The organism is Cecembia rubra, from assembly GCF_003014575.1.
Lineage (GTDB): Bacteria > Bacteroidota > Bacteroidia > Cytophagales > Cyclobacteriaceae > Cecembia_A > Cecembia_A rubra.
Window position 1 is genome coordinate 81056 of sequence record NZ_PYGF01000010.1, and the last position, 57671, is coordinate 138726.

53 protein-coding genes are annotated in these 57671 nt (G+C 39.6%); 26 read left to right on the forward strand and 27 right to left on the reverse strand.

Annotation, left to right across the window (positions count from 1 at the left end):
- A partial coding sequence (locus tag CLV48_RS20675; protein ID WP_211299960.1) for a hypothetical protein occupies nucleotides 1-274 on the forward strand: 274 nt, incomplete at its 5' end.
- A gap of 669 nt (nucleotides 275-943) precedes the next feature.
- Here the strand turns inward: CLV48_RS20675 and CLV48_RS15990 are convergent.
- Nucleotides 944-1624: a hypothetical protein gene (locus CLV48_RS15990; RefSeq protein WP_010608544.1), complete on the reverse strand. Its 681-nt coding sequence runs from the start codon at nucleotides 1622-1624 to the stop codon at nucleotides 944-946.
- Nucleotides 1625-1816: 192 nt separating this feature from the next.
- Here CLV48_RS15990 and CLV48_RS15995 point away from each other — a divergent pair, with 192 nt between their 5' ends.
- Nucleotides 1817-2047: a hypothetical protein gene (locus CLV48_RS15995; protein WP_010608543.1), complete on the forward strand. Its 231-nt coding sequence runs from the start codon at nucleotides 1817-1819 to the stop codon at nucleotides 2045-2047.
- Between the two features lie 352 nt (nucleotides 2048-2399).
- Here the strand turns inward: CLV48_RS15995 and CLV48_RS16000 are convergent, their stop codons facing one another.
- Nucleotides 2400-3641: an FG-GAP repeat domain-containing protein gene (locus CLV48_RS16000; protein ID WP_106568303.1), complete on the reverse strand. Its 1242-nt coding sequence runs from the start codon at nucleotides 3639-3641 to the stop codon at nucleotides 2400-2402.
- A gap of 35 nt (nucleotides 3642-3676) precedes the next feature.
- Complete coding sequence (locus CLV48_RS16005; protein WP_106568304.1) at nucleotides 3677-6748, reverse strand: PVC-type heme-binding CxxCH protein; 3072 nt, start codon at nucleotides 6746-6748, stop codon at nucleotides 3677-3679.
- Nucleotides 6749-7143: 395 nt separating this feature from the next.
- Between CLV48_RS16005 and CLV48_RS16010 the strand changes: the two genes are divergently transcribed.
- Complete coding sequence (locus CLV48_RS16010) at nucleotides 7144-7548, forward strand: VOC family protein (RefSeq protein WP_106568305.1); 405 nt, start codon at nucleotides 7144-7146, stop codon at nucleotides 7546-7548.
- 239 nt (nucleotides 7549-7787) lie between these two features.
- On the opposite strand, the gene CLV48_RS16015 is transcribed toward CLV48_RS16010, so the two are convergent.
- The 5 genes from CLV48_RS16015 to CLV48_RS16035 all read right to left on the reverse strand — a co-directional run bounded on the left by CLV48_RS16015 (nucleotide 7788) and on the right by CLV48_RS16035 (nucleotide 11298).
- Nucleotides 7788-7997 (reverse strand): hypothetical protein, encoded by a 210-nt coding sequence (locus tag CLV48_RS16015; protein ID WP_106568306.1) that lies wholly within the window; start codon nucleotides 7995-7997, stop codon nucleotides 7788-7790.
- Between the two features lie 483 nt (nucleotides 7998-8480).
- Nucleotides 8481-9407 (reverse strand): DUF4097 family beta strand repeat-containing protein, encoded by a 927-nt coding sequence (locus CLV48_RS16020; protein WP_106568358.1) that lies wholly within the window; start codon nucleotides 9405-9407, stop codon nucleotides 8481-8483.
- 13 nt (nucleotides 9408-9420) lie between these two features.
- A complete protein-coding gene (locus tag CLV48_RS16025; protein WP_106568307.1) occupies nucleotides 9421-9804 on the reverse strand; it encodes a TM2 domain-containing protein in 384 nt (127 codons plus the stop codon).
- Nucleotides 9797-10102 (reverse strand): DUF2752 domain-containing protein, encoded by a 306-nt coding sequence (locus CLV48_RS16030; RefSeq protein WP_106568308.1) that lies wholly within the window; start codon nucleotides 10100-10102, stop codon nucleotides 9797-9799. Before CLV48_RS16030 ends, CLV48_RS16025 begins: the two co-directional genes overlap by 8 nt.
- 110 nt (nucleotides 10103-10212) lie before the next feature.
- Complete coding sequence (locus tag CLV48_RS16035; protein WP_106568309.1) at nucleotides 10213-11298, reverse strand: oxygenase MpaB family protein; 1086 nt, start codon at nucleotides 11296-11298, stop codon at nucleotides 10213-10215.
- A gap of 51 nt (nucleotides 11299-11349) precedes the next feature.
- Between CLV48_RS16035 and CLV48_RS16040 the strand changes: the two genes are divergently transcribed.
- Nucleotides 11350-12249: a TolB-like translocation protein gene (locus CLV48_RS16040; protein WP_106568310.1), complete on the forward strand. Its 900-nt coding sequence runs from the start codon at nucleotides 11350-11352 to the stop codon at nucleotides 12247-12249.
- Between the two features lie 19 nt (nucleotides 12250-12268).
- On the opposite strand, the gene CLV48_RS16045 is transcribed toward CLV48_RS16040, so the two are convergent.
- Entirely contained in the window at nucleotides 12269-13828 is a 1560-nt protein-coding gene (locus tag CLV48_RS16045) for an AbgT family transporter (RefSeq protein ID WP_106568311.1), read from the reverse strand.
- Between the two features lie 125 nt (nucleotides 13829-13953).
- Here CLV48_RS16045 and CLV48_RS16050 point away from each other — a divergent pair, with 125 nt between their 5' ends.
- Complete coding sequence (locus tag CLV48_RS16050; protein WP_106568312.1) at nucleotides 13954-14868, forward strand: SMP-30/gluconolactonase/LRE family protein; 915 nt, start codon at nucleotides 13954-13956, stop codon at nucleotides 14866-14868.
- 60 nt (nucleotides 14869-14928) lie between these two features.
- On the opposite strand, the gene CLV48_RS16055 is transcribed toward CLV48_RS16050, so the two are convergent.
- Together CLV48_RS16055 and CLV48_RS16060 are read right to left on the reverse strand one after the other, a co-directional pair.
- Nucleotides 14929-15636, reverse strand: a complete 708-nt coding sequence (locus CLV48_RS16055; RefSeq protein ID WP_106568313.1) for a DsbA family oxidoreductase — start codon at nucleotides 15634-15636, stop codon at nucleotides 14929-14931.
- 367 nt (nucleotides 15637-16003) lie between these two features.
- A complete protein-coding gene (locus CLV48_RS16060) occupies nucleotides 16004-17044 on the reverse strand; it encodes a Fic family protein (protein ID WP_245889582.1) in 1041 nt (346 codons plus the stop codon).
- 144 nt (nucleotides 17045-17188) lie between these two features.
- Between CLV48_RS16060 and CLV48_RS16065 the strand changes: the two genes are divergently transcribed.
- The 9 genes from CLV48_RS16065 to argH all read left to right on the forward strand — a co-directional run bounded on the left by CLV48_RS16065 (nucleotide 17189) and on the right by argH (nucleotide 27158).
- Nucleotides 17189-18457: an aminotransferase class V-fold PLP-dependent enzyme gene (locus CLV48_RS16065; RefSeq protein WP_106568360.1), complete on the forward strand. Its 1269-nt coding sequence runs from the start codon at nucleotides 17189-17191 to the stop codon at nucleotides 18455-18457.
- A gap of 421 nt (nucleotides 18458-18878) precedes the next feature.
- Nucleotides 18879-19556, forward strand: a complete 678-nt coding sequence (locus tag CLV48_RS16070) for a GNAT family N-acetyltransferase (protein WP_106568314.1) — start codon at nucleotides 18879-18881, stop codon at nucleotides 19554-19556.
- A gap of 40 nt (nucleotides 19557-19596) precedes the next feature.
- Nucleotides 19597-20793, forward strand: a complete 1197-nt coding sequence (locus tag CLV48_RS16075) for an argininosuccinate synthase (protein WP_106568315.1) — start codon at nucleotides 19597-19599, stop codon at nucleotides 20791-20793.
- Nucleotides 20780-21748: an N-acetyl-gamma-glutamyl-phosphate reductase gene (gene argC / locus CLV48_RS16080; RefSeq protein ID WP_106568316.1), complete on the forward strand. Its 969-nt coding sequence runs from the start codon at nucleotides 20780-20782 to the stop codon at nucleotides 21746-21748. Before CLV48_RS16075 ends, argC begins: the two co-directional genes overlap by 14 nt.
- A 10-nt stretch (nucleotides 21749-21758) precedes the next feature.
- Entirely contained in the window at nucleotides 21759-22889 is a 1131-nt protein-coding gene (locus CLV48_RS16085) for an aspartate aminotransferase family protein (RefSeq protein WP_106568317.1), read from the forward strand.
- Between the two features lie 36 nt (nucleotides 22890-22925).
- Nucleotides 22926-23870 (forward strand): Rossmann-fold NAD(P)-binding domain-containing protein, encoded by a 945-nt coding sequence (locus CLV48_RS16090; protein WP_106568318.1) that lies wholly within the window; start codon nucleotides 22926-22928, stop codon nucleotides 23868-23870.
- A 33-nt stretch (nucleotides 23871-23903) separates the two neighbouring features.
- A complete protein-coding gene (gene argB / locus CLV48_RS16095) occupies nucleotides 23904-24704 on the forward strand; it encodes an acetylglutamate kinase (protein WP_106568319.1) in 801 nt (266 codons plus the stop codon).
- Between the two features lie 5 nt (nucleotides 24705-24709).
- A complete protein-coding gene (locus CLV48_RS16100; protein ID WP_106568320.1) occupies nucleotides 24710-25783 on the forward strand; it encodes a M20 family metallo-hydrolase in 1074 nt (357 codons plus the stop codon).
- 37 nt (nucleotides 25784-25820) lie between these two features.
- Nucleotides 25821-27158, forward strand: a complete 1338-nt coding sequence (argH, locus tag CLV48_RS16105) for an argininosuccinate lyase (protein WP_106568321.1) — start codon at nucleotides 25821-25823, stop codon at nucleotides 27156-27158.
- 1 nt (nucleotide 27159) lies between these two features.
- Here argH and CLV48_RS16110 read toward each other — a convergent pair whose 3' ends face one another.
- The 5 genes from CLV48_RS16110 to CLV48_RS16130 form a co-directional block, all read right to left on the reverse strand.
- Entirely contained in the window at nucleotides 27160-27681 is a 522-nt protein-coding gene (locus tag CLV48_RS16110) for a hypothetical protein (protein ID WP_106568322.1), read from the reverse strand.
- A 13-nt stretch (nucleotides 27682-27694) separates the two neighbouring features.
- Nucleotides 27695-28990 carry a hypothetical protein gene (locus tag CLV48_RS16115; protein ID WP_106568323.1) on the reverse strand — a complete coding sequence of 432 codons (1296 nt, stop codon included), beginning with the start codon at nucleotides 28988-28990 and terminating at the stop codon, nucleotides 27695-27697.
- Between the two features lie 11 nt (nucleotides 28991-29001).
- On the reverse strand, nucleotides 29002-29577 hold the full coding sequence (locus CLV48_RS16120; protein ID WP_245889583.1) for a YceI family protein: 576 nt from the start codon (nucleotides 29575-29577) through the stop codon (nucleotides 29002-29004).
- 199 nt (nucleotides 29578-29776) lie between these two features.
- Nucleotides 29777-31447, reverse strand: coding sequence for a DUF6909 family protein (locus tag CLV48_RS16125; RefSeq protein ID WP_106568324.1), 1671 nt, complete (start codon nucleotides 31445-31447; stop codon nucleotides 29777-29779).
- Nucleotides 31448-31549: 102 nt separating this feature from the next.
- The gene (locus CLV48_RS16130; RefSeq protein WP_245889584.1) at nucleotides 31550-32134 is read right to left on the reverse strand and encodes a DinB family protein; all 585 of its coding nucleotides are present in this window, start codon (nucleotides 32132-32134) and stop codon (nucleotides 31550-31552) included.
- Between the two features lies 1 nt (nucleotide 32135).
- Between CLV48_RS16130 and CLV48_RS16135 the strand changes: the two genes are divergently transcribed.
- Nucleotides 32136-33488, forward strand: coding sequence for a M28 family metallopeptidase (locus tag CLV48_RS16135; RefSeq protein WP_106568325.1), 1353 nt, complete (start codon nucleotides 32136-32138; stop codon nucleotides 33486-33488).
- A gap of 395 nt (nucleotides 33489-33883) precedes the next feature.
- Nucleotides 33884-34411: an REP-associated tyrosine transposase gene (locus CLV48_RS16140; RefSeq protein ID WP_106568326.1), complete on the forward strand. Its 528-nt coding sequence runs from the start codon at nucleotides 33884-33886 to the stop codon at nucleotides 34409-34411.
- Nucleotides 34412-34619: 208 nt separating this feature from the next.
- Here CLV48_RS16140 and CLV48_RS16145 read toward each other — a convergent pair whose 3' ends face one another.
- From CLV48_RS16145 to CLV48_RS16185, 9 genes are all read right to left on the reverse strand, one after another.
- Nucleotides 34620-36329 carry a sodium:solute symporter family protein gene (locus CLV48_RS16145; RefSeq protein WP_106568327.1) on the reverse strand — a complete coding sequence of 570 codons (1710 nt, stop codon included), beginning with the start codon at nucleotides 36327-36329 and terminating at the stop codon, nucleotides 34620-34622.
- A gap of 87 nt (nucleotides 36330-36416) precedes the next feature.
- Nucleotides 36417-38879 carry a PIG-L family deacetylase gene (locus CLV48_RS16150; RefSeq protein WP_106568328.1) on the reverse strand — a complete coding sequence of 821 codons (2463 nt, stop codon included), beginning with the start codon at nucleotides 38877-38879 and terminating at the stop codon, nucleotides 36417-36419.
- Nucleotides 38880-39072: 193 nt separating this feature from the next.
- Nucleotides 39073-40284 carry a tetratricopeptide repeat protein gene (locus CLV48_RS16155; RefSeq protein ID WP_106568329.1) on the reverse strand — a complete coding sequence of 404 codons (1212 nt, stop codon included), beginning with the start codon at nucleotides 40282-40284 and terminating at the stop codon, nucleotides 39073-39075.
- 40 nt (nucleotides 40285-40324) lie between these two features.
- Nucleotides 40325-42808: a DNA gyrase subunit A gene (gyrA, locus tag CLV48_RS16160; protein ID WP_106568330.1), complete on the reverse strand. Its 2484-nt coding sequence runs from the start codon at nucleotides 42806-42808 to the stop codon at nucleotides 40325-40327.
- A 95-nt stretch (nucleotides 42809-42903) separates the two neighbouring features.
- Complete coding sequence (locus CLV48_RS16165) at nucleotides 42904-43833, reverse strand: hypothetical protein (protein ID WP_245889585.1); 930 nt, start codon at nucleotides 43831-43833, stop codon at nucleotides 42904-42906.
- 149 nt (nucleotides 43834-43982) lie between these two features.
- Nucleotides 43983-44480: a hypothetical protein gene (locus tag CLV48_RS16170; RefSeq protein WP_106568363.1), complete on the reverse strand. Its 498-nt coding sequence runs from the start codon at nucleotides 44478-44480 to the stop codon at nucleotides 43983-43985.
- 161 nt (nucleotides 44481-44641) lie between these two features.
- Complete coding sequence (gene rpe, locus CLV48_RS16175) at nucleotides 44642-45295, reverse strand: ribulose-phosphate 3-epimerase (protein ID WP_106568332.1); 654 nt, start codon at nucleotides 45293-45295, stop codon at nucleotides 44642-44644.
- 52 nt (nucleotides 45296-45347) lie between these two features.
- Entirely contained in the window at nucleotides 45348-46991 is a 1644-nt protein-coding gene (locus CLV48_RS16180; RefSeq protein WP_106568333.1) for a S8 family serine peptidase, read from the reverse strand.
- Nucleotides 46978-47664, reverse strand: coding sequence for a hypothetical protein (locus tag CLV48_RS16185; RefSeq protein ID WP_106568364.1), 687 nt, complete (start codon nucleotides 47662-47664; stop codon nucleotides 46978-46980). Before CLV48_RS16185 ends, CLV48_RS16180 begins: the two co-directional genes overlap by 14 nt.
- A gap of 83 nt (nucleotides 47665-47747) precedes the next feature.
- Between CLV48_RS16185 and CLV48_RS16190 the strand changes: the two genes are divergently transcribed.
- The 5 genes from CLV48_RS16190 to CLV48_RS16215 all read left to right on the forward strand — a co-directional run bounded on the left by CLV48_RS16190 (nucleotide 47748) and on the right by CLV48_RS16215 (nucleotide 52699).
- On the forward strand, nucleotides 47748-48374 hold the full coding sequence (locus CLV48_RS16190; RefSeq protein ID WP_106568334.1) for a beta/alpha barrel domain-containing protein: 627 nt from the start codon (nucleotides 47748-47750) through the stop codon (nucleotides 48372-48374).
- A gap of 22 nt (nucleotides 48375-48396) precedes the next feature.
- Complete coding sequence (gene hemF / locus CLV48_RS16195; RefSeq protein ID WP_106568365.1) at nucleotides 48397-49293, forward strand: oxygen-dependent coproporphyrinogen oxidase; 897 nt, start codon at nucleotides 48397-48399, stop codon at nucleotides 49291-49293.
- 9 nt (nucleotides 49294-49302) lie between these two features.
- Entirely contained in the window at nucleotides 49303-49893 is a 591-nt protein-coding gene (locus CLV48_RS16200; protein ID WP_245889586.1) for a phosphatase PAP2 family protein, read from the forward strand.
- Nucleotides 49894-50084: 191 nt separating this feature from the next.
- Nucleotides 50085-51713 carry an acyl-CoA carboxylase subunit beta gene (locus CLV48_RS16205; RefSeq protein WP_106568335.1) on the forward strand — a complete coding sequence of 543 codons (1629 nt, stop codon included), beginning with the start codon at nucleotides 50085-50087 and terminating at the stop codon, nucleotides 51711-51713.
- Between the two features lie 143 nt (nucleotides 51714-51856).
- Nucleotides 51857-52699 (forward strand): transglutaminase-like domain-containing protein, encoded by an 843-nt coding sequence (locus tag CLV48_RS16215; RefSeq protein ID WP_106568337.1) that lies wholly within the window; start codon nucleotides 51857-51859, stop codon nucleotides 52697-52699.
- 6 nt (nucleotides 52700-52705) lie between these two features.
- Here CLV48_RS16215 and CLV48_RS16220 read toward each other — a convergent pair whose 3' ends face one another.
- Both CLV48_RS16220 and CLV48_RS16225 read right to left on the reverse strand, forming a co-directional pair.
- On the reverse strand, nucleotides 52706-53296 hold the full coding sequence (locus tag CLV48_RS16220) for a redoxin domain-containing protein (protein WP_106568338.1): 591 nt from the start codon (nucleotides 53294-53296) through the stop codon (nucleotides 52706-52708).
- Between the two features lie 38 nt (nucleotides 53297-53334).
- Complete coding sequence (locus CLV48_RS16225) at nucleotides 53335-53964, reverse strand: 4'-phosphopantetheinyl transferase family protein (protein WP_106568339.1); 630 nt, start codon at nucleotides 53962-53964, stop codon at nucleotides 53335-53337.
- Between the two features lie 37 nt (nucleotides 53965-54001).
- Between CLV48_RS16225 and CLV48_RS16230 the strand changes: the two genes are divergently transcribed.
- The 5 genes from CLV48_RS16230 to CLV48_RS16250 are packed head-to-tail and all read left to right on the forward strand — an operon-like array spanning nucleotide 54002 to nucleotide 57514.
- Nucleotides 54002-54910 (forward strand): WD40 repeat domain-containing protein, encoded by a 909-nt coding sequence (locus CLV48_RS16230; RefSeq protein ID WP_106568340.1) that lies wholly within the window; start codon nucleotides 54002-54004, stop codon nucleotides 54908-54910.
- Between the two features lie 5 nt (nucleotides 54911-54915).
- Nucleotides 54916-55830: a DivIVA domain-containing protein gene (locus CLV48_RS16235; protein WP_106568367.1), complete on the forward strand. Its 915-nt coding sequence runs from the start codon at nucleotides 54916-54918 to the stop codon at nucleotides 55828-55830.
- Nucleotides 55830-56195 carry a dihydroneopterin aldolase gene (gene folB, locus CLV48_RS16240; protein WP_106568341.1) on the forward strand — a complete coding sequence of 122 codons (366 nt, stop codon included), beginning with the start codon at nucleotides 55830-55832 and terminating at the stop codon, nucleotides 56193-56195. The genes CLV48_RS16235 and folB overlap by 1 nt, the downstream gene beginning before the upstream one ends.
- Complete coding sequence (locus tag CLV48_RS16245) at nucleotides 56188-57051, forward strand: ChaN family lipoprotein (protein ID WP_106568342.1); 864 nt, start codon at nucleotides 56188-56190, stop codon at nucleotides 57049-57051. Before folB ends, CLV48_RS16245 begins: the two co-directional genes overlap by 8 nt.
- 4 nt (nucleotides 57052-57055) lie before the next feature.
- The gene (locus tag CLV48_RS16250) at nucleotides 57056-57514 is read left to right on the forward strand and encodes a DUF4268 domain-containing protein (RefSeq protein WP_106568343.1); all 459 of its coding nucleotides are present in this window, start codon (nucleotides 57056-57058) and stop codon (nucleotides 57512-57514) included.
- The last annotated feature ends 157 nt before the right edge of the window (nucleotides 57515-57671 follow it).

A 57671-nucleotide genomic window follows, 5' to 3' on the forward strand; every position in this document is an offset into this window, starting at 1 on the left:
TCAGACTTGGACCATAGCACTGCAGTCTTCAGACTGCAATTTCCTAAAAGCGCAGCTTTCTATCCCAGCGTCTGGCAGGTGTGTTCATCTGCGTAAAACTGTGGTTAATTCCAAAAACAAAGTTTACCTAAGAATTGGAAGCAGATTTATTATATCAATTCACAGAATAGGTTCCATTGCTCCCAAATGGTTCAAGTCTTCAGACTTGGACCATAGAACTGCAGTCTTCAGACTGCAATTTCCTAAAAGCGCAGCTTTCTATCCCAGCGTCTGACAGGTGTGTTCATCTGCGTAAATCTGTGGTTAATTCCAAAAACAAAGTTTACCTAAGAATTGGAAGCAGGTTTTTTATATCAATTCACAGAATAGGTTCCATTGCTCCCAAATGGTTCAAGTCTTCAGACTTGGACCATAGAACTGCAGTCTCCAGACTGCAATTTCCTAAAAGCGCAGCTTTCTATCCCAGCGTCTGGCAGGTGTGTTCATCTGCGTAAATCTGTGGTTAATTCCAAAAACAAAGTTTACCTAAGAATTGGAAGCAGATTTATTATATCAATTCACAGAATAGGTTCCATTGCTTTTTTACTAATCTTCGGTTTTGAATTCAACCCTTTCTGGGTTGGGATTACCCATGGCTATAATTACACCTGACCACCGGATTTCATCCGGGGCAAATACCCTTAAAGGGATTGAATCCCTCTGGGATTTTCTCGATCAAGCAGGTAATAAACAAAAAAGAAGAAGCGCTCCTCTAAAAAAGAAATACTCAATACCCTTTAATCCGTGTTAATCAGTGCTTATCTGTGGCTAAGATCAACATCTGCGGATTGGAAATCCACCCAATCGCTTCACGAAATTGAAAATTCCGAACAGCCCATTTTCAACAACATGACTATTAATCTGTAAACCCTTATGCTTTAACCCTTTAAACAATTCACCTCACTCAATTATCCCCAACCGCAATCTTCCCCTCCTTAAACAAATCAAAACTCAAAGACACATAAAACACATTGGCCCTGAAATTTTCATAAGGCCTGATCATCGCTCCAGTATCCCTGTAGGTGGCCATAAAAGAGCGGTTGAAAAATTCTGTAGGATAATATTTGATTTTGATATTGGTGCCGCCCGGCAGATTCATCCCGGCAAAGAAAGAGCTCTGCCACCGGTTGACCCGGTCACTGAACCAGACATTGAAGCGCTCCACCCTGCGCTCATCCACAAAGGTCCTTTCCCTGTAATTCACTGCCCACTCAAGTTCATAGCCGGCAAAGAAAAACTGACTGTTGAGATTCCCAAACTTTATACCCAAAGGCACGCCTACATTATAAGTCCTTACCTTCTTTCTCACCGATGGAGATTCATCAAATATAAATCCCACGTTTCTCAGGTTAGCACCGGTAAACCAACCGAAATTGGGGCTTTGATCAAAATTCAGGAAGTTTTGAAAGTTGAACACAGGGGCCCATCGCAACACATTGTTGTAATCCTGCACAGTCCCACCTGAAAATATCCATTCCCCCCCGGAGCTCCAATAGGTTTTGGGAAAGATGCTGACCTCCTTTTGCGCTTGGAGAAGAAAAGGAGTCTGAATGAGAAAAATGAGCAATAGCAATGTCTTTTTCATATAGCCATCAGTTTGAATAAAATAATAAAACAAGATATAAATTCCCCCACCCTTTTAAAAATAAAGTCAACATTTACCTTTTCATCAGCTATCATGTGATTTTTTACGTAAATTAGCTTAAAGGCAGATACAAGATTGGTAATCCATTGATCGCATCCAGTTTTTATTCAAAATACATAAAACCAAACAAACATGATACGCCTAAAAAAATCTATCTTCCATAACGTAAAAAAGGGATTCAAAAGCATTGAACCCGTAGTAATGCTGTTTTCCGGTGCATATCTTCTGGTGCACGGTATGCAGGGAAAAAATTATCCACTCGGGATAGCGGGGGGATTGCTGCTGTTCAGAGGTGGGGTAAACCTCGGGAAAGTAATTGAAGAAAGCGATCTGGAAGAAGTGATAATGGCTGAAAAAAAATAATGCTGTTTTTTTTTCTTAAAAAACTTTTCCTCACCAGAAGGTGAAATCCAATAACCAAAGTTACGGAACAGCATAATTCCTGTAAACCTGTGCCATGGATGGTTAAAAAAGCCAAGCTTTTCACAATAAAAACGCCATGGACACAAAGTTTTTCACAAAGGGCGCCAATCTTAATGATGAAAAGTTCAACCTTGCAAGCTCCCATTCTTCATTTCTAATTCATCATTCTACATTTCCAGCCCCACAACCTGGCCCGTTGCTAAAATGACCCAAAGGGATCATTTCTTAACGCAACGTCCTCCTGCATCCTGGCCTCTCACTAAGTCCCTTCGTCTCTTTGTCTCTCCGTCCCTCAGTCTCTACGCTGTTCAAAGACAAAAACACCTTTCTTGTTACCTACAATAATATCCACAAGTCCATCGCCGGTAATGTCCTCTGTAACCACATGCACCCCTACCCCGGAATCATCATCAATCCGATGGCCAATCCAACGGGGTTCAGGACCGGGAACATACTCATACCAATACAAATAAGGCGGATCAAACTCCCCCGGGTCAGTCCCTAAATGGGCAAAAAACCGCTTTCCCGTCACAAAATCAGGCAATCCATTGGAATTGATATCCACCAAAGACAAGGCATGGGTCTGGGTATAACTGCTGTCAATCACATGGGTTTTCCAGGAAACACGACCATCAGCCCCCTTAATTTGCTCATGCCACCAAATGCCCTGATCGTGGGCAGAAGAGGACAGCACATCTACCAAACCGTCTCCATTGAAATCAAAGGCAAACATCTGGGCACTGGCTTCTCCCAAATCAGCAGCATGAAAGGTCCAAGGACTTTGGGTCGGATCCTCCGGCGCCTCCCACCAACCTTCTCTGATAATCACATCCATCCTACCGTTCCCGTTCATATCCCCTACCCCCAGACCATGGGAAAAAGGGGCTGTCCCAGGGCTTTCATTTCTACTGATGGGAAAAACAGTCCATGCCTTCTCCTCAGGGCTTGAAGGTGCCTTTAACCAAATCATTTCCCCTGTGGCGGCATTGCTTCCGACAATCTCCAAAAAGCCATCCCCATCTATGTCATAAAAGCCTGCAGACTCATTGCCCAAGGTGGGGAAAATCGCATGGGCTTTCCAAAAACCTCCCTGATTTTTGGGATTTTCATACCACATGACTTCCCTGCCCGGGAAACCGATGCGTACAAAATCGATCCATCCATCCCGATTGACATCCATGGCTTGACAGACAAAAGCATTGCTGTACCCTTTGTCATATTCGTATTTAACTGGCTTGGTCATTTCATGCCTGGTCCAATCGGGCGCTTCAAACCAATAAGCCCCGGCCATCACATCCATCAGCCCATCATTGTTGACATCTCCTATGGCCACTCCTTCCGCCAGAAACTCATCAGTCAGTACATGTTTTTTGAAGGTAATCCTTTCTCCATTTACCGCTTGTGCACTTTCCTGAGCATTTGACTGAAGCGGGAATATCAATAAGGAAAAAAAAGCAAGCCTTAAAAAATGCTTGTTCAAAGAGGTAAAGAAACTGATGGTGCATTTATTTTGGCTGGGCGTATGGTCATTCATCTTCATTTAGTTTAGGACTATCAATGATTTGGGAATTACTTTTTGGACAATAAATAACTCAACAAGGCTTTAAACTCCTCTTCTGAAAGGACAGCGTGAAAATTATCCGGCATCAGGGTAAATTTGGATGGCGCCATTTCCTTCATCTCCGCTTTGGAAATGGCAAACTCCTCTCCTACTTGATTGGCAAATACGATAGTTTGGCCTTGGTCTCTTCTGAAAAGGCCGGAATTTGACTGCCCATTTTTCATAGCAATGTTATAGGTTCTAAAGTTTTCCGTGATGTTTCTGTTGGGATCGAGAATTTTGGTAGCCAAGGCCACCTTTCCCCAATTCCCCACCCCATCCAATTGAGGTCCGATCAAGCCTCCTTTATTGTCCATCTGATGACAAAGCCCACAGTGCTGCTCATACACTTTTCCGCCGGAGATAAGCATTTCATTGTTGGGTTCAAAAGACGCCAACCTCTTATCTATCAGTTGCTGCCGCTCCTCGGATACAGGTACCAAATTTTCAGTTAACCGCTGGAACTGCTGTTTTTGAGCAGGAGAAATTCCGGATAAAAAACTTTCCTGAACCGAACCAGCGGTCAATATCCTGGCGGAGGCATTTCCGGATTGGATTTGCTCCAAGAGAACGGTCTTGCCTCTGGAGTTTTTGGACAGGGTAGCGGCAATGCTCTCCTGCAGTTCCGGAGGAGCATTTTTCAATCCCCTTGCCAAGGCCAATCTGGCCCTGTCATCATCCCATATACCCAGTGCCGGGGCCAATTTCCTTTTTAGGCTTACAGCGACATGATTGTCTGTCATTATTTCCCCCAAATGATCCGAAAAAGTTTGGGGAGCCAACAGCATCAAAGATTTGCCGGCTTCTGCCCTGACATCTTCCTGCACCTGGGCATGATCCAGATAAGCCAATAAGCGCTCCTTCTGCCCTATCATCTTATATATCCCGGCAGTTTGCATGGCAAAAACCAAAGCAGCCTTTTCTTCCTCATCTTGTCCCGACCGGACTGTAGCATTAGATAGAATAGCAGTGGCAAGGCTTTGCTGCCAGTCTTGATAGGCTGCAGGCGCTTGCTCTCCGGCCTCCAAAAATCCTTGGGCCATGGCTTGGGAATATTTATAGGCTACCATGGGCTTGGTTGCTTCAAGGCTTTTTGCCCAAGCCAGCAATTCTCCTCGCTTGGCGCCCTTCAAACCTTTTGCCATGGACTTGGCAAAAGCGGTTTTTCTTGCATCTGACTCTGGATATTGCTGCACATGGGCCAGTAAAAAATCCGCAGAAGCCTGACTTGGAATATCTGAAACAACCAAAGCCAGCAATTTGGACTCCTGTTCATTCCAGGTTTGGTTGACCGCTTTATTGAGAATGGCAGGAAGTCGTAAATGATGATAAAGGGCCATCCTTACCGTGTAATCCAGGTGGGTATCATAGGAAGGAATAGCCGAATGGACTTTGACCAAAGCTTCATAAGTATCCATTCCCGGACGTCGGCTGAACATCTCTGCACTGGCCCTTTGTACATGGGGATCCTGATCTGTTATATCTTTTAAGGCCTGATTTTTCAAGGCTGGACTAAGATCCGGGTATTCCGCCAATATGCGGTAAGCATGCAGGCGCACATTTCTGTTGTTATGGCCCATGGCATGTAGCAAGTGTTTTTCGGAAAGGCTTCCCAATCTAAAAAGCGCCCAGTGCACCTGAACCATTTGGTCTGCACTGATCGATTCAGTTTGGATCAGTTTCAACAATTCGGGGATCGCCTTTTCTCCAAATTTTTCCACCAAAACATCCGTTGCTGTCATCCTGATCTGTAAAATGGAATGTCCCATTCCCTGTATCAAAGATTCCAGATTGGACTTTGACCAGTCCTGCACCGGCCTTTGATTTCCTTTATAGGTGATTTTCCAGATGCGTCCACTGACCCTGTCCCGGCCCGGATGGTCCAAAGCCACTTCATAATGACCAATGATCCGGTTGTAAAAATCAGCGACATACATGGCCCCATCTGGCCCGATCTTGATATCCACTGGCCTAAACCAAGGATCTTTGCTGATTAGAAAATCTTCCTGTCTGCTTGCTTTGGGCGTACTGCCCTGAAATTCCATGGTATTGCGGCTGATCCTACAGGTCACCACATCACCCGAATAGAAGCTGTTGCGGTATGCTTCCGGAAATTGATTATCGGTATAATATACCAGGCCCGATAAGGCGGTAGAGTTGAGTCCATAATCCATCATTTCCGGCGCAAAACCCATATTGGGTGTTTGTTTTCCCCATTGGGAATAATTGCCTCCCCAAATCAATTGGTATATAGGCAGCGTATGACAATCTGCAGAATAATGGTATCCCATTTCATCATAGTCCGAACCAAAGGGATTGATCCTGCCATCACTAGTCTTCTCAGCCCTGCTGCCATCTTCCCTAAACCTGAAGGTATTCCCTGAAACCATCAAAATACTATCCCTGTCTTTTCCTGAAACCCTGGAGATATTGGAAAATCCATGGGAAGCATGGATCCATCCATCAAAGCCCCGGAAAAGGTTATTGACCATCCCATGGGTATCTTTGTGCTCGAAGGGGCCCAAAAGCACTTCCCTTCTGTCTGCCACATCATCCCCATCATCATCCCAAAATCGGTATACATTAGGAATGCTGTAGGCAATTGCCCCACCCTTGACCGGCACCAATCCAATGGGTATATTCAGGTCATCGGCAAAATGGGTGATCTTATCCGCCTTTCCGTCCCCATTGGTATCCTCAAGAACCGAAATCCTGTCCTTCCCCTTTCCTGGTTCGGCAGCAAAAGGGTATTCAAAAGACTGGCTGACCCAAAGTCTTCCTTTTTCATCAAATGCCATATTGATGGGCTTCCCTATGTCCGGTTCTGAGGCAAATAAGGTAACTTCAAAACCAGGAGGTAAAATAAAATCCCGCATCTCCTCTTCCGGACTTTGAAATTCAGCGCTTCGGACATGCTCTGCATAAATTGACTCGTCAATTCCAAGAGATTTTCTTTCATCTTCATCCGAATATTTGCAGGAAAATAATAATAACAATATAAACAATAAGGTCAGACAGGTTTTAGACTTTTGGTAATTCATACAATATCAGTAACTTATCTAAAAATACCTTTTTCAACTGAAACTTGCAATATGTCCAAAAATTAGAGCTCTTAATTGAAACATTTAATAACTGGAAAAATTATCCATTTGACCATTTACTGGAACCACACCCGAAAAATCTGTTACTGTCTTTTGGTATCCTATTTCTAAGGCTAATCTACCAAATCCGAACATTTGAATATCTATTCAAGAGTTAAAGCTGGTTGGCTTTGAAACAATATATATTTTCATTTAGCATTAATTGCACTTCAAAAACAATGAATTGAATTTAATTATATTATATAAAAATTTCAAAATATTTTTTAATTATTAACACAATAAATAAATAACTTTGCTTCGTTAAATACAAACTAAATTATTTAACCCCGTATGATATGCCCGCAGTAAAAACTAGACCGAGTAAGGTTCTCACCACAAGAATGATTGCCAATCTGTTTTCCAACAATCTCCATCAAAGCAAAGTATTTTATGAAAAATTACTGGACTTTAAAGCTGAATTTGAAAGTAGTTGGTACATCAATCTCAAATCCCAAGATGGTTTTTTGGAAATTGGACTTTTCCCAAAAAACACAGACATAATTCCAAGCAATTATGTTCAGTCAACCCCAGGGATCAACTTGGCTTTTGTAGTCAATGACCTCAATGAAGTCTATGAAAGGGCATTGACCATGAATGCAACAATAGTTCTCAAACCGGAAGGAGAATTCTATGGTCAAAGACGAATGCTCATCGAAGATCCCAACGGCCTACTTTTGGATATTTCTTCAAGAATTTCATAAGCACCGAGAACTAGATCATCACCCAATCCCAATAAGAACAAGCTGTTTCACCTTTTAAAGGATGAAACAGCTTTTTTGCTTTCTGATTAGCCCATAGCAAAAATGTCCGAAAGCCAAAAACTTCCGGACATTTCCAGACTTAAATTCAATTTACCTCAATAAAAAATAAATTTCCCCAATCACATTTCCTTAAAAAACTCTTTTCACTCAATCGTACTTAGAAACTTAATCTTATTCCCTTAGGCAATTGCCTTTTTGTTCTCCTCAACTGAGGATCTCAAATAAAAATAGATAAAGCCAAGCTGTGGTAATACCAACAAAAGAATTTTAGGCATCAAAGAACCGGTGCCATTTACCTGAATTCCAAGCAAATTGGAAACAGTTAAAACAGTTAACACAGCCACAAGTGCAAACACATTGGCTAAGATCAATTTAGTCTTACTTTTCATAATTAATTCGGTTGATTAAACATGGTTAAAAATTAAACAACATTAAAATTGAATGTCTCTTTCTGGTTTAAAACATTGAATTTTTTGCTAAGTTGAGACAAAAAAATTAAATTCCAAACACCTGAAAACCAATCAAAAACAGACGATTAGACAGTTATTTTTTTAACCTAAGATATGTAAACCCTTTATTGTAGGTCACCAAAAAAAATATGCATTTGACCCTAAAATCGTCCTTTAAAAATTTTTTAAAAAAAATTAAATTTTTTTCGTTTTTCTGCTTTGCATTCCCATTCCTTTATACCCAGGAATTGAAATCCTTTTGTTTTCCCATAGCCATGCTAAGCCCTATTGAATGTCCCCACCAACTTTAAACCGATATGTCCGAAAGGATTCAACAAAATTATCCAAAGGAAAAAAGAACAAAAAAATCCAGCGTTGTTGAACGCTGGATGTATTGAATAAATTAACCTTTATAAATTTAACTCAATTATTGATCCGGATACTTCCACTGCTAACACTTCCTTTGATTGTATCGGGTACTCCATTATCAATCTTCACTTTTTTACCAGATTCCTTATCGCCAACTTTGACCGAACCACTAGATGCGCTCAAATCAAAATTAAAATCTTCCAAGTTGGAAAAAGTATGTATTTGAACGCTTCCTGAATTGGCATGTAGCCTTGTGTCGGGACCCAGGCCTGAATTATCTGCCTTTATGCTTCCGGATGTCACTTTAAGACCTCCAAGTTCTTTTACATTGCTAAGCTTAATAGATCCTGAATTTACATTCGCTTCAACTTTTCCATCGACATTTTCAAAATGCAGATTTCCAGAACTCCCTTTGGCGTTTACATTACCAAACAATTCGGAAAGTTGGATCTTTCCGGAGTTGACATTGGCCTGGATGTCCCCATACAAGCCTTCACCCCTGATACTTCCAGAACTTGCACTTAAATGCATATCGCCCACCTCAACATCAGATAGCCTGATGCTTCCTGAATTCACCTTCAACTCCATCTTTTCATATTTTACATGCATTACATCAATAGTTCCAGATGTATTAGTGAAATTAAGTTTGATATCATCTGGTCCGGTAAGGCTGATAAATCCATTGAATCTGCTTCCAAAATTCCAACCAGAGAAAGTAGCATCTCCTACCACCTCAATCTTGAGTTTGGAACCGGACTTTCTGAACTTAATATCTACACCGCTACTTTCAGGTGCCTCCACAAAAGCGTTCATAAAAACCTCCGAATCACCTTCCCTGCCTTCATAAGAAACTTCCAGAAATCTCCCTTCCACCTCAATTTCTTTTATATCAGAGAAAGTCTCTTCATAATCCTTGGTATAAGTCTTTTCAGGAACATAACAAGCTCCTAGTAAAAGACCTATTCCAAGGAATGGTATCATAAAATACAATAATTTATTCATTTCCAGAACCAGCAGCAGAAGTTAAACCATTACTTGACATCATTGACAAAGTCTCGTGAGCAACTTTGATATTGTATTCATAGGCCAGACTCTTATAATTTACCAAGTCCACTATGGTACCGATAAAACAAAGTCCCAAAGTCAAGATATACAAAATACCAAGCCCAACCTGACCTAGGATAAATCTGTGCAAACCTGCAAATCCGAAGAAACCCAACAGACAAAGAATCAATATCATCTGATTGTCTTTTCTTCTGGCCCTATAAACCTGAGCAAATAGACTTGCCTGCTCGTCATCCATGTTTTTAAGGATTCCTTGAATGTAACCTAATTCCATACCTTCCAATTCCGGAAGATGTCTCAATACATTAGCCATAGTGTTTTCTGATTTTGATGTTTCTAATAAGTTGAATGATCCTGTAAATAATCACAGCAAAAGCAAACATGGCCAAGGGATGCATAGACCAGGAGGCCTTAAGGTCACCTTTGATCAAAAGGCTCATAGACCTGCCCAGACCGCAACCCGGACACCAATCCAATCCAAAATTATCCAATGGACAAAGACTGAAATGGTCCGCTCCATATGGATCAATCAGTAAAATCCCAATCAGAGATCCTAGCCAAAAGATCAATTCCAAAGGAAGCATTTGCTTTATTGCAGTGATTCTTTTCATTAATTCTTTAAATTACTAAAAGAATGCCACAACAAAAAAAAGGTGTTTTTGACCATTTCAAGGGGTTTTTAAATATAATACGCCATAAGATCGGACAAAATACTGTACGATTATGAACGGTTCAGGGAAGGGATTTTCAGTTCTGGCAATCGTCCAAACTGCATTTTGCATTGATCTAAAAAACTCCTCCGTGTCCGTTCATAGGTACTTCCTGATCCGTACTGCATAAAAAAACTCAAATCCAACAAAACCCCATAAACTTCCTTGGGCAATGCTATAGATGTCTTGATTCCCAATACTTCCGCTACATCTTTTCCCACAAAATAGGCAACCAAAGATGCAGCCCTTGCCGCTAAGGCTGGATCATTGATGGTATCCCTATAATACTTTAGCAAAGCCTGAATCAAGATATGACCCGCTTCAGATGATTTCAAGTGCCGTTTTCTGATTGCTTTTTCCAATTCAAAAGATTCCTTACCAGTCTCCGGCCAATAGGAAATATCTATTCCCAAAAAGAACCCTAACACTTTCCAATAATGCAGAACTGACTCTGAAACCTCTTTTCCCGGAAACTTCCCAAGCTTTTCCATACCCCTCAGGACAAGCAAGCTGAAGGCAAGATTGGTGCCCAACATATCCTCCTGATTGATGGGAAGGCCCCAATCAGGATTCCAATCCTTGCTATACTTTTGAATAAAAAACCTGCTGAATGCGTGGATTAACCTGACTTTGGACAATGTAAGCATGGCTTTGTCATTTTCTAAAAAAGTCCCCGGTCTAAAACTATCCAATAGGAAAAGGGCTGTTTCTGTAAGCCGCATTCCAATTTCCTCTGTAATCCTCCTCGACCTCACCAAGACCTGTGCACCGTCGGCAAATGCATAACAATAAGGAAGCGAATAAAAGCCCAACATGGATAGGTAAATATTGCCTTCCTTATCAAAAAAATCCTGAGCTGTTTTTATCTTTTTTACATCTCTCCATTCTGGCAAAACTTGAAATGTCCTTAAATAATCAGAAATGCCAGTGGGCAATTGGTCAATTTCCACTGGACTTGGAATTTCAGACCAGGAATTGATTTTTTCTATCCATCCCGGATTACTGAAAAGGTATTGAACTGTTCGGTCTCCAAGAGGATCTCCCTGAATTCTAAGCGTATCCAGTTCTGTATTGAGATATAATTTAACTTTGTTCACCTCTTTCTAACCTCCATTTTGTAATTTGGTTTCCAAATACTACAGATTACCATGCAGAAAAAAACTATATTCCTTGCCATAAACCTTTATTATATTGCTTTTACTACTTTTTCCCAGGTTTCCACAGATTTGATCGCAGTGGATGCAAAAGCCACAGCTGCCGGCTTAAAAATTTTTCCTGAAACCATATTCAAGGTAACCGACAGGAATGCTTATGACAACCAACCTGCATTTATCAATGAAAAACAAATGGCATTTTCTGCCGCTGACGACAAAGGAAACCATGACATCATAATTTATAATTTTGAATCCAAAAAATTCACTAACCTGACCAAAACAAATTACAGAAATGAATTTTCCCCTTCCCTTACTGATTGTGGCTTATTCGTGTCAACTGTCACAGTGGAAGAAAATGGCAATCAACGCCTTTGGCTCTATCCAACTAATTTTGGAGAACCAGAACTCCTTTACGATGATATTGAACCTGTTGGATATTACGACTGGTACGACAACAAAGCGGCTATGTTTATACTGGGAAATCCAAATTCCTTGGTTTATCCATACAGCAAAGGAGAAATTTTTACAATAAGCCAAAATGTTGGAAGATCGGTAAAAAGGAAACCTAAATCCAGCATTATAACATATATAGACAAGCGTGAGGCAAATGATATTAACGGACAGATATCCTATGCCATAATGGGTTTTGATATTGAGAATAGGACCTATCATCAATTTGGTTATACTTACCCCGGGGCTGAAGACTTCATTTGGCTCAACAATAACCTTCTTTTGATGGGCAGTGGAAATCAACTATTTATCCGTAAAACCAATTCCAAAGAATGGGAATCAGTAGGAAAGATTGAATTGAATGGATATGAGCATATCAGCAGAATGGCCTATTCCCCTAAATTAAGGAAATTGGTCCTGGTCATGAACAGATCAGTAAATTAATAACTCACCATTCACCACGCTACATTGAAGGTGCCATCAAATACTCATAAGTAGCCTGAAGTCCCAATGGAATGCCAATTGTCCAATACAAGAGCAAAAATAATGTCCATGTCACCAATAACATCAAAGAATAAGGCAACATTATAGATACCAAGGTGCCAATCCCTGTTGACTTTACATATTTTTGGCAAAAGACCACAATTAAGGGAAAATAGGGCAGTAATGGAGTAATGATATTGGATACTGAATCACCCACCCTGTAAGCTGCCTGGGTCAGATCAGGAGATATCCCCAGCTGCATAAGCATAGGAACAAATATTGGGCTTATTAGCGCCCATTTGGCCGAAGCAGATCCCACCAAAAGGTTAACGAATGCTGTCAAAATCACAATTCCCACGATAGTCACCTGTGCAGGTAAATCCATGGCCTGAAGGAAGTTAGCTCCCTTCAAAGCTGTCAGAGAACCAATATTGGACAATGTGAATGCATTGATAAATAAGGCACAGAAGAAGGCCATAACTATATAATAGGCCATACTTCCCATGGATTTACTCATAGAAGCTACCATGTCCTTTAAGGACTTATATGTACCACTAGCAAATCCATATACCAAACCGGGAATCCAAAAAATAACGAAAATCAAAGGAACTATGGACTTCATCAATGGCGCTCCAAAACCAGTAAGCCCACCTTCAGGATCTCTCAAGGCAGAATCTTGGGGAATTGCCCATAATACCAATAAAATCAGCAAAATAAACATAGACAAAAAAGCAATCCAGAAAGATTTTTTCTCTTTACTGTTCAGCTTGTCCATGGTTGGAATATCTTCTAGATTCTCGTCAACAATTACATTAGCATTCAACCTTGGCTCAATTACCCGATCTGTTAGGAACCAAACCACCGCTATAACCACAATACTTGAAAGTCCTGTAAAATAGATATTATTCAAGGGATTGAGCAATATTTCCGGATCTATTATCCTTGCTGCAGATTGGGTAAAACTCTGGATCAATGGATCAATACTGGATGGTATAAAATTCGCACTGAATCCGCCGGATACCCCTGCAAATGCTGCTGCAATTCCCGCTAAAGGATGCCTGCCCGCAGCATAAAAGATCACCCCACCTAATGGAATTACCAAAACATATCCAGCATCAGCAGCTGTATGGCTTACAATTGCTACCAAAACCAAAATCGGTGTTAATAGCATTTTGGGGGTAATTCCCAGTATAAATTTAAGTCCGGCATTGATAAAACCGGAATGTTCTGCAACGCCTACTCCTAACATAGCAAGTAGTACTACACCCAAAGGAGGAAAATTGATGAAAACATTGGTCATGTTGGACAGAAATGCCGCCAATTGGGGGCCCGTCAATAAATTCTGTACCCGCAATTCGTTTCCAGATCGAGGATCAATTGCACCAAAATCAATAGGCGACAATAAGGCTGAAAACACCCATGTCAGAAGCATCAAAAAGAAAAACAAAATAGCTGGATCTGGAAGCTTATTCCCTGCTTTTTCAATGAAATCCAGAAATTTATCCAAAAAGGTCTTAGGCCTTTGCTCGACTGTACTCATATTGGGCTATATTTAGGTTTCTCAAAAATAAGAAGCCTAATTAAATTTCAAAGAAAGGCCAAAAACTTATATTTGATGATCGTTAAAAATTCAAGTCAAAAATAAGAACCTAACACCCCATTACAATGAAAATGATGATCACCTTGCTTTTAGTTTTATTGGGAATTTCCACCTCTACCCTCTATGCCCAAGAGCAGATTGAAGACAAAAAGAAAATTGTAGCCAAAAATGCCAAATTGACTAAAGTGGCAGATGGATTTACTTTCACAGAAGGCCCTGCCGTTCACAGAAATGGGGACGTTTATTTCACAGATCAACCTAATAACAAAATCTTAAGATGGTCTGCTACAAGAAATGAAGTAAGTGTATTTTTGGAAGATGCGGGAAGATCCAATGGTATGTTTTTTGACCGGAGAGGCAATTTGATTTCCTGTGCTGATTTGGAAAACCAACTTTGGTCAATTGATGATAAAGGAAATGCACAAGTACTTATTGAGAACTATAAAGGCAAACTTTTAAATGGTCCCAATGATTTATGGATAGCTCCAAACGGAGGAATATATTTTACCGATCCCTTGTACAAAAGACCTTATTGGAGCAGATCTCCTGAAATGCAGCAAAACGGTGAACACCTTTATTATTTGGCCCCTGATAGATTACAGTTCTTCAGGGTAGATGAAAATATGGTCAAACCAAACGGTCTTATTGGTACACCCGATGGGAAAAAACTATATGTAGCGGACATAGGAGACAACAAAACCTATGTTTACGATGTGGAAGAGGACGGATACCTTAAAAACAGGAAACTTTTCTGTGAAATGGGTTCAGACGGAATGACAATTGACAATAGGGGAAATGTTTACCTTACCGGCAAAGGTGTTACTGTTTTTAATCCTAAAGGAGAAAAAATCGCCCATATTCCTGTTCCGGAAAACTGGACTGCCAATGTGGTTTTGGGAGGAACAGACAGAAAAACACTCTTTATTACCGCCATGGGAGCAGTATATACCCTGAACATGAAAGTTCGAGGAGTTTATTGACAATTTATGAATTCACTGGTTCAAGCCTAAAAACCTGAACCAGTGATTAAAAATATGTTTTTAGTTACAATTTCCCTCCACATCACAGGCAGCGGTATCAGAACCAGCTATATCAAGAATTGGATGTTCTTTCAAATAATCCGCCCAAGCCCTTTCCAATGTTTTTTCAAAAACTTCGAGGGACTGGGCTCCTGAAATAGCAAACTTCCTGTCAAATACAAAAAAGGGCACACCCCTAACTCCCAGCAATCGTGACTCTTCAATATCCTTGTTCACCTTGTCCATAAACTCTGCTGTATTGAGACATTCCATTGCTCTTACCCTATCAATTCCAACCTCCTCTGCAAAGCCAAACAGGGTTTCTCTATTATCAATATTCGCCCCTTCAGTAAAATAAGCCTTAAGCAATCTTTCCTTCATTTGATCCCCTTTACCTAAAGATTTGGCGAGTTGTAGTATGTTGTGGGCATTCCTGGCATTGGCTACAACTGTTTTATCCATTTGGTAATAAAGCCCCTCTCCTTCAGCCATCTCTGAGACCTGAAGGGTGATCTGACGGGTCTGTTCCAGACTCCATCCCTTGGTCTCAGCCAGGTATTCCACAGTACTTTTGTTGGGATCTGTCTGCATGTCAGGATTCAACAAGAAACTTTTCCATTCGATTTGTACCTTATCGGCATGGTCAAAATTTTTCAACGCAGCTTCCAGCCTGCGCTTACCGATATAACAAAAAGGACACATAATGTCCGACCAGATTTCTACTTTCATCGTAATCTTGTTTATTTGTTATCTAAATCAAAAAAGCGCTCAGATGGTTCAAAAAAACAAGACAATAGAATGCCCCTCCTGTGCCATGATGGTGGATAAGGTTCTGGAATTCTGCCCGATCTGCCAATATCAATTCCCAAAAACAAATCCCTTTTATCAATGGCTTGCCATCCTACTGGCCTTGTTATTCTTGCTGATGTTTATTTTTTAGATCCACCTCCTTTTCTTAGCGATTAAAACTGGATTCATGAAAGGTCATTTTCCTTTTTCCAATCCCAAATCCTTAATGGACCCCTTAATTCCCTGAAATCCTTAATGGTTCAAAATCCTCCGAAATCCAACTTCCAAAACCGTCACAAGGTTATACCTACACCATCTCCAGATGCTTCTGAAGGGATTCGATAACCGTATCAGCTACCAAGTGGTAGAAAATATCCGGATTATTATCCATCTGTACAGCTTCTAATGCCTTGTAGTAAGCCAATCTAGAAGCCAGATCCCCTTTCAGATTAGCAATGGTCAACCCATGCTTCAAGAGGATCAGATTCATGACCAACCTACTTGTCCGGCCATTGCCGTCAATAAACGGATGAATACTCACCAAGCGTTCATGCATCTCCGCCGCAAGGATGACCGGATGAAGGATTTTTTTTTGATTATCATAATGGATGAAATATTCCTCCATCAACTTAACCAATAAGAAGGGCTGTGGCGGCACATGCTGACTACCTGAAATACGGACAGGAACTTGCCTATATCTACCTGCATTCTCTTTGTCAATACCTTTAAGGATCAGATAATGCAATTCCATCAGGACCCTGGGACCAAAATCCATTTTATCGGAAACCAGCTGCTCAATGTACGAAACAGCCTCAGCATGATTAATGGCCTCCAAATGCTCTCTCATGGACTTCCCCCCTATAGTAATCCCTTCATTGACTACCAAATGGGTCTCCTGAAGGGTAAGGGTATTGCCTTCAATCCTATTGCTTTCATAGGTGTAGGACACCATGAAAAACTCCTGCATTTTGCGGAGCTGTGTCCTATTCAAAGGCCTTTTGGAATTCCAATCCTGCTTTAGGGCATCAATAACAGACAACTTTTTTTGAATGGCTTGTGATAAACCCTGCATCTGTAGTGCTTTATGGCTGCTCAAGTACTCTACCCTGGATTCAGCCAGGGAAAGTATCTCTACAGCATCGGATTCATGCTCCAGAATTTGGTAAATTTTCTCTGCTACCCATGTCTTCCTTAGGGTGTCAAATGGCGTATCCAATGCCAATGCCAAAGCTTTTAGATTCTCTTCGGTGGGCATCCTGGACCCTTTTTCAAATTTGGACACCAAAGCAGGGTCTACCCCACTTTCAAAGGCTAGCTGACGCACGGCCCATCCTTTCCTTTTCCTCATTTCAACAAGAATTTGAGAAAGTGTCTTCATTTTATCCTCTTTTGTTGACATTTTTATTGTTGACAAATTTAATCAACAAAATTAGGATTGGGAATTTTTTTTTCAATTTTTTTTCATCAAATTGAAAACAAACTTCAGCACCCTATGAACAAGAGAGCTTTCCTTAAAAGTCTGGCTTTTACAAGCCTTGCTTCCTCAGCATCTTTCAAAGCACTTTCTAAAACTGTAGAGGCCTACGCCCATATTCCCGCATCAGAATTGGCCTCTGATGAGGATTTTTGGGAAAAAATAAGAGCGGGTTACCGTCTAAAACCGGATTACATCAATCTTGAAAATGGATATTACTGTTTCATTCCTCAGGAAACACTGGAAGCTTATATTGCATGGATAAGGGAAATCAATTACCAAGGTTCTTGGTATTTCCGGACTGTACAATGGGAAAACAAAGACAAAACTGCAGCCAGGTTAGCAAATTTGTTCGGAGGCACCCCTGATGAAATAGCCATAACCCGAAACGCTACGGAATCACTGGATACCATAATATCTGGCTATCCTTGGGGAAAAGGAGATGAGGCCATCTTCGCACACCAGGATTATGGAAGTATCCAAAACATGTTTGAATTGGTTTCAAGGCGTTATGGAGTAGTCAATAAAATAGTGGATGTCCCCTTACATCCAAAATCTGATGAAGAAATTGTTAAAGCATACGAAGATGCAATCACGCCAAAGACTAAATTAATCATGGTCAGCCACATGATCAACATAACAGGTCAGATCCTACCGGTCAAAAAAATCTGTAGCATGGCAAAGCGTTATGGAGTAGAGGTCATGTTGGATGGGGCACATTGCATTGCCCATTTCGATTTCAAAATAGATGAATTGGGATGTGATTACTATGCATGCAGTCTACACAAATGGCTCAGTGTGCCTTTAGGCGCTGGATTACTTTATGTCAAAAAAGATAAAATAAGTAAGATTTGGCCACTTATGGCTCCTTATGAACTGGATCACCCCAACATCAAAAACCTTAACCATACCGGTACCCATCCTGTGGCAACTGACCTGGCCATAAACAATGCCATTGATTATTATGAGAAAATTGGGTCAAAGCGTAAAGAAGAAAGATTAAGATACCTACAGTTTTATTGGTCTGACAAAGTAAGAGACATCCCTGGCATAATGGTCAATACACCTTCTGACCATGAAAGGTCATGTGGAATTGCCAATGTAGGTATTAGTGGAATGGACCCTGGCGAAATGGCCAAAATTCTGATGAATAAATATAAAATATATACTGTCGGTATCAATTACGCAGGTGTGGTTGGCTGCAGAATTACACCTAATATTTACACTACGCCCACCGAATTGGATGTACTTGTAAAAGCGCTCCAAGAAATGGCAAAATCCATCTAAAAAAGAAAACAAAATCGAAATACTTAAAAGAATAAATTAAATACATCATTTCAAAACCTGTAAAATATGGCCCATTTTTTGATAAAAATTAAATAATTATGGCTGTTCCATAAATTAATAAATGCAGTTCTTGCATTTTATTTCAAAGATTACAACATTTGCACACGTTTTTAAAAGAAATGCAAAACCTAAACAACATACCAGTCAGCCTTACTCCTGCTCCAGCAGCAACATCTGGACTGTGTATGTTATTTTTGGCTCCTTTGAGGAGGTTTAGGAACAGTTTCAGGGCAAGGCCCCTGTAATATCCTTTGGTATCCTACGTGGATGGCCGACAATAGCATGTTACTCCTAAGTTTTAAAACCAACACAAAAGTGCTCGCAGAGCAACTTACCATCTACTTATTCCCTATTGGCAAAAATGGAAAACTATTCCTTTATCATAAAACCAGCTACTGAAAAGCACCTCCATTATGCGGAAACCATCACAAACGAAATGGAACAATCCGCAAAAGCAAGAGGAACGGGTATTGCAAAGCGTTCCCCGGAATACATCAAAACCAAAATGTTGGAAGGAAAAGCAGTAATTGCTTTGACAGAAGATGGCGTTTGGGCTGGTTTTTGCTATATTGAAGCATGGGGCCATGGAAAATTCGTAGCCAATTCCGGACTAATAGTTGCACCGGAGTTTAGAAAATATGGCCTTGCCCGAAGAATTAAAACAGAAATCTTCAAACTCAGCAGAGAAAAATATCCAGATGCTAAAATTTTCGGTTTGACTACCGGAGCTGCTGTCATGAAAATCAATTCTGATCTAGGTTATGTACCTGTAGCCTACGCCGACCTTACTGATGACGAAGAATTCTGGAAAGGATGTAACAGCTGTGTCAATGTTGAAATTTTAAAATCTAAAAACAGACAAAATTGCCTCTGCACTGCCATGCTTTACGATCCGGCCCGAAAAGCCAAAACTGAAGAAGTAGCTCTTCGAAAGGACTTTAAAAAGAACTTGAAACTGTTCGAAAGATGGACCAGATTGAAAAAATCCATCATGCTGAATATTAAAAAAACCAAAAACAAAACCTTAAGCTTATTTTAAACCCGAAAGCTATTATGGCTTTCCTATCAACCTTTAAGAAATGAAAAAAGTAGTATTAGCGTACAGCGGAGGTTTGGACACCACCTTTTGTGCACTGCACCTTTCCAAAGACCTCGGGTACGAAGTACACGCCGTCCTGATCAATACAGGAGGTTTTTCCCAAGAAGAGTTAGAGCAAATAGAACAAAGGGCCAAAGGACTTGGTATTGCTTCATTTGTTATACTCGATGTTACCAAGACCTATTACCAAGAGGTCATAAAATTCCTGATTTTTGGTAATGTCCTCAAGAATCAGACCTACCCTCTTTCAGTAAGTGCAGAAAGAATCCTCCAGGCCAAGACCCTAGCTGACTACGTCAAAAAGATTGGCGCCAAATCTGTGGCTCATGGTAGTACAGGGGCAGGAAACGACCAAGTGCGCTTCGATATGATCTTCCAGACTATTATTCCGGATATTGAGATCATTACCCCAATTAGAGACTTAAAGCTCAGTAGAGAAGAGGAAATCGAGTATCTTAAAAAACATGGAGTATCTATGAATTTTGAGAAAGCAGCCTATTCTATCAATAAAGGGATTTGGGGCACCTCTGTAGGGGGGAAAGAAACCCTTACTTCCAACCAAACTTTGCCTGAAGCTGCGTGGCCAACACAATTAAGTAAAACTGAAACTGAGGAACTGAGCATTGATTTTGAAAAAGGAGAGCTTAAAGCTGTAAATGGCGTGACTTTTGAAAACCCTGTAGAAGCAATCAAGAAAATCCAGGAAATTGCAGCTCCATTCGGAATTGGAAGAGACATCCATGTCGGTGATACAATTATCGGAATCAAAGGTAGGGTAGGTTTTGAAGCAGCCGCACCTTTGATCATTATCAAATCCCATCAGTTATTGGAAAAGCACTGCTTGACAAAGTGGCAATCCTTCTGGAAAAATCAAATGTCCGAATTTTATGGCAACCATCTTCATGAAGGACATTATCTTGATCCTGTAATGAGAAACCTTGAAGCTTTCTTGGAAAGCACCCAGGAATTTGTCAGCGGAAAAGTAAAAATCTTACTTCACCCCTACAGATTCCAATTGGTTGGAATTGAATCCAAACACGACATGATGGCTTCAAAATTTGGAAGTTATGGTGAAATGAACAAAGGCTACACTGCTGATGACGTCAAAGGATTTACAAGAATCCTAGGTAACCAAACTGCAATTTTCCATCAAGTCAATTACAATGAAAAAAATTAAAACCGCCATTATCGGAGCAGCAGGTTATACAGGAGGTGAACTTCTAAGATTATTATTACATCATCCTTCCTGTGATCTGATATATGTCCATAGCAATAGCCAAAAAGGCAAAAAAGTTTATGAAGTTCATCCTGATCTTATTGGTGAAACCGAATTGGAATTCACTGATAAGGTGCAGACAGATGGGATTGAAGCAGTGTTTTTAGGTCTACCTCATGGACAGACCAAAGGCTTCTTAGAGGAGCATCCTTTTCCCACAAACACTGTTATCATTGACCTGAGTACCGATTTCAGAGATGAAAGCGACGGATTTGTCTATGGGCTTCCCGAAGTCCACAAATCCAAAATACAAGAAGCAAAAAAAATAGCCAATCCAGGTTGTTTTGCCACAGCAATCCAACTTGCATTGTTACCTGCAATAGCACAAAATTGGGTAAATGATACAGCCCATATTACAGGCATAACAGGAAGTACCGGAGCTGGAAAAGCCCTGAGTGAAACTACACATTTTAGCTACAGGACTAATAACATATCCGTATACAAGCTATTTACCCATCAACATCTCAAGGAAATAAGGCAAACTTTTAGACAGATCAATCATGATTTTAATAAAGAACTGCTATTTGTACCATATAGAGGTAATTTCTCCAGAGGCATATGGATCACTGCATATTTCCCCTATGATGGTGATTTGAAAACAGCGGTTCAAACCTACAAGGACTTCTATCAAAAAGCACCGTTTACTTGGGTATCTGATTCAGACATTGATCTCAAGCAGGCGGTCAATACCAATAAATGCATTCTTCATCTCAAAAAAGAGAAAGGTCAACTGATCATTTATGCAGCGATTGACAATCTGCTTAAAGGTGCCTCAGGACAGGCCGTCCAAAATTTCAACCTGGCATTTGGGCTTGAAGAAAACTTGGGACTTAACCTAAAAAGTTTGGCATTTTAAAAAGAAGATCATGAATCTATTTGACGTATATCCACTTATCAATGTTACACCAGTTAAGGCTCTTGGTGCCAGATTATGGGATGATCATGGGGAAGAATACCTGGACCTCTATGGTGGTCATGCTGTAATTTCCATAGGCCATAGCCATCCTCATTTCAATCAAGCTATCAAAGATCAGTTGGACAAAATAACATTCTACTCAAACTCTGTTCAAATACCCATACAAAAAGCCTTTGCCCAAAAACTGGGAGAGCTTTCAGGATACAAGGACTATAACCTATTTCTGTGCAATTCCGGAGCAGAAGCAAATGAAAATGCGCTTAAATTAGCCTCCTTTGCTACTGGGAGATCAGGCTTTATCAGCTTCTCAGGAGCTTTCCATGGGAGAACTTCCGGAGCTGTAGTGCTTACTGACAACCCAAAAATCATAGCCCCCTGTAATCAAAGGACAGATGCCCATATCCTTCCCTGGGGAGATTATGGAGCAGTGGAAGCTAAGATTAAGCAAGGAAATATAGCCGGAATTATCATAGAAGGAATACAAGGAGTGGGTGGAATACATGTACCTGAGCCTAGCTTTCTGATTTCAATTTCAGAATTGGCAAAAGAGCATGGGGCCAAACTTATTTTGGACGAAGTGCAATCAGGATACGGTAGAACAGGCAGGTTTTTTGCCCATCAGTGGGTTGAAGGACTTCAACCTGATCTGATCACCACCGCTAAAGGTATGGGAAATGGCTTTCCAATCGGAGGAGTTCTGATCCATCCTGACATTCAAGCTTCTCATGGTCTACTGGGCACGACTTTTGGAGGTAATCACCTTGCTTGTGCTGCAGGAATGGCTGTCTTGGAGGTAATTGAAAAAGAACAATTATTAGAGCACGCCTACGAAATGGGTGAATACCTGATAGCTGAACTTAAAACTATAAGAGGTATAAAGGAAGTTAGGGGCAAAGGCTTGATGATAGGGATAGACCTTGACAGGGAATCTGGCCCTGTTCGTTCTGAATTGGTAAAGCAATACAAAATATTTACCGGAAGTTCAGCAGGAAAACATACTATTCGTTTGCTTCCTCCATTAAATATTAAAATAAATGAACTATCTTCGTTTTTGGATAGTTTGAAGAAAATTTTGGACTGAATGTCTCCGCGAGACATTATTACAATTTAAGATAGAATGAAGTATTTTACTCAATTTGAATCCAAGGCATTAGCTGACCAACTTATAGAAAAAGCATTGTTTTACAAAGCCAATCCCAGAATTGACCAGGAAAAAGGAGCAGGCAAAAGGATTGGTTGTATTTTCTTAAACCCTTCTCTCCGAACTAGAGCGAGCACACAAATCGCTGCGCTTAATTTAGGTATGGAACCCATTGTTATGAACATGGACAAGGAAGGCTGGGCATTGGAAATGAAGGAAGGAGTGGTAATGAACAAAGGAACGGTGGAACATATCAAGGATGCAGCTGCTGTATTAGGTTCATATTTTGATATACTTGCCATACGCGCTTTCCCCAGTCTTACCAATAAACAAGAGGACATCGAAGATTTTATTTTCAATCAGTTTATAAAATATTCAGGTGCTCCTGTGATCAGTTTGGAAAGTGCAATCCGCCATCCACTTCAAAGTCTTGCTGATATGGTGACCATCAGAGAGCAGTCCGGCGATGCTAAAAAAGTGAAGGTCGTACTTACCTGGGCTCCTCATATTAAGGCTATTCCCCATGCAGTCGCAAATTCCTTTTCAGAATGGGCAATCGGATGCGGGCATGATCTGACCATCACCCATCCTGAAGGATATCAATTGGATCCCATTTTCACCAATGGAGCAAATATTGAATTAGACCAGCAAAAAGCCCTTGAAGATGCGGATTTTGTATATGTAAAAAACTGGTCGGCTTTTAATGATTATGGAAAAATCGTGACCACTGACAATTCTTGGATGCTAACCGAAAAACATTTTAGGCATGCTAAGAAAGCAAAAGTTATGCATTGCCTTCCGGTCAGACGCAACCTGGAACTATCCGACGAAATTCTGGATGGAAAAAGAAGCATTGTACAGGAACAGGCCAATAACAGAATTTATGCGGCACAATCAGTGATCAGCCATATTCTTGGCTGATCTAACTTACCACTAACCATCAACCATAAAGTCATGAATGTCAGCATCATCAAAATCGGGGGAAACGTCATCGACTTTCCAGAAAAGTTGGACGAATTTCTTTACCTTTTCTCAAGGTTTCCAGGAAAGAAAATCCTAATCCATGGAGGTGGTGTCCTAGCTTCCAAATTTGGAGAAAGCCTTGGAGTAATGCCGGAAATGGTAGACGGTAGAAGAATTACAGATAAGGACACCCTAGACATCGTCACAATGGTCTATGCAGGCCTTATCAACAAGCAAATAGTAGCCAAACTCCAGGCATTGAAACAAAATGCCTTAGGAATGACAGGTGCCGATGGCAACTTGATAAGATCTGTCAAAAGGCCAGTTAAAAACATAGATTATGGATTTGTGGGGGACATTCAAGAAGTGAATACGGATCTCTTACAAACTTTGCTGGATGCAGATATTATCCCCGTGGTCTGTGCTATTACACATGATAAAAAGGGGCAACTCCTAAATACCAATGCAGATGGAATTGCATCTGAAATAGCAACCAATCTCTCCAAAAAATTTAAAGTCAATCTTTATTTCTGTTTCAATAAAGCAGGTGTATTGATCGATGAAAAAAATGAAAATTCGATTGTCCCATTGATCAATGAGGAGATTTATGAAGAATTAAAGAAAGAGAATGTAATCCATTCCGGCATGATACCTAAATTAGACAATGCCTTTGCTGCACTACAAAAAGGGGTTAATCATGTTTGGATTGGAAAAGCTGAAAATTTATTGTTAGCATCCAAAGGAAAACTATCAGGAACCACCATTGAAAGGCACAAGTACGACTTGTATTGAAAAAAATGGGTAATTTGATACAGGAAATTTCTGAAGAGGCTATCCTCTTGTTAAAATCCCTCATTGAAATTCCTTCACTAAGTAAAGAGGAAAATAAAACTGCTGACTTAATCCAAGGTTTTTTGGAGAGTAAAGCTGTTGTTACACACCGGAAGGGTAACAATGTTTGGGCTTTTTCAAAAAATCAACTGGAAAACCAGCCCTATATTTTGCTCAATTCCCATCATGATACCGTAAAACCCAACGCAGGCTATACCAAAGATCCATTTCAAGCCATCCAGGAAAATGGAAAACTTTTTGGTTTGGGGAGCAATGATGCAGGTGGCTGTCTGGTAAGTCTGATTGCAACATTCTTGTACTTTCAAAACCGTAATTTACCCTTCAACTTGGTTGTAGCAGCAACTGCTGAAGAAGAAATATCAGGAAAAAACGGGATTGAATGTATCTTACCGGAGTTGCCTGCTTTTGAATTGGCGATTGTCGGAGAACCTACCCTAATGCAAATGGCTGTTGCTGAAAAAGGCCTTCTGGTAATTGATGCAACTGTTAAAGGAAAAGCCGGACATGCTGCAAGGGAGGAAGGAGATAATGCCATTTACAAAGCTTTGGAAGACCTGAACGTCATTAGAAATTACCAATTTCAAAAAACTTCCCCCTTCTTAGGAAAAAGTAAAGTTACTGCTACCATCATACAAGCTGGAACGCAACACAATGTAATCCCAGACCTCTGCCAATATACATTGGATGCAAGAATTACTGATGCCTATACTTTGGAAGAAGCATTGGAAGAGTTAAAAACTGTATTGAAAGCGGAACTCCTGCCCCGATCGTTGAGATTAAATTCCTCAAAAGTACCTATTGGACATAAGATCCTTGAAGTAGGCGAGATTTTGAACTTAACCAAATATGGTAGTCCTACCCTTTCAGACCAAGCACTTATCCCCTATCCATCTGTCAAAATAGGCCCTGGGGATTCTGCAAGATCACATACTCCTGATGAATTTATTTACCTGAATGAAATCCATGAGGGCATCAAAGGCTATATCCAAATTCTGGAAACCTATGCTGCATTAAGTTAAATTAGAAATTGTCCCCAATAGATAAAAAAATTCAAGCATGAAACTCTGGCAAAAAAATACAAGTGCAAAAAAAGAAGTAGAAAATTTCACTATAGGCAGGGATCCGGAATTTGACATTTTATTGGCCCCTTTTGATGTACTAGCTTCCATGGCCCATGCCATTATGCTTGAGAAAATTGCACTTTTGTCCACTTCCGAACTTGAAACCTTATTGAAAGGATTGAGGGAAATCTATTTTGAAATAGAAAAGGGTGAATTTAAAATTGATGAAGGAGTAGAAGACGTACATTCCCAAGTAGAATTCCTACTTACCCAGCGGTATGGTGAAGTAGGAAAAAAACTTCATAGCGGAAGGTCTAGAAATGATCAAGTACTGGTTGATCTTAAATTGTATTACAGAACTGCTATACGTGATATTACTGAAGCTACAGAGGAATTGTTTGGCCTATTGTTAGAACTTGCAGAAAAACATAAAGCTGATTTGATGCCAGGCTACACACATACTCAATTGGCCATGCCTTCGTCTTTTGGGCTATGGTTTGGCTCTTTTGCAGAAAGCCTTGCTGAAGACATGGACTTGCTTTTTGCTGCCTATAAATTAAGCAATAAAAACCCCCTTGGATCAGCAGCAGGTTATGGTTCTTCCTTTCCTCTGAACAGGACCTTGACCACAACTTTGTTGGGTTTTGAAGACTTGCACCATAATGTGGTAAATGCACAAAACAGCCGGGGAAAAACTGAAAAAAACCTGTCATTTGCTATGGCAGGGATTGCAGGCACCTTGAACAAAATGGCTGCAGATGTCTGTATTTTCATGAACCAGCATTTTGGATTTATAAGTTTCCCGGACAACCTGACCACAGGAAGCAGCATCATGCCGCATAAGAAAAACCCGGATGTTTTTGAATTGATCAGGGCAAAAACCAATCAGATCCAATCCATTCCCAATCAGGTCAGCTTCCTATTGACCAATATGACTACAGGTTACCATAGGGATCTTCAGCTCTTGAAAGAACTAATCTTTCCGGGAATTGAAACACTTTTGGACTGCATCAATATGTCTACTTTTATGCTGAAAGAAATAAAAGTTAAGAAAGAAATTCTTAATGACAGTTTTTTCCAACATGTATTCAGTGTTGAGGTAGTCAATGACTTAGTTCTACAGGGTATACCTTTCCGAGATGCCTATAAAAAGGTAGGTTTGGACATAGAATCCGGAAACTTCCAACCTGACCAATCAAAAGTAAATCATATTCATGAAGGTAGCATTGGCAACCTCTGTTTGGAGGAAATCAACAAAAAGATGCAATTGGCTATAGGGCAATTTGATTTCGAACAATCTTCTACCTCGCTCAAAAAATTAATAGAAGGCTGACCTAAAAAGACAGCTTAAACTCAAGCATCAACTCCTCTTCTACCTTTACCAAGCCTCCAAGTTTCTTGGGGGCTTCCAGTTCAAGTTCATTAAAACTTAATATCAGCTTTGCAGCTATTCCATCAGGGGTCCTTTTAAGGGGTAATTCTTTGTAATGCATTCTTTTTCCAACTATATCCACGGTCAAATCGCAAGAATAATGCCCATAGTTAGATTTTAGGTTTCTTACCCGGACTTTAGCATGTGGATACTTATCAGCTTTAATGGTTTTACGGAAATCCTTGTTGAGTAAAAAATTCCCGCAGGAAAAATCATCGACGGGTATGTCAAAAACCAATTCTTTTGATTTCAGAGGAGTGTCAATAAAAAGCGTGTCCCTTAAGCTGTTCTTTGCATATTCACAATTGAATCCACCGATGGAGGTCTGACCACTTACAGTGATCTTTTTCTTTGTTACTATGACCTCCTTTTCTTCTTTATAAGGACTCAAAAGAATCAGCAAAAGTGCTAAAAGGACACGCATGGGAGTTGATATTTTAGAAGCCTACCACTGCTTCAATCATTAGACCTTTGAAATTACCACCATTTCGGATATCGTTAGCAGCAAAACCATTGTAGTTTTGGTTAACATATTCCAATTTAGCCAATAAATTCTTGGTTACAAACCAACCGCCACCTACTTGAACCCTGTCGATACTCACGTCCAAACCAGATCCAAACAAAGTGCCTTCTACTTTATTGTATCTTCCGGCCACATAGAATTTTTCATGGGTTCCAAATCTGTACAATAAGTCAGTTCCGATTTGAGTCCAGGTCCTATCATTTGCTTCACCTCGAGCTGCTCCTTTAGATTGCTCATAGTTACCGAAAAATTCTAATCCATGGAATTTCACAAAGGGGTTGATTACCCAAGCAGTGATATTATTGGTTTGATTTGGGTTAAATCTACCGGAAGTAAATTGAGCTGCTGTAGTAGCCAATGTGTTTTCCATTACAAGATAATATCTTGAACCTGCCCTATCTCCGCCCCAAAGGGTGTTTCTTTGAGATCCAGAAGTAGTGTAGATAGATCCAGTCAATCTTACTCTCAGATCATCGGCCACATATTTATCATAACCGAATTTACCTATAAAGTTTGGTTTTCTGTTTTCAGGGAAGGTAATACCACCTTGAATCTCTCCACCTGTCACTGCAGCCATTGCCAACCAGCCATTGCTTTGGAAGAAGACTTCACCACCTACTTCAGTAGTAAAAGCATCCATGATATAATTTCCTACAAATGGATTCCAGAATGCATTACCGTTATCAGATCTTCTGAAGTGGGCATCACCATAGTTGATCTCCATGTGTCCAACTCTTACAGTCAGGTATTTGTCAAACCAATCTGTGTTACCCAAGTTTAAGAAGCCTAATTTATCTACCTGAATAAATCCACCTTTTACCCAAGCTTCAGGATGGTGGCGGGAAGAAAGGTATGTAATCAGGTTCATCCTTACACCATCTGCCAATGCAACATCAATATTGAGGTTAGCAGTAGCTAGGTTTGTTCCGGCACCAATGTCTATCAGTTGATTTAAATTAACACCATTGGCATTAACATTTGGTGCAGCAGTATTTGAATGGCTCAAGTTCTGCCATTGCTGGGCAAAATGACCACCAATTCTAACACGCATACCTTCATATGCTACTGAATCTTCTTTACCAGTTTCGAAGATGTTCAATCCTCTTTGATCATACGGTCTCCAGAATTGCATATCTCTCTGAAGTCCCTGTGCCATACCGGAAAAAACTAATCCGATTATTGCGATTGCGGAAAATAAAACCTTTTTCATTGTTGTGGAATTTAATTGTTCGGTTGAAATGTTGTTTTGAATTTGATAGTAATCTCATCTCTTGTTTTGACTGTACCCAACAGTGCAGTCGGTGGATCTATGGAATAATCCGTAAGTTTGGTATTGTAGCTTCCTTCAAAAGTAACCCGGTTTCCATTTTGAGTTACTTTTACCGGGAAGCTGGCAGGCTTGGTTACCCCTGCAATGGTGAAGTCTCCTTTGGCCTGATAGCTGTTGCCACTTCCTGTAAGCTCCTTCAGAGTAAATTTCACCTCTTTGTTTTTCTTAGTATCAAGAGCCTTGTAAGCATTGGCATCAAGACCCTTGGTGCCGCTTTTCAAGCTTTCTGCTTCCATACTTACCTGAAGGCTTCTGATTCCTTTAAATTGATTGCCTTCGATAATAAACTGTCCTTCACCTTTAGCTGCATTGGAAGTCATATCCCAATCGTGTAGTGAAGACCCCCCCTCTACCTTCAGTTCCGGTGAGGGCGCTAGAATATATTTTACTTGTGCTTCAACTGACCATTGAACTGAGATCAGGATAATTACCATTATCGCCGATATCCATTTTTTCCTTGTCATCATAATCTGTTGTGGTTGATCTTTGAAACAAATTTGGCTAACTAAAGGCACTTAGATCATGATGAAAATCATATTTGGGTATGATTAAAAGCACAACTAAAAAATTGATAAAAAAACAAAATCAAAAGAAAAATCTTCCTCAAAAATCAGAAGAAGGTTTTGAAAATTTTACTATAAATAAAATAAAATTCTTTTAATCGCTTTACGAAAACAAGCTTTGCAATATTTTGTATGTAATGAGATAGGTTGGCCTTACACCTTCCATTCCTAAAGCTCCCGAAGCCAAAGTACTTCCTGTCTCAAGTGGATTATCAGAAGCATAATAAGCATAAAGGACTTTTACGTTCTTTTTGATACTCTGTCTTATCCTACTTTCTGATTGTATCGCTTTTTGGTAGTGCGCTCCTTCCATTTCTAAGCCTATTGCTTTCCAGGAAGATTCCATCAGGTAACTCAAAACATCCTTATTCTGTAATGAAGTACCCAATACAGTAAACATTGTACCTTGGTAAACTCCTAAGCCATATCCTTCAAAATCCTTTTTACTCAGTTCGTTTTTGAAGGGATAGTTATCTGCTGTTCCTTCAAAGACATGGCTATCGGGAATCATAATATCACCTTTTTTCCCAGTTAAAATTCCCGCCTTGCCCATGATGGAAGCCGAAAGAACATTCAACGGAAATACTTTGCCCTCTTCAGGCTCATATGGCTTGAGCAATTCATCAAAACACTCGTAGGCCTGCTCCCCAAAGGCATAATCCATAACCAGGATTACAGGCCTCTTTTGTAATTCCACTGGCAATTCACAACCTGGAAGAACAGTCTTTTTGGACATTGCGGCAGTATCAATTATCTGCACATGGATATTGGTTCCTGATTCATCCATCACTTCAGTGAATCCGTTTTTCTGAGCATAGTTCAGTATTTCTTTGCCTTTGTTATTTTTGGCACCGACACTTATGTCCATAGCGGTTTTCTCAATTTCCTCAAATGAATTAAGCCCTAATGCCTGATGGCCATAAATGGTATTGAGAAAACTGTGCAGATTAGCAGACACGATATGCAAAGGCCTGTCAATAAGATTATTATCAAATAAAACCTTTTTGATCTTATTGGCCCATAATTCACCATAGACGTGGTGTCCGACCCTGATTCTTAAAGTTGAAGAAAATGAAATTTCCCTATCTTTACCATCAAATGCCTCATCCATTGCCAATTTACCCAAGTGATAAACTATCCTGAATAAGCTATTGGTATGGGGTGAAGATTCAAATTTCTGTACAGCCTCATGTGTCTCATCAAAAGTCCTTCCAATGACATGACTCAGATAGGAACTTGCCACTTCTTTGTCAAACTCCTCTCCATTTTCCTCTTTGACAACAATTTTTTCCAACATCTCCCAATTCAGATCAATTCTCCCCTTAGGATCCGTACTGTTACCCCTTATTTTTTCGGATTCAATATATAGGAATGTAAGATGGGTCAAAATATCATAAATATCTGACCTTCCTCTAGTCATCTCCACATACATCTGATCCTGATCCACTCTGTAACAGTTTCTCTTCCTTTTTGCAGGAACAATGGCAGGAAAAGTAGAATTTTCATATCCTTCTCTACTGATCAGACGGATGTAACGGCACTCTTCTATTCCCCTTGGCAACCTTTCCATTACATATAGCAAGCCATCAAGCTCTATTTTTTCATCCTGCGCTAAGAGACCATATATCTCCGGACTTAACACCAAAAGTGAATCCACCAAAGACTCGCCCGAAACACCCATCGGCTTATAAGACCCCCTCATAAATAGGTGTCTCATAGTGATATAAAGTCTTTCAATCGCTGCCCTGGATTCTTGTGCTCTCGTTCTTTTCATAGTTTATAAAATTATTTTGTATTAGATAAATTCGACAAAACTACGAATTTTTACCCAATTGGAGGGATAATTTTTGTATTATATCCCATATCCCTCTAAAAATCAAATATATCTATCCTTCAAAATATTCAAATGATGAATGGTATGTCCGGCGATGATATTAAATAGTGCTCTTACAGTTACGGAAGTATTATTAGCAATTCCAACATTGGCATAACTAGATTTCGGTAAATTTTTCAACATAGATACCAGGGCAAACCTGGACAATTCAAACTCTTCCAACAAATGGCCCAAAGCTATTTCATTGAACTTGCCATGGATCACATAGGCATCCTGGTCATATCCCGGCAGGGAGGTATTTTCTCCTCTTGCGATTGAAAGTGCCCTATAGGCCATGATCCGGTCTGTGTCAGTAATATGGCCCAAAACTTCTTTGGCAGACCACTTTCCTTCAGTATAAGCAAGATTGCTTTTGCTTTCTCCCAATTTGTCATAGATATTCCTTACTTCCTGAATTTGAGAAATCAGGATTTCGGGTATATCTCTCCCTTTGACCCAAGAAATATAATTTTCATAATAGGCACCATATTCGCCTGCTTGTGGTATCAATAATTCGTTCATGTAAATTACTTTTTGAATGGAAATATCTACAGGTAAATTTAAACCAATCAAACTGATGTAAGGCATAATGAAAAGAATTTTAATCCTAATCACTCTATTTATCATAAGCAATCAAAGCTTTGCCCAGATCCAGATCATACATAGAGATGCTGCGATTGAGTCAATGGTCAATGAAATCTCTGCAGAAAACCTAGAAAAATATGTTCGGGACCTGGCAGGATTCAGGACCCGTCATTCGTTGAGCAAAGACAATCCCAAAGAAGGAATTGTCGCATCCCAGAAATATGTTTTGGACCTATTTAAGTCTTTTGAACCTCATGCTCAGGGAAGACTAAGTTCATATATTGACACATTTACCATTCCGTCTGATGGACGAAGAATACCTCAGGATGCTAAAATGGGCAATGTAATGGCAACACTGAAAGGTACCGATCCAAAGGATGACAGAATTTTTATAATTTCTGCCCATATTGACAGCAGGGCTTTAGATGTAATGAATACAGAAATAGACGCTCCAGGGGCCAATGATGATGGTTCGGGAGTTGCTGCCATCATTGAGCTCACCAGAATCATGTCCAAAAGGAGTTTTCCCGCAACAATACTTTTTGTCGTAGTTTCAGGCGAAGAACAAGGACTGAAAGGTGCAGCCTATTTGGCTGAAAAAGCTAAAAATGAAAACTGGAACTTGGTAGCCATGTTGAACAATGACATGATAGGCAATAGCAATTCCTCAGAAACCAATATCAATGACAATACCAGAGTGAGAATTTTCTCTGAAGGTGTTCCAGCAGCAGAAACAGAAAGAATGGCTGCCATCCGAAGGTATACCAATGGAGAGAATGACAGCAAATCCCGTCAATTGGCCAGATACATGAAAGAACTTGGGGAAAGGTACGTAGATCAGCTGGAAGTCAAACTGCTCTACAGAAACGACCGGTTCTTAAGGGGAGGTGATCATACTCCATTTGCACAGCAAGGCTTTACCGCTATTCGGGTCTGCGAAATGAATGAAAACTACTACCACCAACATGAGAATGTCCGATTTGAAAATGGAATTCAATATGGAGACCTGCCTGAATTTGTAGATTATGAATACATGAGGAAGGTGACAGGTATTAATCTGGCTTCATTGGCCTCTTTGGCTTCTGCACCCTCTGAACCCACCAATGTAGGGATAGATGTAAGAAGATTAAGCAATACTTCCACACTAAGATGGGAAGCTCCTGAAAAAGGCAAAGCGAAGGGTTATTATGTACTCATGCGTGAAACAGATGCATCTATGTGGCAGAAGAAATTCTATACTGAAGATACCAACCTGACCATCCCTTATTCCAAAGACAACTATTTCTTTGCCGTTCAGGCTGTAGGTGAAGGGGGGCATGAAAGCATGGCCGTTTTCCCTCAGCCTATAACGAGGTAATTGCTTCTTGAAATTTGCAATTTCGGGAACGGATAAAGCGGATTTTTAATCCGCATAAACTTCCTTTTGAGAATCCAGGGATCAAAAATCCCTATTATCGCTCTTCGGGATTAAAAATCCCGAAGAGCGGCGCTTCTTGAAATTTGCAATTTCGGGAACGGATAAAGCGGATTTTTAATCCGCATAAACTTCCTTTTGAGAATCCAGAGATCAAAAATCCCAATTATCACTCTTCGGGATTAAAAATCCTGAAGAGTGGCGCTTCTCGAAATTTGCAATTTCGAGAACGGATAAAGCGGATTTTCAATCCACAACATTATTTATCCGTTTACTTATCCGTTTAAGCTGAAGTTGATTTTATTAAAAGCCTCGATTTTTGCATCAAAACTTTATTTATGGGCTTTTCATATCAAATTCAAGATCAATTTGCTCCTCATTTTATTACTTTTACGGTTCGCCAATGGGTAGATGTTTTTACAAGAAAATGCTATGTGGAAATTCTCATTGAAAGCCTCAAATTTTGCCAAAAAAACAAAGGATTAAAAATCTATGCATGGGTTATTATGAGTAACCATTGTCATTTGATTATTTCTTCTGAAAAAGTACCTCTTTCTGATATCATTCGAGATTTCAAAAAATTCACCTCAAAGGCCATTTATGATGCAATATCAAAAAATCCAGAAGAAAGCAGGAAGAAATGGTTACTATGGATTTTAAAGAAGAACGAGAAAATTTGGTTTTGGAAAAATGGCTATCATGGAGAAGAGATTTTTTCAGAAAGCTTCATGATATCTAAAATAAATTATATCCACCAAAACCCAGTAAGAGCTGGGATTGTAGAAAAAGAAGAAGAATATATCTACAGCAGTTGTGGAGATTTTTATGGAATTAGAAAAGGTAAGATTGACTTGGAGGGTATTTGATTTTTTTTTAAGGATTAAAAATCCTCAGCATCGCTCTTCGGAATTGCAAATCCCGAAGAGCAGTGCTATAACGAGGTAATTGCTTCTTGAAATTTGCAATTTCGAGAATGGATAAGGCGGATTTTTAATCCGCATAAACTTCCTTTTGAGAATCCAGGGATCAAAAATCCCTATTATCGCTCTTCGGGATTAAAAATCCTGAAGAGCGTTACTTCCAATCCCTCTTCAACAACTGTATCAAACCTGCAAAAATCATCACAGCAAGACATCCAATCGCATTATACCATAAGAAGCCTATATTGATGTCGATTCCAAATAAGCTCCCTCCATTGTTGTAATGTATCAAAAGGATTAGGGCTTCTGCCAAAAACGCCGCAATAAACACTGCATTTCCTTTGATCCATTTCATATAAAAACCTACCACAAAAATCCCCAAGATCGTTCCATAGAACAGTGATCCCAGTAGATTGACTGCTTGGATCAGGTTTTCAAATAGGTTGGCATAGGTGGCAAAAAGGATGGCAAATATGCCCCAAAATGCGGTGAACATCTTTGAAGAAACAAGGTAATGGTATTGATTACCGGATTTCACAATGGATCTCTTATACACATCAATTGTTGTGGTGGAACCTAATGCGTTTAACTCCGAAGCAGTAGATGACATCGCTGCACTGAAAATTACCGCAAATAACAATCCTACAACTCCCTTGGGTAGGTAATCCATTACAAACCGCATAAAAACGTAATCCGTATCTCTGGTTTCAGCTCCGGGGCTATTTTTCACTATCAGCTCTTTGACTTCTGTCCTGATCTTTTCTTGCTGAACCTGATGTTCCTTGATCTTAGCTTTGGTATTTTGAATTGCTTCCTCATCATTGGCCTCCACTGCCTTAAGCAAAGTATTCAACTGCTGATTTTTCTCTTGAAATGCCTGCTTGAATTCTTCCTGCAACAATAAATAATCTTCCAAGTAGGCAGAATTTTCCAATTGTTCGGTCTGTACCTTATTAAATACCACAGGAGGTTGGAAGTATTGGTAAAAAACAAAAACCATTACTCCGATAAACAGGATAATAAACTGCATAGGAACTTTAAGCAATCCATTCATCATCAAACCCATCCGGCTTTGAGTCAGGGAACTGCCGGAAAGGTAACGCTGCACTTGGGACTGGTCTGTACCAAAATAAGACATAAAGAGAAACAGCGCTGCAGTCATCCCTGACCAGAAATTGTAGCGGTCTGCCAAATCCAACTCAAAATTGACAATATTGAGCTTATCCATTTTTCCAGCCACATGCAAAGCTTCAGTAAATTGTATCGGAAGCATCTGGATTACCAGAATTCCAGCTAAAACCATCCCTCCCATCATAATACCCATTTGCTGCTTTTGAGTGATACTCACTGCTCGGGTTCCTCCTGATACGGTATAAATGATTACCAGAACACCAATAAAAACATTTGTAAAGGTGAGGTTCCAACCCAAAAGCGTTGAAAGGATAATAGCAGGTGCATAGATGGTAATTCCGGCAGCCAAGCCCCTTTGAATCAAAAATAAAAAGGCAGCCAAGGTCCTTGTCTTTAGGTCAAAACGTTCCTCTAAAAACTCATAAGCGGTATACACCTTGAGTTTGTAATAAATGGGAAGAAATGTTGCCGATAGGATAATCATTGCCAACGGTAACCCAAAATAAAATTGGATGAAGCGCATCCCATCATCATATGCCTGGCCGGGTGTACTTAGGAAAGTGATTGCCGAAGCTTGCGTGGCCATAATCGAAAGACCAATCGTCCACCAGTTCATGTTCCCTGTTCCTCGGATATAGCTATCCATATCCCTGATCCCATAGGTCCTATACACCCCAATGCCAACAATTGTCAAGAGAGTTCCGAAGAGTACCAGCCAGTCGATTAAACTCATGAAAAACTTATTTTAAGCCAGTAAAATAAAAACACCAGGATCCCCAAAACTACCATTTGGGCAATATACCAATTCTTCCATTTGATGTTATCTTTCACTGGCCTGCTCAATTAGGTTGACAAAGATTTTGATGGCACCTGGAACACCTGCCGGCAGTTGCCTGAACCATGAAATACCGGAATAAGTATAAGTTCCCTTACCATATCTGGCATATAACAGTGATCCTTGTAATTCCGATTCTCCTGGATCCTGCATAGTTAAGGGGGCAGTATACAAAGGATCCCAATTCGAAGTGAAATACAGACCCCTTTCCTGAACCCAACCATTAAAATCGGATGCAATTATCCTATTTGGTCTCCTTAAAACAGGATGTGAAAAATCTGCATTTACCGGGGAATTTTCAACAGTCACGCGCTCTCTGGAAATACTGAATGGATAAGGACCTAAATCCCTTGTCAAAAGAGGAGAAGATGTATTATACTGAACTATCAAATTTCCTCCCTCCTTTACATATTCCATCAATTCATCCACATGAGTGGCGAGTCCCTGATTCACATTAAATGCACGGATACCTACAATCACCGTCGCAAAGTTTTTAAGTCTATTTTTTCTGATATCTGCATCATCTAAAATACTAACTTGATAACCCAAACTCCTCAATACCTCAGGCACATCATCTCCAGCTCCGGGAATATATCCCACTGTTTGTCCACTGATTTTGATGTCCATTTTCACCAAATTGATAGTGGTATTGGTAAAATAAGTCAGGTTAGGAATATGTTTATAAATGATCCTTTTGGTATCCTGGTGGAATTTTCTCCCGTCCTTTGTAACATAAGAAATTGTTAACTCTTTCTTTTCCTGATCAGAATCCAAAAATTTGATAAAGAAATCTTTTCTGTTCCTTCTTTCGTCTATTGATGAATCAATGATCTGATATTGCTTTGGCAAAATTCCGCTGATTTCAATTTCACCATCTAAAATTCTATTTCTGAAGCTTACCTCCACCTTAAGTAAATCATCAGCCCCGGGAATGATAAATAAATTGGATTTATCAAGACTCACATTGACCTCAGGAACCAAAGTAAAAGGCTGATTGATCTCCCCGTCAACCTGATCATTGTATTTATATTTCAACGGAAGAACCAATGTTAATGGCTGCCCATCTGCCAACAATTGGACAGTTCCCTGAATTGTGGAACCATTAACAGGAGGACCTATTTTTGAAATTTTCTCAATCTGAAACAAACTGTTTTCTATTGGTTTTTCAAGCCAGAAAGGCTGTGATACCGGATAATCCAAAGGAATCTGAATTTCAAAGTTCTTTACAAAAGGCTTATTGTTTACTGCCTGTGCATTTAGGTCATGAGAGAATATATCACTCTTAAAGGATTGGAGTGTCAACGGGAAGGCACTTGGGTTATTGAAAACCATTTCAACTGAGATTTTTTCACCCGGATAACCAATTTCCTTACGGATAACAAATTCAGACTTAATTCCCAACACATTCAGAATCATCTGATCAAGATGCGCTTTCTTTTCCACAAACCATTGATCTAAGAGGTCTTCAGATCCCAGAATTTTCTTAATTTCCAAGAGGTTCTTCACATTCTTCTCAGGCTCAATGAAATTAAACTCTTTGATTGCCTTATCAATAGATTGAAGGACAGAAGAACTGTTTTTTAATAACTTCCAGCGGGACTCAATCCCTTCAAAAGGAGATAAAGAAAACGGTTCACCTTGGATCATTTCAATAAAATCATTGCCCTGACCAATCTGTGAGGTTGACCCAAAACCTTGTGATTTGTGCATGGTACGACTATCTGCGGCAATTTGGGAATAGGTGGTCCCTAAAAGCGGATTGTACTCCCCTACCAAAAAGCGGTGATAAACTTTCCCCTCTTCAGGTTCATATTGACCACCCCAACTGTAGGCGTTCCAGAAAATCCGCTTAGCCTGCCAAGGATGCGCATATGTCAACTGCTCTGGAAAAATATTCTTGTCGGCTGCCTTGGTAAAGGCTTCAACGCTCAACATGGCAGAAGAGGTATGATGCCCGTGTGTGGTTCCAGGAATTGTATTGAAACGGTTTATAATTATGTCAGGCTGGAATTTTCTCACAATCCATACTACATCAGACAATAATTTTTCTTTGTCCCAGTTATTAAAAGTTTCATCAGGATTTTTGCTGAATCCAAAATCCAGAGCACGGCTGAAAAACTGCCTACCCCCATCGGTTTCCCTAGCTCTTAAAAGTTCATGTGTCCTGATCAAACCTAACTCAATGCCAAGTTCTTTTCCAATCAGGTTCTGACCTCCATCACCCCTGGTAAGTGAAAGGTAAGCTACATCAGCATGTTCTGCATTGGCCAAGTAGGCAATCAGTCTTGTGTTTTCATCATCCGGATGGGCAGCAACATAAAGTACCCTTTTGGTTTCTTTAAACCTCAATAAATCATGATAAATTACAGATGAAGGTGTGGTTTGGGCGAAGGATAAAATGGAAAGAAAATAAATTAAGCTAAATAGCCACCATTTTGGGTTTCTCATAATCTGTCAATTTGGGGAAATCTACGGTAATGAATTAATAATAAAAACTGATTTTTATATCAATGGGTTTTGAAGGTTGTTAAATGATCTTAATAACCGTTTGATGTAAAAAGGATTTTTCATCCATTCCTTGAAAGATCAAAAAAAAACCGGACTTCGACAGCCCGGTTTTTAATTTTGGTATTAATTGATTTTATCTTTCCATCCAATCTGGACCCAACAGAGTAATCAGTCTCTGATTGTATTTTTCCGCCTCGGATGTATTTTTCAATCTGGTATGGATCTGATATAGAATTTCAAGAATTTCAGTATTATCAGGCTTCAGTTCTGAAGCTTTAGTAAAGTAAGGAACAGATTCTTTATATAGGTTATCCGCTTCTTCAGCCATTTTTGGAGCTCTTACTTCCCACTCATCATCAGAAAGATTGTTTACTTCAGCCAAGATGGCTCTCGCCCTGTCCAAAAAGATAGCACCTGTATAATAGTTGCCTTCAAAGAAGGTAGGATCAACAGCTACAGACTTTTTGTATTGCTCCAAAGCACCATCTAAATCACCTGATTGTTCCAATAGGTAACCATATCTTAACAAAAGTCCAGAATTATTTGGATCATCCTTTAAAGCTTCTTTAACAGAAGCCATAGCTTCGTCCATTTTGTTCATTTGAAGCAATAACTGCACTTCAAATTCAGACAAAGTTTTGTCTTCAGGGAAGTCCATCCTGGCAGCTACTACGTATTTGTAAGCCTGTTCAGGATCTTGATCTTCAGAACTTGCGATCTGGATCAAGAAGTAATACGTATTCAACTTATTGTATTCAGGAACTTCAATCAAAGCCTTAAAATGCTTTTTGGCATCCTCAGTTTTTCCAAGCTCCTGGTAAGCCAGATAACCTGCATTGAAATGCGCTGTGGTGTCGGTGGGGTCAATCTCTGAAATAAGGTTAAAGAACTCATAAGACATCGAATAATCATCATCCTCATAAGCTTGAAGCGCTTTGTTGAAAGCCGCATTCTTCAAGGTTATTTTAGAGAATGGCCTTAAATTATCCGGCATCCCTTGCATATCTTCCTTATAAACCTCTTTTCCGATTTTACTGTTTTTGTCATTACCCACCATAGACATGGTCTTATCAAAAGACTCTAAAGCAGATTTACCAGTTTTTACTGTAGAAGCAGCCATATCTTCATCTGCTTCGAACATTTTTGTCAGGATTTTAGCTTTGATCAATGTGGTATTAGGGTCATCTTTAGTCTCGGGACTTTCTAAAGCAGCTTGAATATCGTTCATCGCAGCTTCAAGATCTCCCTTCTTGAAGTTCCTATCTGCTGAGCTGACAACCTTTTTTTGTCCAAAAGCAGTGGATGCTGCTACAACCATTGCCAATGATAGAATTAACTTTTTCATTTGCGTTTAAATTTGCTAATTGTTTGGTATTGTTTAAGTTCTATTCAATTTGAGGTGCAGTTGGATCTTCCTCCTCCTCGTCTTTTTTAATTTTCTCTACTGAGGATATCGCATCCCCTTCGCTAAGTTTGATAAGCCTCACTCCTTGGGTAGCCCGTCCCATTACCCTAAGGTCAGATACAGGAGTCCTGATTGTAATACCTGACTTATTGATAATCATCAAGTCATCTGTATCAACCACTTCTTTTATAGCTACCAAATAACCGGTCTTTTCGGTAATATTCATAGCCTTTACTCCTTTTCCTCCCCTATTGGTGATTCTGTACTCATCTAAAGGAGACCGTTTTCCATATCCTTTTTCAGAAACCACCAAAAGGCTTGCATCTTCTCTGGAAGCACATACCATGCCAACAACTTCGTCTTTAACATCACTTAACGTTATGGCCTTAACACCTGTAGCAGTCCTACCCATAGGTCTCACCGTTGATTCATGGAAATGGATGGCCCTACCGGATTTTGCAGCAATGATGATATGGGAATCCCCGTTTGTCATATCCACCTGCAAGAGCTGATCATCCTCTCTAATATTCAATGCAATTATACCATTTGACCTTGGCCTGGAATATTGCTCTAGTGTTGTCTTTTTGATTACACCTTGCTTGGTCACCATCACCAGGAAATTATTGTTGATATAATCAACGTCATTCAGATCTCCTACCTGAATGATAGACCTGATTTTATCTTCAGGTTCTATGTTGATCAAGTTCTGGATTGGTCTCCCTTTGGATGTTTTGGAACCCTCAGGAATAGCATAGGTTTTCAACCAGAACAATTTCCCGTGATCGGTGAAAATAAGAAGATAATTATGTGTAGATGCTGTAAATAAGTATTCTGTCCAATCATCTTCCTTGGTGGCAGCTCCCCTTGAACCAACACCACCTCTGCTTTGTGTCCTATATTCCGTCAGTAAGGTTCTTTTTACGTAACCCTGATGGGATACGGTAATAATCACCTCCTCATTTGGAATCATATCTTCATAACTGAAATCTTCAGCATTATGCTCAATAACAGTTCTTCTTTCGTCATTGTAGCGCTCTTTCATTTCAGTCAGTTCATCCTTGATGATCTGCATCCTTCTTTCCTCACTTCCTAGGATGTCCTTAAGGTCCTCAATGAGCAACATGATCTCCTTGTATTCCTCTTGGATTTTCTCACGCTCCATGCCTGTAAGACGCTGCAACCTCATGTCTAGAATGGCCCGTGCCTGAATTTCACTTAGGCCGAAACGCTCCATCAAACCATTTCTGGCAGTCTCAGGATCTCTTGAGCTTCTGATCAAAGCAATCACTTCGTCCAAATTGTCCAAGGCAATCAAATAACCTTCAAGGATATGTGCCCGCTTCTCCGCTTCTTTCAATTCATATTCTGTCCTTCTGACTACTACCTCATGCCTATGATTGACATAATGAGTAATCATATCTTTCAGATTAAGCGTCTGTGGCCTTCCCTTAACTAGAGCCACATTATTAACTGAAAATGAGGTTTGTAACTGCGTCTGCTTATACAGATTATTCAATACTACATTTGGTATTGCATCCCTTTTAAGCTCATACACAATGCGCATTCCTTGACGGTCAGACTCATCCCTAATGGCTGAAATTCCCTCAATTTTCTTCTCAGTGATCAGCTGGGCTGTCTTTTCAATCATATTGGCCTTGTTGACCAAATAAGGTATTTCCGAAATAATGATTGATTCTTTACCACTGTCTTTGGTCTCCACCTCAGCCTTACCGCGGAGGATAATCCTTCCACGTCCGGTTTCAAAAGCAGCCTTGACACCATTATATCCGTAAATAATACCTCCTGTAGGAAAGTCAGGAGCAATAATATGCTGCATCAATTCTGATACAGTTATATCTCTGTTTTCGATGTAGGCAATGATACCATCTACTACCTCACCCAGATTGTGAGGTGCCATATTGGTTGCCATTCCTACAGCGATTCCCGAGGCACCATTTAACAAAAGGGCAGGAATTTTGGCAGGAAGAACAACAGGTTCCTTGAGCGAGTCATCAAAGTTAAGCTGAAAATCAACTGTTTCTTTGTTTATATCAGTCAGCAGCTCTTCTGCAATTCGCTTCAGTCTTGCTTCGGTGTAACGCATTGCGGCAGGATTATCACCATCAATAGAACCAAAGTTTCCTTGACCATCTACCAAAGGATATCTTAAAGACCAAGGCTGAGCCATGCGGACCATGGTTTCATATACCGCAGAATCACCATGTGGGTGGTATTTACCCAATACTTCCCCTACAATCCTTGCTGATTTCTTAAAAGGCTTATTGTGCAAAACGCCCAGTTCCTGCATTCCAAAAAGTATTCTTCTGTGAACTGGCTTAAGTCCATCACGGACGTCCGGAAGCGCTCTGGAAACAATTACCGACATCGAATAATCGATGTAGGCACCACGCATTTCTTCCTCTATATTAATTGGTATAATGTTCTCTTTTTCTCCTTGCGCCATATTTTTTGTTCATACTCAATAAGCGGGCAAGTTAATAAAAAAGAAACGCTTTTGAAACAGATTATTATGTGATATGGGAACCTATTGGGCAGCTTTTAATACCATTGCCCTATCTTTCTATTCTGCAATCTGAATATTGAACTGCCCCTATACTCCACTCCGTCATGTAAATGTCTCATTACCACGCCACAACCCTGAACTTTGCAGCGCTTCGTGCCGGGAAGGTTTATGGAGAAGCCAACTTGGGCCAAATAAAGGTTTTGTCTCAAATCTTGAAATCCAGCAAAATTTTCAGCCTGAAAAATAAAATTTCTGAACTCTGCCCCACCTCTCACGAAAAATCGGGTGTATTCAGAAAACTCCCTTTCTATCCTCAATCCCACGCTGTAAAACGGCTGGTTATTGGTCAGCATGCGTTCATCAAAGGAACTCCTTATCAAAATACTTCCAAATTCAGCATCTAATAGGAATCTCCATGGATAGTTTTGTCTAATCCTTTGGTTCTTTTCTGATTGCATGTAAAAATTGGAGGATGCATATCTCCTATATCTCCAGTTTAAAAATTTGGCCCTCTTTCTGGCATCATATAAAACTAAGCCCACATTGGCATAAACCTTATCGAAAGTATAATTCTGGTTTTGAAACTGGAATTCGTAATCATTTCCTTTTAATGAAGAAATCTGCCCAAATTCTCTACCATAGCCCCCACCTATTGTCAAAGTATTGAACACATTGATCCTCACACCCAGATTAATTGGATATGCCATTCCATTACCCCTGAATCTAATTGTATCTTCTCCAGTCAACTCCATTGGTTCCTCCAAATTCCTATACTGTACTATTGGATACTGGCCTGGTTGCTCAGAATTAAAGTCAATCACAGGAACATGGTAAGCACCTCCTCCAGAAATTTCAAAACTGAAATTGCTGATCAGATTTCTGGAAAAATTACCTACATCACTCTGGGCTTTTCTATTTTTTGTCCTGGCTCTAGTGTCAAATCCAAAAATATCCTCCTGTGCCATGGTTGATCCTAAAGTGAAAAAAAGAATTAAAAACGCGGTTGATTTTTTCATAACTGTAATAACGAAACCTAAAGTAAAAATTATACATGCTAAAAAACAAAAAAGGTTCCATTAATCAGGAACCTTTTTAAATTTTTATCTTTAAATCATTATTGATTTTGAACGGCAGTATCTTCACTCTTTTCCTTCAACTCTGCAACTAAGGAATTTATTCTTTCCTTAACAGCTGGATCCGCATTCATTGCTCTCCTTACTTTATTATAGGTTGCAGCCCCCAATACTTCCTGATCCATAATCAGGCCGGTCATATATTGCTTAACTTCATCACCAATGGCATCAATGTAAGACTGTATTTCAGCAAAAGCAGCCCTTTCTTCTTCAGTGATATTAATTTCAGCTAATTTATCCTCCTTTCCCCAGGCAGCCTTGATCTCATTGTATCGGGCACCCCCTCCTAAAGCCTCATTATTTTTAATCATTTCCTCCATCGTAGATTGTTTCTCTTTGATAAAGACCTGAACCTTAGCCTCCATGGAAGCATACTTTACAATTTCTTCCTCTGTCAATTCTTCGCTTTCATCCTGAGCAAATCCCTGAACGCTGATAATTCCCAACATCAGGAATGCAAGTAAGAATAGTTTTTTCATTGTAATAATTGGTTTTTGTTGCACATTTATATTGATATCAATTTTCAATAAATGGCTTTAAATTCAAAATCACAAGAAAAACGACAAAAACTACACATTAAAACTTGTTAAAAGGCAAATATTACACATAAAAGGTAATTCCACCATCAAAACATGCAAAATTATTGGATGTTTTTTAAATTTTTTATTGTTGTTATTGGATTATCTGAAGAAAACACAAAATTTCCGGCCACTAATACATTAGCTCCTGCTTCAACCAGCAATGGGGCATTGGACTGATTTACTCCTCCATCAACCTCAATGAGGGTATTTAAGCCCTTGTCCGCAATCATCTTGCTCAGCCTTTTTATTTTTGAGAATGTATTTGGGATAAATTTCTGTCCCCCAAAACCCGGGTTGACAGACATAAGGCAAACTAAATCCACTTCTTCCAGAATATTTTCCAAATGTTCAATAGGAGTATGTGGATTGATAGCAACACCTGCCTTACACCCCAGGCTTTTTATATGCTGAAGGGTTCTGTGCAAATGTACACAAGCTTCAAAATGAACTGAGATGATTTCTGCTCCGGCTTTCTTGAATTCTTCTAAATACTTGTCTGGGTTGATAATCATCAAATGCACGTCCAATGGCTTTTGGGCATGCCTATTGATCGCTTCTGTGACAGGGAAACCAAAGGAGATATTGGGCACAAAAACCCCGTCCATGATATCAACATGGATATAATCTGCATCAGATGCATTGAGCATTTCGACTTCTCTTTGAAGATTGGCAAAGTCTGCCGCCAAGATGGAAGGGGCTATTTTTACTGACATGTGGGATTGCTTTGGATTAGGCTGCAAAAAAAAGAAAAATACAAATGGAAGCCTACCATTTCATCAATTTTGTCCGCTTAATGTCTGAGCCTGACTGTAATTCAACAATATAAACCCCTACAGGCAATTCAGGAATCTCAACCATAAATGCATCTCTAGAGTCCCTTCTACTTAATGAAGCCCGACTTAAAATGTTTCCTTTAAGGTCAATAAGCGAGAACTCTCCATCAATATTTTGTCCGAATTTTATATATAGCTCCGAACCTTTTAGAGGATTGGGATAAATTTTCCATTCTTGTTCTTCGACGGTAATCCCTCCTAATACAGGTCCGTAATATGCCCTCGCAAAATTTGGAATGCCATAACCCAGCAAATTGTCCGGTTTATCTGATTGTGAACTGCTTTTTAGAATTTCATCAATCAGTTCACTTTTAGTCCATTTTGGTTTGGCCTGCCATAATCCTGCGGCAAAAGCTGCAACTTGGGGTGCTGAAAAAGAAGTCCCACTGGACCTACCCAAATTACCTGAACTACGGATAAGCCATACCTGCTCTCCATAAGTACTTACATCAGGCTTGATCCTTCCATCCGCCGTAGGGCCTTGGGAACTGAAAAAAGCCCTGTCCATCCCCATATTAGTTGCCCCAACTGACAATATTCCCTTTGCATCTGCTGGAGCCGTAATACTTCTTTGCCCCCTATTTCCATAATTGCCGACACTCGTAACTACCAGTATTCCTTTTTCCGAAGCTATAGATGCACCTTTGGAAATTACTGCAGTCTCCCCATCCATATCATCCAATGAATAATCCATAAAGGGATCGTCAAAATCCCAATAGCCCAAGGAACTATTGATAATGTCTACACCTAAACTATCGGCATATTCTGCAGCTTTTACCCAATTGTACTCTTCTACACGAAATTCGGTTGGTACTTCCTCTGTTATACACAAAATATATTTAGCATCCGGGGCAGCAGCCAATAGGACCTCTGGATCATTGGCTGCCATCAAAGAAAGTACATTGGTGCCATGCTGATTCTTTGTAAACACATTATTATTCCAAACATCTACAAAATCCTTCCCCCCAAGTATCTGATTATTTTTGAATAGGTGGGCAAAAGCCGGTATTTGATCTACTCCAGGAAATCCAGCATCAAAAATGGCCACTGTAATCCCCTTTCCTGTATACCCCAGTTCGTGCATTTCCTTTATGCCCAATAAAGCGTTTTGAAAATCAAAAGGTGCTTCCGTAATTGCTAAGGATTTCTTTTTATTAGCTTTCATCCCTGTAAGAGGATTATTGGAATTGAGTTGACGGCCTTCAGGGACAAAACCTTTCGCAATCAAAACCACAGAATCAACAAAATCCAATGCTTGCATCTTTTTAACTAAGTCTTCCTTGGCAATAACCACTGAAGCATTCATCCAATTACTATGATAAAGCATTTGGTCAACAAAAGGCCTAATCAAGGCTATGTATTTCTCTGATACGGGAAGATCCAAGCTATCCAATGTCACCCCTTCTCTAATCCTTCTTTCAATTGATGGTGTAGTCAAAAAATCCAAGGGATTCTCCAAACTGAAGGTTAATTGAGGCTTATATTTATAATGTATGGCATATCTGTTTTGAGCTTTTACTTCTAAGCCTAAAATCAGTAAGATTATAATTGAAACAATAAATTTATAATTTGCCATACATGGATATTTTCATATGTGTTTTCCTTCCTGAATCTTTAATCATCTGACCAAGACAATCATTTCTGCTACAATAAGTAAAAACCTCATAATATTGTTCGACCATTCCAACCCCCCTGGTATAAATCTCATAACGGTTGTCCCGAAAAGTTACCTGGTCATCATCCTCTTCCTGCCGCACAATCAGCGATCTTTGAAACAATTGTAAACCAATGGTTACATTTCCCATAAATTCAATTTCAAAATCATCCCTAGGTGAGGAATTGTAAACCATAGCATCCCATTTAGTTCCTACCTTTGCAGGCAAAACCAAATTAACCGTTTTTTGATTTTCAAAGTTCCTGAGTAATGCATTGCCCCTGAAATGTAAAGAATAACCCTGTAATGGAAGCCAGTTGATCCGATTTTCCGACCTTTCCCTTCTAATTACAAAAACTTCCTCATTTTGGGAGTTTATAAAACTGTAATCCACAATATCACGGATAAAGTATTGCTCTGTCTGACTGTCATTTTCCCCAAAGACGATCATCTCCTCCACCTCGTAAATCCAATAGAGTCCAACTTCCAAAGGCTGGTAATCTTTTCCAAAATCCAATCTGGGATTTTCTATTTCCCTGCATGAAACAATCAGGATAAAAGAAAGGAAAAAGCTGAATAATAACCTATAGCGCATATCCATCTGCTTACAATGGCTTAAAAATACGTTTTTAGATTGAAAACTTTTACCTTAGCGGCCACAAATTCATTATTATCCCCATGGCATTAAGAACTTTTGTAAAAATTTCATCAGTAAATAACCTCTCAGATGCACGCTATTGCGCAGGTATGCAAATCAATCTGATGGGGTTCTGTATAGAGGAAAACAACAAAAACTATATATCACCTGAAAAATTCAAGGAAATTACTGGATGGCTATCTGGGCTTCAGTACGTAGCGGAATTTGAATATTCACATCCCGAAAATATCCTTGACAAAATAAAAAGTTATGAGGGTATCGAGTTTATCCAGGTCCGAAATGAATTACATTTAAACATGTTAGCCAACACGGGCTATTCTCTGATCCTACATAAGGATATATCCAGTCTGAATGAACTGAATGAACTAGTCAACAAAGCAGGAATTTATAGTCAACTTGGGGTGAGTATATTATTGACTTCCTCAAATTTGGAAATGGATGGAGACTTAGTAGAAAAATTAAAGGAATTTGCTGCTGTTTGTTCAGTTTTGTTGGGTTTTGGTCTGAATGCCAATACTATAATTGACCTACTTGACAAAACTGGTGTCAAAGGTATAGCTATGGAAGGGGGTGACGAAATCAAACCTGGTCTCAAAGACTTTGATGACCTGGCAGAGATTCTGGAAACTTTGGAAATTGAGGATTAAAAAAAACCAAGGTAAAAGCATCATGGATAAAAATAGCATTTCCAAAGATTTTATGGAAATCCAGGACTACATCTGTAGGGAGCTTGAACTGGAAGATGGAAAAGGCAAATTCAGAGAAGATAAGTGGCAAAGGCCTGAAGGTGGTGGGGGAAGGACCCGAATCATCCAAAATGGTCATATCATTGAAAAAGGCGGAGTAGCTTTTTCTGCAGTAGAAGGCCCCACCCCTGAAAAAATTCTCAATAAGCTTCAACTGAAAAAAGCTGATTTTTTTGCAACTGGAGTATCTATTGTGATTCATCCAGAAAGCCCTATGGTTCCTATCATCCATATGAATATCAGGTATTTCGAGATGAGTTCAGGAGTCAGATGGTTTGGAGGAGGTATTGACCTGACTCCACATTATGTTGATCTTGAAGATGCCAGATACTTTCATCAACAGATCAAGGAAACCTGTGACCGATTCAATACTGCCTACTATCCAAAATTCAAAAAATGGGCCGATGACTATTTCTTCCTGAAGCATCGAAATGAAACCCGTGGAATCGGAGGTATATTTTTTGACCGCTTGGAAAGTGGAAACCAAACAGAAATGGAACAGATTTTCGACTTTGTAAAATCAGTAGGATATCTATTCCCTAAACTGTACCGGCATTTCATGGCCAAAAACAAATCCCTTTCTTATGGTGAAAACGAAAAAAAATGGCAGTCCTTAAGAAGGGGAAGGTATGTGGAATTCAACTTGGTCTGGGATGCAGGTACAAAATTTGGCCTGGACACAAATGGAAGGACAGAAAGTATTCTGATGAGTATGCCTCCTTCTGCAAATTGGGAATACATGCATATACCTGCAGAAGACAGTCCTGAAGCAATGACTTTGTCACTTCTCAAAAAAGATATCGATTGGATAAATATTTAATCCGATTTAATGATGATGGATAAAATCGCCCAACTTGACCAGGATTTATTTTTATTCCTGAACAGTTTCCATTCGGATTTTTTTGACCCTATCATGTTTACCTTGACCAAAACATGGCCTTGGGTACCTATGTATATTTTTTTCACATATCTTATTATCTCTCATTACAAAAAGGAAAGTTGGTGGGTACTAATGGCTGTAGGACTGACCATTCTTTTCGCTGATCAAACAGCCTCAGGACTGATGAAACCTTATTTTGAACGCCTGAGACCTTGTCACGAACCCTTATTAGAAGGATTGGTCCACAATTTTGGGTATTGTGGCGGAGGAAAGTTCGGCTTTGCATCTTCCCATGCCTCCAATAGTTTTGGGGTTGCCACCATTATGACCCTTGCACTAGGTTTCAGGCACCCATGGCTTAAGTGGTTATTTGCTTGGGCGGTAGTTTTTTCCTATACACGGATTTACCTTGGGGTCCATTATCCCGGAGATATTATAGCAGGTGCGCTGGTTGGATTTTTAAGTGCTTGGGCCGGATATCACATAATGAAAAAAGTCAGGGATAAAGTCTATCAGGTAAAATATCCAAACAAACAGTAATCTTTAAATTTCTGACTTGTTATTATTTGGTTGTCAAATCAAAGAGCAAGGAAAAATAAAAAATGCCCCATGGAATATTAGTTGTCAAAGGGAAATAAACTTTCTCTGCTTTTATGCGCTTTGCTAAATAATTCAATCTTTTGAAAGAAAGCCTTATTTTAGCGAACAACAATTAAAACCCAAGTAACTTTATGGATATTGCGTTCAACCAAAACGAAGATCAATACAAGCAATTACTTTTTCAGCTTCAGAAAAAACTGGAAACCGTCAAACTAGGTGGTGGAAAAGCCAGGCTTGCCAAAGAACATGAAAAAGGTAAACTTACTGCCAGAGAGCGGATAGCTTACCTGACTGACAAGGGCTCAGAGTTTTTGGAAATAGGAGCACTTGCAGCTGAAGGAATGTACGAAGAAGAGGGAGGCTGTCCTTCAGCAGGCGTCATCACCGGAATTGGTTATGTTTCAGGACGCATGTGTATGATTGTGGCCAATGATGCCACCGTCAAAGCTGGGGCTTGGTTTCCCATGACTGCAAAAAAAAATCTTAGGGCGCAAGAAATTGCCATGGAAAACAGGCTGCCGATTATTTATCTGGTAGACAGTGCAGGAGTTTACCTCCCGATGCAAAATGAAATTTTTCCCGATAAAGAACATTTCGGAAGACAGTTTCGCAATAATGCGAAAATGTCATCTATGGGCATCATTCAGGTAGCAGCTATCATGGGCAGCTGTGTGGCAGGAGGAGCATACTTACCTATTATGTCTGATGAGGCAATGATCGTGGACAAAACCGGTTCCATTTTTTTGGCAGGATCCTATTTGGTAAAAGCCGCCATCGGAGAAAATGTAGACAACGAAACCTTGGGAGGTGCCACAACCCATTGTGAAATTTCAGGTGTCACCGACAACAAATATGAATCGGATGAGGCCTGTCTGGATGCCATCAAAAAAATCTTTGACAAAATTGGGAAATTTGAACAAGCAGGTTTTGACCGAGCAGAACCTGTCAAACCAAAAAAAGATGAAAAGGAACTGTATGGCATATTTCCTATTGACAGGGTGAAACCTTATGATATGTATGATATCATAGCAAGGCTAGTGGATAATTCAGAATTTGACGAATACAAAAAGGATTATGGCAAAACCCTGATTTGTGCCACTGCCAGAATCGATGGCTGGGCTGTAGGTATCATTGCCAACCAAAGGAAGATTGTAAAGAACAAAAAAGGGGAAATGCAGATGGGAGGAGTAATATACTCTGACTCAGCCGACAAGGCTGCCCGTTTTATAATGAACTGCAACCAAAGAAAAATCCCATTAGTTTTCCTTCAGGATGTTTCTGGCTTTATGGTCGGAAGTAAAGCCGAGCATGGAGGGATTATAAAAGATGGTGCAAAAATGGTCAATGCAATGGCAAATTCAGTGGTTCCGAAATTCACCTTTATCATCGGTAATTCCTACGGTGCCGGCAATTACGCCATGTGCGGTAAAGCCTATGATCCAAGACTGATTTTTTCTTGGCCAACTGCTCAAATGGCTGTCATGAGTGGTGCCTCTGCTGCCAAAACTCTTTTACAGATCAAAGTAGCCGCGCTCAAAAAGTCCGGCAAAGAAATCAGTACTGAAGAGGAGAGTAAATTGCTACAGGAAATTACTGAAAAATACAACGAGGAGTTAAGCCCCTATTATGCTGCTGCAAGGCTTTGGGTAGATGGGGTAATTGATCCGCTGGAAACACGAAAAGTCATCAGTATGGGGATCAAAGCTGCTGACCATGCACCTCTTACGGAAAGATTCAATGTGGGCATAATTCAGACCTGATAATATTTCGGTTCAAATATTTCAAAGAGCGATGCAAGTGCGTAGACTTCATCGCTTTTTTTGTAGAAATTTGCCTGAATTTTAGGATTAAAACTTTCCAATCCTTGCAGTAATTTTTGTAACTTAAGGTCTAAAGGTTGGATATGGAAAAATTGACGGAAAAAGAACTTCATGCCTTAGTTTCTTTATTGGATGATACGGATAAAGTTGTCAAAAACCATGTGAGAGATAAAATCATTTCGCTCGGGAGTGATATTATACCCTTTCTGGAAAAAAAATGGGAAGACAGTTTCAATCCTGAAATCCAAAAAGAAATTGAGGAATTGGTTCACAACCTTCAGTTTTCCCAATTAAAGGAAAGACTGATTGATTGGCGTAATTCTCCGGATCAGGATTTGTTGACCGGTCTTTGGATCATTAACACTTATCAATATCCGGACCTGGAATTTGAAAAGCTGAACGCTGACATGCACCAAATTTATTTTGAGGTATGGACAGCTTTCAAAAATGACCTTCTCCCTTATGAACAGATACGTATTATTAACAGTGTCCTTTTCAACCATTTGAGGTTTTCGGCAAATACCAAAAATTTCCACTCTCCTGGCAACAGCATGCTCAGCAATGTGTTGGAAACAAAAAAAGGAAACCCGATAAGTCTTTGCGCCATTTACCTCCTTGTAGCCCAAAAATTAGGACTTCCTGTCTACGGTGTCAATTTACCGAACCTATTTGTACTCACTTATAAATCCAAAGAAATTTCATTTTACATCAATGCATTTAATAAAGGACTGGTCTTCAGCAAACAGGATATTGTCAATTACCTTGACCACCTGAAAATTGATTCCCGACCTGAGTTTTTTGAACCATGCAACAGTAAAGACATCATCACCCGATCTCTGAGAAACCTGGTGGTGGCCTTTGAAAAGCTTGGTGATCTGGAAAAGTCAGAAGAAGTTAAAGAACTTCTTAGGATTGCTGAAAGCTGATAAAAGCTAAAAATCCAGAAGCCTAATATTGCAGCCAACTGGCCTACTTGAAGCGGGGCTGGGATTTCTTCTATTGGCTATCGCTGTCATGGCACTTTCAAGATACCTCAAATTGGCATTGGCTGCCACTTGGGGATTATTGTCGATAGCGCCTCTGTAAGCTATGGAGTAACCTGTAGGACTTGGCGTAACCAGAACTACCTCCGGAAGTTTGGTGATACCCAACTGCCTGGTCACTACTTGATCCTCATCTGCTAAAAAAGAAAACATTATGCCTCTTTCTTCTGCTCTTTTTTTCATTTCGTCTGCAGATTCTCCTTCTTCTAACTTGACATGAGGGTTAACTAATGCAAAAACGAATCCTTGTGGATTAAACTCAGTGTGTAGGTTGACAATCCTTTCTTCATATAATTTGGAAAAAGGACAATTTAGACTGGTAAATATCAATACCACCCCTTTCGCATCGTTATGTTCTGTAAGCGAGAAAGTTCCACCTGAAAGGACATCTGGCAATTGAAAATTATCAACTCTTTGTGCTGAAACTGTATAAGGTATCAGAACAAGCATTGAAAAACTTAAAATTAGGAGCTTTTTCATGATTGCTGAGTTTATTACCAAATATAAGCACAAAGATCTTACCAAATAGTGTAAGTAAGGACAATGTCATTCTCTACTTCTACTTTTACATTATAAAAATGGTCTGAATATTCTGATTGATAGACTCTACCTTTGATCACATGGTCATCCAAAGAAAATGGATCAAGTAGAATATTGGATTTCAGGCTGATTCCCCTCCTCCCCTGACACTTGAAAATAGATTCTTTGGCGGACCAAGCAACTGTGTATAAAATTGGATCATTGTTTAAAAATTCAATTTCCGATGGGTCAAGGAATTTGGGACCTAACCTGACCACTTTTTCCCTAACATAATCCAAATCTATTCCTACTGGCATGTCCTTATGAAAAATAGCTGCAGCAATTCCTTTGGTATGGGTCAATGAGACATATCCGTACCCATCCATGGGATGGGATTTCCCATGTTCGTCTTTAAAAAAGCCCGGATATGGTAAAGAAATACAGTCAAGAGCTGATTTGATCGCAACTCTCGCTCCTTTCCATTCTATTTTTTTATCATCCCTGGATATGTTGGCATAGGATAGTTTTTCCCTAAAACTCAAAAAATCAATTCCATTTTGTGAAACTTCTTGAATATTATTTACAGCCAAAGCTGATAAAGGACTTATTTTTTCTATTTTTGTTTGCATAGGCCCATAAGGGATGAACTGCTAATCACAGCATTTTATGTTAAATATACAAGTTAACAAACAGCATACCTTAACAGGACACAATGATTGTATTTATGCTTTGGTCGAAGGTCCTGATCCAAGATTTTTTTATACTGGATCAGGAGACGGAATGGTTGTAGAATGGGATCTGGACAAACCTAAAGATGGAAGACTGATCGCCAAAGTGGCCCATTCTGTTTATGCAATGGAAGTTGATAAAGAAAGGAACTTACTTTTCATTGGACACAACTTTGAGGGAATCCATGTGGTTGACCTTGAAAAATCCAAAGAAATCTGGTCCCTAAAACTCACGGACCAATCCATTTTTGACATCAAGGCTGTAGGAAATGAATTATATGTAGGTACCGGAGATGGTATCATTATCATTGTGGACATAGAACAGCGAGCTGTTAAAAAACATATTAAAATCAGCAAGAAAAGTGTGAGGGTCTTTGCATTAGATCCAACCAAAAGACATCTTGCAGTGGGCTTAAGTGATAATTCTGTCAAAATTTTCAATCTCTCTGACCATTCCCCAATTCATAATCTGGAAGCCCATAACAATTCTGTATTCGCTTTGGGCTACAACCCCACCAAATCGATGCTTGTTTCGGGCGGGAGAGATGCCCACCTGAATATTTGGGAAACCAAAAACTATTCTCTTCAGGAATCAATTGTAGCCCATATGTTTGCCATAAATTACCTCTCCTTCAGAGAAGACGGCGATTATTTTGTGACTTGTAGTATGGACAAGTCCATAAAAATATGGGACAGCAATTCATTAAAATTATTGAAAGTCATTGACAAAGCGAGGCATGCAGGACATGGCACTTCCATCAATAAGGTTTTATGGAGCACCTATAATCAGCAGATCGTCTCAGTAAGTGATGACCGAAATATTTCTATCTGGCAAATTGAACTATAATGACCATGAAATTTACTGCAACAGAAATCCGGGAAAAAAGCTTTGAAAAAAATTTCAGAGGATACGACAAAGATGAAGTTACTGAATTCTTAAAATCTTTGGCTGATGCCTGGGATAAGTTAGAAAGTGAGAGAAATGATCTTGAAAAAAGACTTCTGTATGCAGAGCAGGAAGCCAAGAAATTGAAAGATGTAGAGGTTTCTCTTTTTAGAACTTTAAAAACTGCAGAAGATACCGGAGCCAATATTATAGAAGAAGCCAATAGGACAGCACATGAACTTCTGACAGATGCGCATGAAAGTGCTGACAAAATGGTCAGAGACGCCAAAATCAAGGCGCAAAAAATTCTGGAAGAGACACAGAAAATGTCAGCAGAAACCCTGAGTGAATTCAAGAACAGAATCAAAAGCTCAGTGAGAGATTTTGACCAACTTGTCAATAACAGGACCTTAATCCTCAAAAACCTCAAAAGGATTTCGGGAGACCTGGAAGAAATCTTGTCCAAATCGGATAAAGATTTTGAAAACTCAAACATCCTTTCTTTTTCAGATATTCTGGAAGGTCTGAATGAAATCAAAGTATCAGACTTAGCATCCGAACCAGAATTATTGGAAAGTAATATAGCCTCTATTAAAGAGGGTGAAACTTTAATAAAAGCAGATGGAAATGAAAGTTCAGAGGAATTAGTTGAAAATGAAGAATCTAAGGTGCCAGAAGATAAATCAGAAGCCGTAAACTCCGAATCACAACCCTCTGAAGAAGAAAATACAGTAAAACCTGAAGCCATATCAGACGTAGAGAACAGTATTTCTAATCCTGAGGATTTGCCAAAAGAATCTTCCTCTGATTCTACGCAAAATACTCAAGATGAGTCGAAGAAAGACAAGAAACAGGGTTCATTTTTTGACCAATTGGACTAATGGGAAAAGTTGCATTAGAGGGAATTGAATTTCATGCATATCATGGTGTATTCTCTGAGGAAAACAAACTCGGGAACAGGTTTACTGTTGACATACATGTAGAAACGGATTTCAAGAAGGCCATGTTGGAAGATAAGCTCGGAGATACAGTTGATTATGTTGGCCTATACAAAATTGCTCAATCCCACATGCAGGAGCCGGTTAAACTTTTGGAACATCTTGCCCATTTGATGATCAAAGACATCATATCCGCATTCCCAAGCATAAAATCTGTATCTATAACAATCAAAAAACACAACCCAGCTCTGGGTGGAGTTGTCAACTATTCCGTAGTCACCGTGACCTATCCAGCTGATTATGAATAAAAAAATCGTTTTAATTAGCTTGTTTCTATTTCCACTTACTGGAATTATGGCCCAAAATGAAGCCTATAAAATTTTTACAAAAGAAGGAAAGGAAATATCATTTGAAACTATGGCAGTTAATGCTTCCCAAGTTGAAGCTATCTTTTTTGGTGAACTCCACAACAATTCCATTGCCCATTGGCTACAATTAAGACTTTTGAAATCCCTTCAACAAAGTAATAACAAAGTGGTTTTAGCGGGAGAATTTTTTGAGCGTGATGATCAATTGAATATTGATGAATGGTTTTCCGGGAGAATTACTGATAAAAACTTCGAATCAGAGGCAAAACTCTGGAACAACTACAGTACAGATTACAAGCCTTTGATGATTTTTGCAAAGGAGCATCAGATCCCATTTGTAGCTTCCAATATTCCTAGAAAATATGCTTCCTTGGTAAGCAGGGAAGGAATGAATGGCCTTGAATCATTAAGTAGTGAGGCAAAGAAATACATCGCTCCTCTGCCTGTGGAAGTGGACAAAACATTACCCGGTTACAAAGGCATGACAGAAATGATGCACGGCGCTAATATGAATATAGATTTTATGATTGAGGCTCAGGCCATAAAAGATGCTACAATGGCTTACTCTTTGTTTAACTATTTTCAAAAAGGTAATTTAATTCTTCACATAAATGGCTCTTATCATTCTAATAATTTTGAGGGAATTGTCTGGTATGTGAAAAAGGATTTTCCCCAATTAAAAATAATGACCATCAACACTGTAGAACAGAAGGAAATACTGACCCTGGAAGATAAGCATCTGTACACTGCAGATTTCATAATTGTTACCCCTCAAGACGGACCAAAAAGCTATTGATCTGATGTACAGTAAAGCAGAAAAAGCTAAAATCAGAAAAGAATTCTGGACGGCTTTTGGGCAATATATGAAACCTGTCCCCAATGCAGATGGCTTTAGGACCAACTGGCAAAATTACAAGACAGGAGTAAAGGATATCTATTTTCGGATGAAAGCCGAAAGGGAATTCACCTCAGTGGGAATAGAAATAACGCATCCAGATTTAGAACTTCAACAGTTATTTTTTGAGCAATTTGAATCATTCAAAAAATCCCTTGAATCAGAATTGGGAGAAAAATGGAACTGGGAACTCCATAAGGAAGAAGAATTTGGTAAAATAATCTCCAGAATTCATAAAATAAAGTCGGGGGTTAACATTATGGACCAAAATGATTGGCCCACCATCATTTCCTTTCTCAAACCCAGGATATTGGCTTTGGATTCCTTTTGGTGCAATTTTAAACCTGCATTTGAAGAATTATAGGACACCTTTGTACTAATAATTGTTTTGTGACATTTTTTTGAATCAAGTATAAGGTACCAAGTCTTTGGAAAAAGATTAAGGGTAATTTGATTCCAAATATGTGCAAAAGGATATTGGATTTCAGGCCTAATTCCCGAAATCCAATATTCACTTTTGG

Excerpts from the sequence above, each read along its gene's own strand:
- CLV48_RS16055 (WP_106568313.1), bottom strand. The coding sequence starts at position 15,636 with ATGAAAGTAGAAATCTGGTCGGACATTATGTGTCCTTTTTGTTATATC.
- CLV48_RS16015 (WP_106568306.1), bottom strand. The coding sequence starts at position 7,997 with ATGAAAAGTAAGACTAAATTGATCTTAGCCAATGTGTTTGCACTTGTG.
- CLV48_RS16200 (WP_245889586.1), top strand. The coding sequence starts at position 49,303 with ATGATGATGGATAAAATCGCCCAACTTGACCAGGATTTATTTTTATTC.
- CLV48_RS16020 (WP_106568358.1), bottom strand. The coding sequence starts at position 9,407 with ATGATACCATTCCTTGGAATAGGTCTTTTACTAGGAGCTTGTTATGTT.
- CLV48_RS16110 (WP_106568322.1), bottom strand. The coding sequence starts at position 27,681 with ATGCGTGTCCTTTTAGCACTTTTGCTGATTCTTTTGAGTCCTTATAAA.
- CLV48_RS16045 (WP_106568311.1), bottom strand. The coding sequence starts at position 13,828 with ATGAGTACAGTCGAGCAAAGGCCTAAGACCTTTTTGGATAAATTTCTG.
- CLV48_RS16065 (WP_106568360.1), top strand. The coding sequence starts at position 17,189 with ATGAACAAGAGAGCTTTCCTTAAAAGTCTGGCTTTTACAAGCCTTGCT.
- CLV48_RS16100 (WP_106568320.1), top strand. The coding sequence starts at position 24,710 with ATGGGTAATTTGATACAGGAAATTTCTGAAGAGGCTATCCTCTTGTTA.
- CLV48_RS16125 (WP_106568324.1), bottom strand. The coding sequence starts at position 31,447 with ATGAAAAGAACGAGAGCACAAGAATCCAGGGCAGCGATTGAAAGACTT.
- CLV48_RS16060 (WP_245889582.1), bottom strand. The coding sequence starts at position 17,044 with ATGAGGAAAAGGAAAGGATGGGCCGTGCGTCAGCTAGCCTTTGAAAGT.
- CLV48_RS16245 (WP_106568342.1), top strand. The coding sequence starts at position 56,188 with ATGAATAAAAAAATCGTTTTAATTAGCTTGTTTCTATTTCCACTTACT.
- CLV48_RS16180 (WP_106568333.1), bottom strand. The coding sequence starts at position 46,991 with ATGGCAAATTATAAATTTATTGTTTCAATTATAATCTTACTGATTTTA.
- CLV48_RS15990 (WP_010608544.1), bottom strand. The coding sequence starts at position 1,624 with ATGAAAAAGACATTGCTATTGCTCATTTTTCTCATTCAGACTCCTTTT.
- CLV48_RS16215 (WP_106568337.1), top strand. The coding sequence starts at position 51,857 with ATGGAAAAATTGACGGAAAAAGAACTTCATGCCTTAGTTTCTTTATTG.
- CLV48_RS16030 (WP_106568308.1), bottom strand. The coding sequence starts at position 10,102 with ATGAAAAGAATCACTGCAATAAAGCAAATGCTTCCTTTGGAATTGATC.
- gyrA (WP_106568330.1), bottom strand. The coding sequence starts at position 42,808 with ATGGCGCAAGGAGAAAAAGAGAACATTATACCAATTAATATAGAGGAA.
- rpe (WP_106568332.1), bottom strand. The coding sequence starts at position 45,295 with ATGTCAGTAAAAATAGCCCCTTCCATCTTGGCGGCAGACTTTGCCAAT.
- CLV48_RS16250 (WP_106568343.1), top strand. The coding sequence starts at position 57,056 with ATGTACAGTAAAGCAGAAAAAGCTAAAATCAGAAAAGAATTCTGGACG.
- CLV48_RS16070 (WP_106568314.1), top strand. The coding sequence starts at position 18,879 with ATGGAAAACTATTCCTTTATCATAAAACCAGCTACTGAAAAGCACCTC.
- CLV48_RS16165 (WP_245889585.1), bottom strand. The coding sequence starts at position 43,833 with ATGGCACAGGAGGATATTTTTGGATTTGACACTAGAGCCAGGACAAAA.
- CLV48_RS16145 (WP_106568327.1), bottom strand. The coding sequence starts at position 36,329 with ATGAGTTTAATCGACTGGCTGGTACTCTTCGGAACTCTCTTGACAATT.
- CLV48_RS16150 (WP_106568328.1), bottom strand. The coding sequence starts at position 38,879 with ATGAGAAACCCAAAATGGTGGCTATTTAGCTTAATTTATTTTCTTTCC.
- CLV48_RS16025 (WP_106568307.1), bottom strand. The coding sequence starts at position 9,804 with ATGGCTAATGTATTGAGACATCTTCCGGAATTGGAAGGTATGGAATTA.
- CLV48_RS16000 (WP_106568303.1), bottom strand. The coding sequence starts at position 3,641 with ATGAATGACCATACGCCCAGCCAAAATAAATGCACCATCAGTTTCTTT.
- CLV48_RS16140 (WP_106568326.1), top strand. The coding sequence starts at position 33,884 with ATGGGCTTTTCATATCAAATTCAAGATCAATTTGCTCCTCATTTTATT.
- CLV48_RS16075 (WP_106568315.1), top strand. The coding sequence starts at position 19,597 with ATGAAAAAAGTAGTATTAGCGTACAGCGGAGGTTTGGACACCACCTTT.
- CLV48_RS16005 (WP_106568304.1), bottom strand. The coding sequence starts at position 6,748 with ATGAATTACCAAAAGTCTAAAACCTGTCTGACCTTATTGTTTATATTG.
- CLV48_RS16120 (WP_245889583.1), bottom strand. The coding sequence starts at position 29,577 with ATGATGACAAGGAAAAAATGGATATCGGCGATAATGGTAATTATCCTG.
- argH (WP_106568321.1), top strand. The coding sequence starts at position 25,821 with ATGAAACTCTGGCAAAAAAATACAAGTGCAAAAAAAGAAGTAGAAAAT.
- CLV48_RS16230 (WP_106568340.1), top strand. The coding sequence starts at position 54,002 with ATGTTAAATATACAAGTTAACAAACAGCATACCTTAACAGGACACAAT.
- CLV48_RS15995 (WP_010608543.1), top strand. The coding sequence starts at position 1,817 with ATGATACGCCTAAAAAAATCTATCTTCCATAACGTAAAAAAGGGATTC.
- CLV48_RS16010 (WP_106568305.1), top strand. The coding sequence starts at position 7,144 with ATGCCCGCAGTAAAAACTAGACCGAGTAAGGTTCTCACCACAAGAATG.
- CLV48_RS16185 (WP_106568364.1), bottom strand. The coding sequence starts at position 47,664 with ATGCGCTATAGGTTATTATTCAGCTTTTTCCTTTCTTTTATCCTGATT.
- argB (WP_106568319.1), top strand. The coding sequence starts at position 23,904 with ATGAATGTCAGCATCATCAAAATCGGGGGAAACGTCATCGACTTTCCA.
- CLV48_RS16225 (WP_106568339.1), bottom strand. The coding sequence starts at position 53,964 with ATGCAAACAAAAATAGAAAAAATAAGTCCTTTATCAGCTTTGGCTGTA.
- CLV48_RS16205 (WP_106568335.1), top strand. The coding sequence starts at position 50,085 with ATGGATATTGCGTTCAACCAAAACGAAGATCAATACAAGCAATTACTT.
- folB (WP_106568341.1), top strand. The coding sequence starts at position 55,830 with ATGGGAAAAGTTGCATTAGAGGGAATTGAATTTCATGCATATCATGGT.
- CLV48_RS16085 (WP_106568317.1), top strand. The coding sequence starts at position 21,759 with ATGAATCTATTTGACGTATATCCACTTATCAATGTTACACCAGTTAAG.
- CLV48_RS16040 (WP_106568310.1), top strand. The coding sequence starts at position 11,350 with ATGCAGAAAAAAACTATATTCCTTGCCATAAACCTTTATTATATTGCT.
- argC (WP_106568316.1), top strand. The coding sequence starts at position 20,780 with ATGAAAAAAATTAAAACCGCCATTATCGGAGCAGCAGGTTATACAGGA.
- CLV48_RS16115 (WP_106568323.1), bottom strand. The coding sequence starts at position 28,990 with ATGAAAAAGGTTTTATTTTCCGCAATCGCAATAATCGGATTAGTTTTT.
- CLV48_RS16130 (WP_245889584.1), bottom strand. The coding sequence starts at position 32,134 with ATGCCTTACATCAGTTTGATTGGTTTAAATTTACCTGTAGATATTTCC.
- CLV48_RS16050 (WP_106568312.1), top strand. The coding sequence starts at position 13,954 with ATGAAAATGATGATCACCTTGCTTTTAGTTTTATTGGGAATTTCCACC.
- hemF (WP_106568365.1), top strand. The coding sequence starts at position 48,397 with ATGGATAAAAATAGCATTTCCAAAGATTTTATGGAAATCCAGGACTAC.
- CLV48_RS16235 (WP_106568367.1), top strand. The coding sequence starts at position 54,916 with ATGAAATTTACTGCAACAGAAATCCGGGAAAAAAGCTTTGAAAAAAAT.
- CLV48_RS16090 (WP_106568318.1), top strand. The coding sequence starts at position 22,926 with ATGAAGTATTTTACTCAATTTGAATCCAAGGCATTAGCTGACCAACTT.
- CLV48_RS16135 (WP_106568325.1), top strand. The coding sequence starts at position 32,136 with ATGAAAAGAATTTTAATCCTAATCACTCTATTTATCATAAGCAATCAA.
- CLV48_RS16190 (WP_106568334.1), top strand. The coding sequence starts at position 47,748 with ATGGCATTAAGAACTTTTGTAAAAATTTCATCAGTAAATAACCTCTCA.
- CLV48_RS16220 (WP_106568338.1), bottom strand. The coding sequence starts at position 53,296 with ATGAAAAAGCTCCTAATTTTAAGTTTTTCAATGCTTGTTCTGATACCT.
- CLV48_RS16155 (WP_106568329.1), bottom strand. The coding sequence starts at position 40,284 with ATGAAAAAGTTAATTCTATCATTGGCAATGGTTGTAGCAGCATCCACT.
- CLV48_RS16170 (WP_106568363.1), bottom strand. The coding sequence starts at position 44,480 with ATGAAAAAACTATTCTTACTTGCATTCCTGATGTTGGGAATTATCAGC.